The organism is Amycolatopsis viridis (assembly GCF_011758765.1).
GTDB classification, from domain to species: domain Bacteria; phylum Actinomycetota; class Actinomycetes; order Mycobacteriales; family Pseudonocardiaceae; genus Amycolatopsis_E; species Amycolatopsis_E viridis.
Map to the genome: position 1 here is coordinate 3,361,061 of NZ_JAANOU010000001.1, position 55,199 is coordinate 3,416,259.

The 55,199-nt window shown below is 72.4% G+C and carries 57 protein-coding genes (2 of these 57 running past the window's edge); 31 read left to right on the top strand and 26 right to left on the bottom strand.

Annotation, left to right across the window (positions count from 1 at the left end):
• Positions 1-260, top strand: the end of a protein-coding gene (locus tag FHX46_RS16715) for an SDR family NAD(P)-dependent oxidoreductase (RefSeq protein WP_167115646.1). Its footprint begins 559 nt before the window's first position; the window shows 260 of its 819 coding nt (coding positions 560-819); its start codon lies off the left edge, out of view; its stop codon occupies positions 258-260.
• A 41-nt stretch (positions 261-301) separates the two neighbouring features.
• Here FHX46_RS16715 and FHX46_RS16720 read toward each other — a convergent pair whose 3' ends face one another.
• The 4 genes from FHX46_RS16720 to FHX46_RS16735 form a co-directional block, all read right to left on the bottom strand.
• Positions 302-1,039 (bottom strand): ABC transporter ATP-binding protein, encoded by a 738-nt coding sequence (locus tag FHX46_RS16720; protein WP_167115648.1) that lies wholly within the window; start codon positions 1,037-1,039, stop codon positions 302-304.
• The gene (locus tag FHX46_RS16725; RefSeq protein ID WP_208400173.1) at positions 1,036-2,850 is read right to left on the bottom strand and encodes a branched-chain amino acid ABC transporter ATP-binding protein/permease; all 1,815 of its coding nucleotides are present in this window, start codon (positions 2,848-2,850) and stop codon (positions 1,036-1,038) included. Before FHX46_RS16725 ends, FHX46_RS16720 begins: the two co-directional genes overlap by 4 nt.
• A 1-nt stretch (position 2,851) precedes the next feature.
• The gene (locus FHX46_RS16730) at positions 2,852-3,709 is read right to left on the bottom strand and encodes a branched-chain amino acid ABC transporter permease (protein WP_167115653.1); all 858 of its coding nucleotides are present in this window, start codon (positions 3,707-3,709) and stop codon (positions 2,852-2,854) included.
• Positions 3,710-3,794: 85 nt separating this feature from the next.
• Complete coding sequence (locus FHX46_RS16735) at positions 3,795-5,006, bottom strand: ABC transporter substrate-binding protein (protein WP_167115662.1); 1,212 nt, start codon at positions 5,004-5,006, stop codon at positions 3,795-3,797.
• 421 nt (positions 5,007-5,427) lie between these two features.
• On the opposite strand from FHX46_RS16735, the gene FHX46_RS16740 reads away from it, so the two are divergent.
• Genes FHX46_RS16740 through FHX46_RS16750 form a run of 3 tightly spaced genes read left to right on the top strand, consistent with a single transcriptional unit; the run spans position 5,428 to position 7,554 of the window.
• Positions 5,428-6,198 (top strand): SDR family NAD(P)-dependent oxidoreductase, encoded by a 771-nt coding sequence (locus FHX46_RS16740; protein ID WP_167115664.1) that lies wholly within the window; start codon positions 5,428-5,430, stop codon positions 6,196-6,198.
• 31 nt (positions 6,199-6,229) lie between these two features.
• Positions 6,230-6,976, top strand: a complete 747-nt coding sequence (locus FHX46_RS16745; protein ID WP_167115667.1) for an SDR family NAD(P)-dependent oxidoreductase — start codon at positions 6,230-6,232, stop codon at positions 6,974-6,976.
• Between the two features lie 26 nt (positions 6,977-7,002).
• Positions 7,003-7,554 carry a nuclear transport factor 2 family protein gene (locus FHX46_RS16750; protein WP_167115670.1) on the top strand — a complete coding sequence of 184 codons (552 nt, stop codon included), beginning with the start codon at positions 7,003-7,005 and terminating at the stop codon, positions 7,552-7,554.
• 108 nt (positions 7,555-7,662) lie between these two features.
• Here the strand turns inward: FHX46_RS16750 and FHX46_RS16755 are convergent, their stop codons facing one another.
• The 8 genes from FHX46_RS16755 to FHX46_RS16790 form a co-directional block, all read right to left on the bottom strand.
• On the bottom strand, positions 7,663-8,883 hold the full coding sequence (locus FHX46_RS16755) for an acetyl-CoA C-acetyltransferase (RefSeq protein ID WP_167115673.1): 1,221 nt from the start codon (positions 8,881-8,883) through the stop codon (positions 7,663-7,665).
• A gap of 144 nt (positions 8,884-9,027) precedes the next feature.
• Positions 9,028-10,689, bottom strand: coding sequence for an MFS transporter (locus tag FHX46_RS16760; protein ID WP_167115676.1), 1,662 nt, complete (start codon positions 10,687-10,689; stop codon positions 9,028-9,030).
• A 436-nt stretch (positions 10,690-11,125) separates the two neighbouring features.
• A complete protein-coding gene (locus FHX46_RS16765) occupies positions 11,126-11,962 on the bottom strand; it encodes a DUF4097 family beta strand repeat-containing protein (protein WP_167115681.1) in 837 nt (278 codons plus the stop codon).
• A gap of 47 nt (positions 11,963-12,009) precedes the next feature.
• Complete coding sequence (locus tag FHX46_RS16770) at positions 12,010-12,534, bottom strand: hypothetical protein (protein ID WP_167115684.1); 525 nt, start codon at positions 12,532-12,534, stop codon at positions 12,010-12,012.
• 133 nt (positions 12,535-12,667) lie between these two features.
• Positions 12,668-13,030, bottom strand: a complete 363-nt coding sequence (locus FHX46_RS16775) for a DUF1622 domain-containing protein (RefSeq protein WP_167115686.1) — start codon at positions 13,028-13,030, stop codon at positions 12,668-12,670.
• Positions 13,031-13,102: 72 nt separating this feature from the next.
• Positions 13,103-13,630 (bottom strand): DUF421 domain-containing protein, encoded by a 528-nt coding sequence (locus FHX46_RS29045; protein WP_208400174.1) that lies wholly within the window; start codon positions 13,628-13,630, stop codon positions 13,103-13,105.
• 138 nt (positions 13,631-13,768) lie between these two features.
• Positions 13,769-14,224: a nuclear transport factor 2 family protein gene (locus FHX46_RS16785; RefSeq protein ID WP_167115692.1), complete on the bottom strand. Its 456-nt coding sequence runs from the start codon at positions 14,222-14,224 to the stop codon at positions 13,769-13,771.
• A 17-nt stretch (positions 14,225-14,241) separates the two neighbouring features.
• Entirely contained in the window at positions 14,242-14,631 is a 390-nt protein-coding gene (locus FHX46_RS16790; protein WP_167115695.1) for a carboxymuconolactone decarboxylase family protein, read from the bottom strand.
• A 118-nt stretch (positions 14,632-14,749) separates the two neighbouring features.
• On the opposite strand from FHX46_RS16790, the gene FHX46_RS16795 reads away from it, so the two are divergent.
• The gene (locus FHX46_RS16795) at positions 14,750-15,556 is read left to right on the top strand and encodes a helix-turn-helix transcriptional regulator (protein WP_313886166.1); all 807 of its coding nucleotides are present in this window, start codon (positions 14,750-14,752) and stop codon (positions 15,554-15,556) included.
• Positions 15,557-15,762: 206 nt separating this feature from the next.
• On the opposite strand, the gene FHX46_RS16800 is transcribed toward FHX46_RS16795, so the two are convergent.
• Positions 15,763-16,584: a tetratricopeptide repeat protein gene (locus tag FHX46_RS16800; RefSeq protein WP_167115701.1), complete on the bottom strand. Its 822-nt coding sequence runs from the start codon at positions 16,582-16,584 to the stop codon at positions 15,763-15,765.
• A gap of 457 nt (positions 16,585-17,041) precedes the next feature.
• Positions 17,042-17,515 carry a hypothetical protein gene (locus tag FHX46_RS16805; RefSeq protein ID WP_167115704.1) on the bottom strand — a complete coding sequence of 158 codons (474 nt, stop codon included), beginning with the start codon at positions 17,513-17,515 and terminating at the stop codon, positions 17,042-17,044.
• A gap of 180 nt (positions 17,516-17,695) precedes the next feature.
• Between FHX46_RS16805 and FHX46_RS16810 the strand changes: the two genes are divergently transcribed.
• From FHX46_RS16810 to FHX46_RS16820, 3 genes are all read left to right on the top strand, one after another.
• The gene (locus FHX46_RS16810; protein ID WP_167115706.1) at positions 17,696-18,046 is read left to right on the top strand and encodes a DUF3040 domain-containing protein; all 351 of its coding nucleotides are present in this window, start codon (positions 17,696-17,698) and stop codon (positions 18,044-18,046) included.
• 107 nt (positions 18,047-18,153) lie between these two features.
• Positions 18,154-18,792: an acetate uptake transporter gene (locus FHX46_RS16815; protein WP_167096717.1), complete on the top strand. Its 639-nt coding sequence runs from the start codon at positions 18,154-18,156 to the stop codon at positions 18,790-18,792.
• A 69-nt stretch (positions 18,793-18,861) separates the two neighbouring features.
• Positions 18,862-19,230 (top strand): DUF3040 domain-containing protein, encoded by a 369-nt coding sequence (locus tag FHX46_RS16820; protein WP_167115709.1) that lies wholly within the window; start codon positions 18,862-18,864, stop codon positions 19,228-19,230.
• Positions 19,231-19,364: 134 nt separating this feature from the next.
• Here the strand turns inward: FHX46_RS16820 and FHX46_RS16825 are convergent, their stop codons facing one another.
• The 5 genes from FHX46_RS16825 to FHX46_RS16845 all read right to left on the bottom strand — a co-directional run bounded on the left by FHX46_RS16825 (position 19,365) and on the right by FHX46_RS16845 (position 22,087).
• Positions 19,365-19,586 (bottom strand): CDGSH iron-sulfur domain-containing protein, encoded by a 222-nt coding sequence (locus FHX46_RS16825; RefSeq protein ID WP_167115711.1) that lies wholly within the window; start codon positions 19,584-19,586, stop codon positions 19,365-19,367.
• The gene (locus FHX46_RS16830) at positions 19,586-19,792 is read right to left on the bottom strand and encodes a heavy-metal-associated domain-containing protein (RefSeq protein WP_167115714.1); all 207 of its coding nucleotides are present in this window, start codon (positions 19,790-19,792) and stop codon (positions 19,586-19,588) included. Before FHX46_RS16830 ends, FHX46_RS16825 begins: the two co-directional genes overlap by 1 nt.
• Positions 19,793-19,970: 178 nt before the next feature.
• On the bottom strand, positions 19,971-20,717 hold the full coding sequence (locus tag FHX46_RS16835; RefSeq protein WP_167115717.1) for a response regulator: 747 nt from the start codon (positions 20,715-20,717) through the stop codon (positions 19,971-19,973).
• Positions 20,714-21,388: an ATP-binding protein gene (locus tag FHX46_RS16840; RefSeq protein WP_167115720.1), complete on the bottom strand. Its 675-nt coding sequence runs from the start codon at positions 21,386-21,388 to the stop codon at positions 20,714-20,716. The genes FHX46_RS16835 and FHX46_RS16840 overlap by 4 nt, the downstream gene beginning before the upstream one ends.
• Positions 21,389-21,487: 99 nt before the next feature.
• Entirely contained in the window at positions 21,488-22,087 is a 600-nt protein-coding gene (locus FHX46_RS16845; protein WP_167115723.1) for a hypothetical protein, read from the bottom strand.
• Positions 22,088-22,482: 395 nt separating this feature from the next.
• Here FHX46_RS16845 and FHX46_RS16850 point away from each other — a divergent pair, with 395 nt between their 5' ends.
• From FHX46_RS16850 to FHX46_RS16930, 18 genes are all read left to right on the top strand, one after another.
• Positions 22,483-23,211, top strand: coding sequence for a LuxR C-terminal-related transcriptional regulator (locus tag FHX46_RS16850; RefSeq protein WP_167115726.1), 729 nt, complete (start codon positions 22,483-22,485; stop codon positions 23,209-23,211).
• 69 nt (positions 23,212-23,280) lie between these two features.
• Entirely contained in the window at positions 23,281-24,639 is a 1,359-nt protein-coding gene (locus FHX46_RS16855; RefSeq protein WP_167115729.1) for a hypothetical protein, read from the top strand.
• Complete coding sequence (locus FHX46_RS16860; RefSeq protein WP_167115732.1) at positions 24,636-25,580, top strand: glycosyltransferase; 945 nt, start codon at positions 24,636-24,638, stop codon at positions 25,578-25,580. Before FHX46_RS16855 ends, FHX46_RS16860 begins: the two co-directional genes overlap by 4 nt.
• A complete protein-coding gene (locus FHX46_RS28260) occupies positions 25,577-26,761 on the top strand; it encodes a DegT/DnrJ/EryC1/StrS family aminotransferase (protein WP_208400175.1) in 1,185 nt (394 codons plus the stop codon). Before FHX46_RS16860 ends, FHX46_RS28260 begins: the two co-directional genes overlap by 4 nt.
• A complete protein-coding gene (locus FHX46_RS28265) occupies positions 26,752-28,248 on the top strand; it encodes a nucleoside-diphosphate sugar epimerase/dehydratase (RefSeq protein ID WP_208400176.1) in 1,497 nt (498 codons plus the stop codon). The genes FHX46_RS28260 and FHX46_RS28265 overlap by 10 nt, the downstream gene beginning before the upstream one ends.
• On the top strand, positions 28,248-29,237 hold the full coding sequence (locus FHX46_RS16870; protein WP_167115735.1) for a hypothetical protein: 990 nt from the start codon (positions 28,248-28,250) through the stop codon (positions 29,235-29,237). Before FHX46_RS28265 ends, FHX46_RS16870 begins: the two co-directional genes overlap by 1 nt.
• Complete coding sequence (locus FHX46_RS16875) at positions 29,234-30,388, top strand: glycosyltransferase (RefSeq protein WP_167115737.1); 1,155 nt, start codon at positions 29,234-29,236, stop codon at positions 30,386-30,388. Before FHX46_RS16870 ends, FHX46_RS16875 begins: the two co-directional genes overlap by 4 nt.
• Complete coding sequence (locus FHX46_RS16880) at positions 30,379-31,818, top strand: RtcB family protein (RefSeq protein ID WP_167115740.1); 1,440 nt, start codon at positions 30,379-30,381, stop codon at positions 31,816-31,818. Before FHX46_RS16875 ends, FHX46_RS16880 begins: the two co-directional genes overlap by 10 nt.
• Positions 31,815-33,068, top strand: a complete 1,254-nt coding sequence (locus FHX46_RS16885) for a phosphotransferase family protein (protein WP_167115743.1) — start codon at positions 31,815-31,817, stop codon at positions 33,066-33,068. The genes FHX46_RS16880 and FHX46_RS16885 overlap by 4 nt, the downstream gene beginning before the upstream one ends.
• The gene (locus FHX46_RS16890; protein ID WP_167115746.1) at positions 33,065-34,366 is read left to right on the top strand and encodes an O-antigen ligase family protein; all 1,302 of its coding nucleotides are present in this window, start codon (positions 33,065-33,067) and stop codon (positions 34,364-34,366) included. The genes FHX46_RS16885 and FHX46_RS16890 overlap by 4 nt, the downstream gene beginning before the upstream one ends.
• Positions 34,363-35,685, top strand: a complete 1,323-nt coding sequence (locus FHX46_RS16895) for an oligosaccharide flippase family protein (RefSeq protein ID WP_167115749.1) — start codon at positions 34,363-34,365, stop codon at positions 35,683-35,685. The genes FHX46_RS16890 and FHX46_RS16895 overlap by 4 nt, the downstream gene beginning before the upstream one ends.
• A complete protein-coding gene (locus tag FHX46_RS16900) occupies positions 35,682-36,959 on the top strand; it encodes an Ig-like domain-containing protein (protein ID WP_167115752.1) in 1,278 nt (425 codons plus the stop codon). Before FHX46_RS16895 ends, FHX46_RS16900 begins: the two co-directional genes overlap by 4 nt.
• 17 nt (positions 36,960-36,976) lie before the next feature.
• Entirely contained in the window at positions 36,977-37,999 is a 1,023-nt protein-coding gene (locus FHX46_RS16905; protein WP_167115755.1) for a methionyl-tRNA formyltransferase, read from the top strand.
• Positions 37,996-38,661: a PIG-L deacetylase family protein gene (locus FHX46_RS28540; RefSeq protein ID WP_167115758.1), complete on the top strand. Its 666-nt coding sequence runs from the start codon at positions 37,996-37,998 to the stop codon at positions 38,659-38,661. Before FHX46_RS16905 ends, FHX46_RS28540 begins: the two co-directional genes overlap by 4 nt.
• A complete protein-coding gene (locus tag FHX46_RS28545) occupies positions 38,658-39,296 on the top strand; it encodes a sugar transferase (RefSeq protein ID WP_313886167.1) in 639 nt (212 codons plus the stop codon). Before FHX46_RS28540 ends, FHX46_RS28545 begins: the two co-directional genes overlap by 4 nt.
• A gap of 529 nt (positions 39,297-39,825) precedes the next feature.
• The gene (locus FHX46_RS16920; RefSeq protein ID WP_167115761.1) at positions 39,826-40,281 is read left to right on the top strand and encodes a Fur family transcriptional regulator; all 456 of its coding nucleotides are present in this window, start codon (positions 39,826-39,828) and stop codon (positions 40,279-40,281) included.
• Positions 40,278-42,554, top strand: coding sequence for a catalase/peroxidase HPI (katG, locus tag FHX46_RS16925; RefSeq protein ID WP_167115764.1), 2,277 nt, complete (start codon positions 40,278-40,280; stop codon positions 42,552-42,554). Before FHX46_RS16920 ends, katG begins: the two co-directional genes overlap by 4 nt.
• 151 nt (positions 42,555-42,705) lie before the next feature.
• Positions 42,706-43,917 carry a hypothetical protein gene (locus FHX46_RS16930; RefSeq protein WP_208400178.1) on the top strand — a complete coding sequence of 404 codons (1,212 nt, stop codon included), beginning with the start codon at positions 42,706-42,708 and terminating at the stop codon, positions 43,915-43,917.
• On the opposite strand, the gene FHX46_RS16935 is transcribed toward FHX46_RS16930, so the two are convergent.
• From FHX46_RS16935 to FHX46_RS16945, 3 genes are read right to left on the bottom strand one after another with little or no spacing between them, the layout of a single operon-like run.
• Positions 43,874-45,007: an LLM class flavin-dependent oxidoreductase gene (locus FHX46_RS16935; RefSeq protein WP_167115767.1), complete on the bottom strand. Its 1,134-nt coding sequence runs from the start codon at positions 45,005-45,007 to the stop codon at positions 43,874-43,876. The genes FHX46_RS16930 and FHX46_RS16935 overlap by 44 nt on opposite strands.
• Positions 45,008-45,065: 58 nt before the next feature.
• Positions 45,066-45,506 carry an iron chaperone gene (locus tag FHX46_RS16940; protein ID WP_167115770.1) on the bottom strand — a complete coding sequence of 147 codons (441 nt, stop codon included), beginning with the start codon at positions 45,504-45,506 and terminating at the stop codon, positions 45,066-45,068.
• 56 nt (positions 45,507-45,562) lie between these two features.
• The gene (locus FHX46_RS16945; protein WP_167115773.1) at positions 45,563-46,189 is read right to left on the bottom strand and encodes a glyoxalase; all 627 of its coding nucleotides are present in this window, start codon (positions 46,187-46,189) and stop codon (positions 45,563-45,565) included.
• Between the two features lie 81 nt (positions 46,190-46,270).
• Between FHX46_RS16945 and FHX46_RS16950 the strand changes: the two genes are divergently transcribed.
• The 3 genes from FHX46_RS16950 (at position 46,271) to FHX46_RS29050 (ending at position 48,459) form a co-directional block, all read left to right on the top strand.
• A complete protein-coding gene (locus tag FHX46_RS16950) occupies positions 46,271-46,714 on the top strand; it encodes an MmcQ/YjbR family DNA-binding protein (RefSeq protein WP_167115776.1) in 444 nt (147 codons plus the stop codon).
• Positions 46,715-46,825: 111 nt separating this feature from the next.
• Complete coding sequence (locus FHX46_RS16955; RefSeq protein WP_167115779.1) at positions 46,826-47,287, top strand: hypothetical protein; 462 nt, start codon at positions 46,826-46,828, stop codon at positions 47,285-47,287.
• A 20-nt stretch (positions 47,288-47,307) separates the two neighbouring features.
• Complete coding sequence (locus FHX46_RS29050; protein WP_390622624.1) at positions 47,308-48,459, top strand: zinc-dependent alcohol dehydrogenase; 1,152 nt, start codon at positions 47,308-47,310, stop codon at positions 48,457-48,459.
• Positions 48,460-48,517: 58 nt separating this feature from the next.
• Here FHX46_RS29050 and FHX46_RS16965 read toward each other — a convergent pair whose 3' ends face one another.
• The 4 genes from FHX46_RS16965 to FHX46_RS16980 all read right to left on the bottom strand — a co-directional run bounded on the left by FHX46_RS16965 (position 48,518) and on the right by FHX46_RS16980 (position 54,520).
• The gene (locus FHX46_RS16965) at positions 48,518-49,636 is read right to left on the bottom strand and encodes a hypothetical protein (RefSeq protein ID WP_167115785.1); all 1,119 of its coding nucleotides are present in this window, start codon (positions 49,634-49,636) and stop codon (positions 48,518-48,520) included.
• 82 nt (positions 49,637-49,718) lie between these two features.
• Positions 49,719-51,182, bottom strand: a complete 1,464-nt coding sequence (gene pntB, locus FHX46_RS16970; protein ID WP_167115788.1) for a Re/Si-specific NAD(P)(+) transhydrogenase subunit beta — start codon at positions 51,180-51,182, stop codon at positions 49,719-49,721.
• Between the two features lie 25 nt (positions 51,183-51,207).
• The gene (locus FHX46_RS16975) at positions 51,208-52,734 is read right to left on the bottom strand and encodes a Re/Si-specific NAD(P)(+) transhydrogenase subunit alpha (protein ID WP_167115791.1); all 1,527 of its coding nucleotides are present in this window, start codon (positions 52,732-52,734) and stop codon (positions 51,208-51,210) included.
• Positions 52,735-53,170: 436 nt separating this feature from the next.
• Positions 53,171-54,520: an NlpC/P60 family protein gene (locus FHX46_RS16980; protein ID WP_167115794.1), complete on the bottom strand. Its 1,350-nt coding sequence runs from the start codon at positions 54,518-54,520 to the stop codon at positions 53,171-53,173.
• A gap of 146 nt (positions 54,521-54,666) precedes the next feature.
• Between FHX46_RS16980 and FHX46_RS16985 the strand changes: the two genes are divergently transcribed.
• Both FHX46_RS16985 and FHX46_RS16990 read left to right on the top strand, forming a co-directional pair.
• Entirely contained in the window at positions 54,667-55,107 is a 441-nt protein-coding gene (locus tag FHX46_RS16985) for a hypothetical protein (protein ID WP_167115797.1), read from the top strand.
• Positions 55,104-55,199, top strand: partial view of a flagellar basal body protein FliL gene (locus FHX46_RS16990; protein WP_167115800.1) — the start only. Its footprint extends 1,326 nt past the window's final position; 96 of the gene's 1,422 nt are visible here — the first part of the coding sequence; the start codon lies at positions 55,104-55,106; the stop codon falls past the right edge of the window. Before FHX46_RS16985 ends, FHX46_RS16990 begins: the two co-directional genes overlap by 4 nt.

Genomic DNA, 55,199 nt, shown 5'->3' on the forward strand with positions numbered 1-55,199 from the left:
CCGACCTCGCCGACACGCCGCAGACCCCCGCCGCGGCCATGCTGCGCGGCCGCGATCCGGAACTGATCCGGTCGTGGGTGCCGATGGGCCGGTTCGGCGACCCGGACGACTACGCCGCGGCGGTGTGGTTCCTCGCCTCCGACGAGGCGCGCTTCATCACCGGCCACACGCTGCCCGTCGACGGCGGCACGCTGGCCGCGTCCGGCTGGTACGGGCGCGCGGACGGCAAGGGGTGGACGAACCTGCCCGGCCGGCCCTGACACGAGGTGGTGCCCGGTTCCCGGGCACCACCTCGTGCCGGTCATTCCGCCGGGACCCGTCCGAAGTAGGCGTTGCGCAGGCGGTCGAGGTCGGTCAGCTCCGCCGCGGGCGAGGACAAGACCAGCCGGCCCATGTCGAGCACGACCACGTGATCGGCCACCCGGACCGACGCCTCGACCGCCTGCTCCACCAGCACGATCGCGAGCCCGGTCTCCTTGAGCTCGGCGACCCGCGCCATGACCTCGTTCACGATCACCGGCGCGAGACCGCCCGAGGGCTCGTCGAGCAGGAGCAGGGACGGGTTGGCCATGAGCGCCTGGCCGATCGCGAGCATCTGCTGCTGCCCGCCCGACATGCTGCCGGCCGGCAGTCCGCGCTTCTGCCCGAGCACGGGGAACAGCTCGTAGATCCACCCGGCCTCCCGCACCAGTGCGGACCGGCTCATCCGCCGGGTGTAGCCGCCCATCACGAGGTTCTGCTCGACCGTCAGGGAGTGGAAGACCCGCTTGCCTTCCTGCACGTACGCCATGCCGCGGCGCACGCGCTGGTGTGGCGCGGCCTTCGTGACGTCCTCCCCGGACAGCGTGACCGTGCCGCCGGTGACCTTGTTCAGGCCGGACACCGCCCGCAGCGTGGTGGTCTTGCCCGCCCCGTTGCGGCCGAGCAGCACGGTCAGCTGCCCCGGGTAGACGTCGAACGACACGTCCCACACGACCCGCAGGTCGCCGTACCCGGTGGCGAGGTTGCGCACCCGCAGCACCGGCTCCGCCGTCGTCATGCCTGCTCTCCCTGCGCTCCGGCGAGGTCGGCCTCGCCCTCGATCCCGAGGTACTCGCTCGCGACCCGCGGGTCGTTCTCGATGACCTCCGGCGGGCCGGAAGCCATCACCTGGCCGTGGGCGAGCACGACGATGTCGTCGGCGAGATCCAGCACGAGGCGGAAGTTGTGCTCCACGAGCACCACCGTGCCGCCCGCGTCCCGGATCCGCCGGATCAGCCCGGCGAGCCGCTCGATCTCGTCCTCGTCCAATCCGGACGCCGCCTCGTCGAGCAGCAGCACGCCACCGCCGCCGATGAGCGCCCGCACGACCTCCAGCAGCCGCCGCATGCCCAGCGGCAGCGACGCGGCCTCCACGTCACGCAGCCCGGTCATGCCCGCGAGGGCGAGCACGCGCTCCGCCTCCAGCCGGTCCTCGCGCCGCACCCGCCGGAAGCGGGGGCCGCGGAACACCGCGGACAGGATCGACGCGCGGTGCGCGGTGTAGCGGCCGGAGATGACCGCCTCCAGGACGGTGATGCCCTCGGGGATGTTCGGCGTCTGGAACGTCCGGGCCACCCCGGCGCGGGCCACCTCGTGCGGCGCCAGGCCGTGGATCTGCCTACGCCCCACCGAAATCGTGCCGGCGTCGGTGCGGTAGAAGCCGCACACCATGTTGAGCAGGGTGGTCTTGCCGGAGCCGTTGGGACCGATCAGCGCGGTGACCCGGCCCGGGCGCGCGTGCAGGGTGACGCCCTTGAGCGCCTGGTTGCCGCCGAACGCCTTCGACACATCCTCGACGGCGAGCGTGGCACCGCTGACCGGCGGCAACCCGGCATCCGCCGGCGCGGCGGGTCCGGACCGGACGTTCGCCGCCCGGTCCAGCCAGGTGACGAGCCGCTTGCCGAGGTTCGCGAGCCCGCCCTTGAGCAGCACCCCGCCGACGATCAGGAACACACCCGTGAACACGAGGGCGTACTGCTGGAACTCGGTGGCCTGGTTGGGCCCGAACTGCATGATCGCCGCGCCGACGACCGCGCCGTACACGCTCGCCGACCCGCCGAGGATCGAGGCCGCCAGCACGGTCGTGGCGAGCACGAACCCGAACCCCTCCGGCGAGATGTACAGGTCGACGTTCGCGAAGAGCGCACCGGCCAGACCGGCGGGGAGCGCACCGAGCGCGTAGGCGAGCAGCTTCATCCGGAACACCGAAATGCCCATCGACGACGCCAGCACCGGGCTTTGCTTGAGCACCCGGAACGCCACGCCGTGCCGGGACACCACGATGTTGCGCAGCACGCCGAACCACAGGATCGTCACCACGACGATCACCAGGTACAGGTCGTCGGTGGTGAGCGGCGTGCCGAGCAGCGTGGCCGGTTCGATGCCGCTGAGCCCGTTGCGCCCGCCGGTGGCGCCGGCGAAGATCGTCAGCAGGTCCGGGACGAGCAGCACGAGGAAGAACGACGTCATGGCCAGCGACCAGCTGCCCAGCCGGAGCCCGGGGACACCGGTGATCAGACCGACCAGCAACGCGACGACCCCACCCGCCAGCAGCTGCACGAGGATGTCCGTGACGCCGGCCTTGGACACGAGTCCCGCGGTGTAGGCGCCGGCCGCGTACATCGCGGCCTGTCCCACCGCCAGTTCGCCCGCGAACCCCAGGCTCAGGTTCAGCCCGCTCACGAGCAACGCGAGGATGCACGCGAGGGTGATCTGCCGCGAGAACGAGAAGCCGGGCCCGCCGAGCGGCAGCAGCGCGACGACGACACCGAGCGCGAGGGGCAGGACCCAGCTGGGCACCGCCCGCAGCGCTCGCCACACAGTCAGCATGTCAGACCGCCCTTTCCCGGGTACGGACGAACAGCCCGGCCGGACGGGCCATCAGGATGGTGATGAACACGGCGAACACGGCGATCGTCGCGAACTCGCCGCCGAAGTAGCGGCTCGCCAGCGCTTCCACGAGGCCCACGATCAGGCCGCCGACGAGGGTGCCCGGAATCGACCCGAACCCGCCGATCGCGAGCACCACGAACCCCTTGAGCGCCAGCGCCGTGCCGAGGGTCGCCACGGCGTAGGTCTCGGGTCCGACGAACAGGCCGAGCACCCCGGCGAGGGCGCCCGCGCAGGCGAACGAGCCGAACACCAGCCGTCGCACGTTCACCCCGCGCAGCATCGCGGCCTCGCGGTCTTCGGACATCCCGAGCAGCGCGAGTCCGAGGACGAAGCGCCTGCTGGCCCAGGTCAGCAGCAGGACCAGCAGCACCGCGACCACGACGAGCGCGAGCTCGACCGGGTAGGCCCGGCCGCCGAGGATCGTGAGCACCCCGTCGCCGCCGAAGAACGGGACGGGCAGCGGCTGGGTGCCCCAGATGAGCTGGGCGGCGCCGTCGAGCAGCACCGACGCGCCGAGGGTGGTGACCAGCACCGCGTGCGGGTCCTTCAGCGGCCGGATGGCGACCCGCTCCTCGATCGCGGCGACGACGAACACGACCGCGAGCGCCAGCAGCGCCACGATCGGCGCCGGGAGGTGCAGCGTCACCAGCCCGGTGTAGGCGACGAAGCTGCCGATCATGATCAGCTGCGCCTGCGCGAAGTTGAAGGTCTTCGACGAGATGAAGACGATGTTGTAGCCGATGGCGACGAACGCGTAGACCGCGCCCAGCGCGAGTCCACCGAAGATCAGGGTCATCGGAGCTCGAACCTTCCGCGTGGGAAAGGGGACTTCGCCCGCCCGTCCCGGCGGGACGGGCGGGCGAGGCGAACGGACGGGCCGGTCACGGCCGGAACTGGCCGCTGTCGAGCGGGCTGGGTTTGATGAAGACGAACGCATCCGCCGTGGCGTTCGGCGAGTGCGACGTGGCGCTGTAGTGGTAGTCGTGCAGGATGGCGGTTTTCGCCTTGGCCAGGACCTCCGGCTTCTCGATCGCCTTCGCGATCGCGCCGGGGTCGTCGGCCTTGCCCACGTCGGCGGCTGCCGCGGCCACCAGGGCAAGGGCGTCGTAGTTGTAGGCGTTGATCAGAGTGGACGGGATGACCCCGCCCTCGGCCTTGGCCTTCATCGCCGCCACGGCGGTGTTCACCGAGGTGTCGGCCGGGTCGTACACGGTGCTGTCGAAGACCTCCATCATGAGGTTCGCGACCTGGTCCGTGCCGAGCACGCCGTCCGGCGGAGGGGTCGACACCAGGCTGGTGGCGGACACCGCGGTGTCACCGAGCACCGGCACGGTCCAGCCGATCTTGGCAAGGCTTTTCAGCACGTAGCCGACGGGTGCGCCGTAAGCGGTCATGGCGATCGCGTCCGGTGCGGAGCCGCGCAGGTTCTGCAGCTGCGGCGTCATGTCGAGCGCCTTCGCGTCGAACTGCTGCTCCCCGACCACCTGCAGGCCGGCCGCGGTGAGGGCCTGGTGCATCTCCCGCACGAAGCTGGCGCCGTAGCTCGTGCTGCCGTAGAGGATGCCGATCTTCTGGTAGCCCTTCTCCTTCGCGTGGGCGATGAAGCCCTTCGCGTAGTCGGTGGGCGACGGTGAGAGGTCGAAGTTCAACGGGAACTTCCCCGGATCGGCGGACTCGTTGGTCGGGCCGATGTTGAACGAGAGGATCTTGTTCTGCTGCAGGATCGGCAGCGTCGCCGAGGCGATGACGGACGGGCCGGAGTTGAGGTAGAGGTCCGGCTTGCCCTTCGCGATCGCCTCCCGCAGTTTGGTCACCGCGGTCGTGGGGTCGCCCCCGTCGTCCACCACGGTCACCTCGATGCGGCGGCCCGCGATACCGCCCGTCTTGTTGATCTCGTCGGCGCTCGCCTGCGCCGAGATGACCGAGGTCTTGGAGTTCGTCGCGAGCACACCCTGGGCGCTCAGCCCACCGGTGACGAGCACCCGGTAAGGATCTCCGGCGCCGCCTCCCGAGGACGCGGTGCCACCGCAGCCCGCGAGCACCAGTGCAGCGCTGGAGACGACCGCGCCCAGCACGAGAACATGTCTGTTCATGACCCAACTTTCGACAGTGAAAGGGACAACCAAGCGCTTGCTACTTGGCAGGAGAGCGTAGATGAGCCCCATCACCCCGTCAAGCAAACCCGGCGGCCAAACTAGCAAGCGCTTGGCTAATACAAAGTCGCAGATCACGAGCGCTTCCGGTGCGGGATCCACCGGGTGCGGAGCGAGCTGAGCGCGAGGCCGGGAACGATCGGTGGACCAGCGGCGCAGGCTCCTCGCCGCCGCCGGAGCCCAGCGAACCGTCACGACGCGGAGCCACCCGGACACCCACGGCCGGACCGCTCCCCGCGGACTCCCGCACTCCGCGCTCCCGCCCGATCCCGGAGCCACGCGCACGAGCGTTGACCGGCGGCGGTGCACCACCTATTCTCACCAAGCGCTTGCTTGTCTCGATGGCCACGGAAGGCGGACGATGAAGGACTTCGACGGCAGGCCCGGTGCCGCAGTGGTGACCGGCGGGACGGGCGGGCTCGGCGCGGCGATCTGCCGCACGCTCGCGGCCCGCGGAAGCCGGATCGCACTGACGTATCACGGGAACCGGGAGCGCGCCGAAACCCTCGCGGCCGAACTCGCCGCCGACGGCCGCCCGGCGGTCGCCGACCGGCTCGACCTCACCGACGCCGCCGCGACTCACGCCTACCTCGACAGCGTCACCGAGCGCTTCGGCGCCGTGCACACCGTCGTGCACGCCGCCGGACCCCACATCCCCCAGATCCACTTGTCGGTGGTCGACCCGGACCGGTTCGCCCGCCACCTGGGCGGTGAGGCTGCGGCGTTCTTCAACCTCGCTCACGCCGCGCTGCCCGCCCTGCGGGCGAGCAAGGGCTCGATCGTCGCAGTCACCACCGCGGCCACCCGCCGCTACCCCGTCCGGGACGGGCTGTCCGCGGGCCCCAAAGGCGCCGTGGAAGCGACCGCGCGGGCGCTCGCCGCCGAGGAGGGCCGGTTCGGGGTGCGCGTCAACTGCGTCGGTCCCGGGATGCTCACCGACGGCATGGCCGCCGAACTGATGGCCAGCGGCGACCTCGACGAGCGGGCACTGGAGGTCACCCGCCGCAACATCCCGTTGCGCACCTTCGGCGGGGCGCAGGACATCGCGGAGGCCGTCTGTTTCCTCGCCTCCGACCGCGCCCGGTTCATCACCGGGCAGAAGCTCGACGTCGACGGCGGGTACGGCGTTTGACCACCATGCACGCGTGACGAGAGGAGCATCCATGCCGAACAACACCATCCACTTCGGATTCGCCCAGGGCGAGGTCCTGGTCGTCACCGGCGCCGGCAGCGGGATCGGCCAGGCCGTCGCACTCCGCGCGGCCGAACTGGGCCTCGCCGTCGCCGCGTGGGACCTCGACCGCTCGGCCGTCACCGCGACCGCCGAGCGGATCGGGGACGCGGGCGGCACGGCACTCGCCGTCACCGCCGACGTCTGCGTACCCGCGGATGTCGAGCGCGGCTTCGCCGCGAGCCGCGCACTCGGCACCATCCGGTACCTCGTCAACAACGCCGGCCCGTCGTCGGCGAGCGGCCTGGGCTTCGACGAGGGGGTGCGGATGGCCGTCGGCAGCGTCCAGCTGGTGACCGAGACGTGGTTGTCCGCCGGCGTACCGGAGGGCGCCGCACTGGTGAACGTGTCGTCGGTCGCCGGCAACCTCATGGGCACCGACTCGGCGTGGTACTGCGCGGCGAAGGCGGGCATCGCCGGCTACACCCGGCACCTCGCGACCTACCGCGCGGGCGAGGTGCGCAGCAACGCGATCGCCCCCGGGATGACCGACACCCCGCGGCTGCGGGGGTTCGCCGCCAGCGAGGTCGGGCAGCGCTCGCTCGCGAAGAACCCACTGGGCCGCATGGCCACCGGCGACGACATCGCCTGGGCCACCCTGTTCCTGCTCAGCCCGCTCGCCTCGTACGTCAACGGCGTCTACCTGCCCGTCGACGGCGGGTGGGCGGTGACCCAGTGACCGACGGCGCAGTGACCGACAGCGCAATGACCGACGGCGCAGTGACCGATGCCGCCGGGGACCGGTGGGCGATCCACGACGTGGTGCTGCGGTACTGCCGCGGCGTGGACCGGCTCGACTTCGACCTCGTGCGCTCGGCCTACCACCCGGGCGCGATCGACCACCACACCGGCTTCGACGGACCGGTGGACGACTACGTCGAGTGGGTGCGGCCGCTGCTCGCCACCTACACCGGCACGATGCACCTCGTCGGCAACCACCTCGCCGAGGTGTACGGGACACACGCGGTCGCCGAAACCTACGGGACGGCCGTGCACTGGGGTGAGCCCGCCGCCGATCCGCGGCGGAACTTCGTCAGCGGCTTCCGCTACGTCGACCACCTGGAGAAGCGGGACGGCCGCTGGGCGATCGTCGAGCGGTTCGCCGTGCGGGAGTGGACCCGTTCGACGGTGGGCACGCAGCTCGCCCCCGAGGGCGAAGGCCCGCGCGGCAGGCGGGATGCCGGCGATCCGGTGTACCTGCTGACCCGCCGGGCCGCGACCGCCGGAAGCGCACGGCCCCCGGCGGGGGAACGGTAGCCGCCGGACCTGCCGGCGCTCCCGTGGGGTGGTGGGCCGGGCCGCGCGCGGGCGGTGCCGGGCGGACCGGCCTGCCCGCCCGGAGAGGGCGGGCAGGCCGGCCCGGGCTCACGACAGGCGCTCGATCACGAGCGCCATCCCCTGGCCACCGGCCGCGCACATGGTGACCACACCGGTCTGCGCGTCGACCGCGCACAGACCGTTGATGAGTGTGGTGGTCATCCGCGCACCGGTCATCCCGAACGGATGGCCGAGCGCGATCGCGCCACCGTGGACGTTCACGCGGTCCAGATCGATCCCCAGGTCGTCGCACGACGGCAGCACCTGCGCGGCGAACGCCTCGTTGATCTCCACGAGGTCGAGGTCGGCGACGGTCATCCCGGCGTGCGCGAGCGCCCGGCGCACCGCCTCCACCGGCCCGAGGCCCATGATCTCGGGCGAGAGCGCCGACACCCCGGTCGACACGATCCGGGCGAGTGGCGTGATGCCCAGGTCGCGCGCCCGGTCGGCGGACATCACGATCAGCGCCGCGGCGCCGTCGTTGAGCGGGCAGCAATTGGCGGCGGTGACCGTTCCGCCCGGCCGGAACACCGGCTCGAGCGCGGCGACCGACTCCAGGGTGACGCCCGCACGCGGCCCGTCGTCCGCGGTGACCGTGGTGCCGTCGGGGGTCACGACGGGCGTGATGTCGGTCGCGAAGAACCCGGCGGCGATGGCGCGCTGGGCGTTGTGCTGGCTGCGCACGGCGAACTCGTCCTGCCGCTGCCGGGACACCCCGCGCAGCTGCGCGACGTTCTCCGCGGTCTGTCCCATCGCGATGTACGGGTCGGGCAGCAGGCCCAGCGCACGCGGATCCTGCCACGGCGGTGCGCCGGCCGCCGACCGCGCGGCCGTGCGCGCCTCGGCGTCGGCGTAGCGGGGGTTGTGCGTGCCGGGCATGCCGTCGGACTTCCCGCTGCCGTAGCGCGACACGGTCTCGACACCGGCCGAGACGAACACGTGCCCTTCCCCGGCGCGAATCGCGTGCAGCGCCATGCGGGTGGTCTGGACGCTGGACGCGCAGTAGCGGTGCACGACCGTGCCGGGTACGGTGTCGAGCCCCGCGGCGACGGCGAGCTGGCGGCCGAGGTTGTAACCCTGTTCCCCGGCGGGCTGGCCGCAGCCGACCATGATGTCGTCGATGGTCGCCGGGTCGAGCTCGGGCACCTGTTTCAGCGCGGCCTCGAAGACCTGGGCGAGCAGGTCGTCGGCGCGCAGGTCACGCAGCGAACCCTTGCCGGCGCGGCCGATGGGTGACCGCGTGGCGGCGACGATCACGGCTTCAGGCATGGACCCTCCCAAATTGAACAAGCAAGCGATTGGTCAAGTTAATTCGGGTACGGGCCGTTCGTCAAGGACAACGGGTGCGGACTGCGCGCGAGCAGAGGACTTCCCCACCCGGTGCGGGGAAGTCCGCTGGCTGGCCGGAGCGGCTCAGCGGGCGCTCTCCAGGACGTCCTCCGACGCCGCGTCCGCCTTCTTGGCCCGGATCAGCAGCGACAGCAGGCCGGCCGCGGCCGCGCAGCAGGCCGCCACCAGGAAGACCTGGTGCATGCCGCTGAGAAACGTCTCGTGCGCCGCGTGGCTCACCGTGCCGACGAAGCGCTGCACGTCACCGGAATCCAGGCCGCTCTGCGTCATCTGCTGCCGCAGAGCGTCCTGCACGGCGGGCGGAAAACCGAGCTCGACGCTCTTGCGCAGCTGCTCGTTGCCCGCGACCTGCGCCACCGCATCCGTGTCACCACCGAACGCCGCCGCCAGCGCCCCACCGAACTTCGCCGAGACCACCGAGGCCAGCAGGCTGCCGAACACCGCGATGCCGAGGGTGCCGCCCAGCTGCTGCGTCGACTGCTGGATCCCGGAGGCGACCCCGGCCTTGTCGACCGGTGCGCTGCCGACGATCGCTTCGATGGCCGGGATCATCATGAACCCGGCGCCGAACCCGGCCAGCACCAGCGACGGCGCGAGCGTCACCGTGCCGGATCCGACACCAAGGCGCAGCAGGAGGAGCAGCGAAGCTGTGGTGCAGGCGGCTCCGAGCAGGAGCGTGCCGCGGTTGCCGAGCCGGCCGGTCACGGCGCCGGCGACCGGCGAGGCAACCGTGAAGACCAGCGTCAGCGGCAGCAACGCGACCGCGGCCATCAGCGCGCTCTTCCCTTGGACGCCCTGCAGGTAGAACGTCAGGTAGAACAGGATCGCGAAGAAGGCGAACATGGTCACGATGGTCACGAGGCAGCCGATCGAGAACGAGCGGATGCGGAAGAGGCTCAGCGGGACCATCGGGGCCTTGCTCCGGTTTTCGATGATCAGGAACACGATCAGCAGCACGACACCGAGCCCCATGAAGCCCAGGGTGTTCACCGACCACCAGCCGCTGGACTGCGCCCGGGTGACCCCCCAGATCAAGGTGACCAGCGCGAGGGTGAGCGACATCGCGCCGGGCAGGTCGAGCCGCTGCGGCACCCGCTGCGTCGACTCCTTGATCACGAACACGCCGACGAGCACAGCGACGATGCCGAACGGCAGATTGATGTAGAAGACCCAGGGCCAGCTCGCGTACTCCACGAGGACGCCGCCGAGGATCGGGCCACCGGCCAGCGCGACGGCGGAGACCGAACCGAACCAGCCGAACGCCGTGGACAGCTTTTCCGGGGGGAACGCCGCCCGCAGCACGGCCAGCCCGGCCGGGCCGAGCATGGCGCCGAAGACCGCCTGCAGCACCCGCGCACCGATCAGCATGTCGATCGAGCCGGACAGGCCGCAGAGCAGCGAGGCGAGGGAGAACCCGCCGATGCCGATGAGGAACGCCTTCTTGCGGCCGATCTTGTCGGCCACCAGCCCGGCCGGGATGAGCAGGCCGGCGAGGACGAGCAGGTAGCCGGTGGTCACCCACTGGATTCCCTCGAGACTCGCGTGGAGCGAGGTGGCGATCGTCGGATTCGCCACCGAGACGACGCTGCCGTCCAGCTGGACCACCATGATGCCGAGCGCCACGGCGAGGAGGCTCAGCCATGCCGTGACGGGGGCTTTCACCTCGGCGTCCGCCCCGCCGGCGGACTCACGTCCGCGGGTCTTGCCGCCCACTCGTTCTCCCATTCCTCGACTCCTTGGTCCTGCGGAAAAACTCCCGGATGACTGACGTGGCGCCACTCCTGCGTCGCGACGGTCTGGCGCCAGCCCATCAGATTGTGACGCCATAATGGCACCATGGTGGCTCCATAGCAAGCAGCAAGAGCGGATCTCGCATCCGGTGTCACGCCCGCAGCTACCGAGATTCCGGACCGACAGGGCCCTGACGTGCGACGGGGTAGAGCCAACCCCAGGAGACCCGGGACAGCGGGATGAAATCTGGCGCCACGATGACACCGAAAGTGGCACCAGGACCATGGACCCGGGGCGAGCAGGGACCCTCGCCACCGAGCCCACCAGATCCAGGGTCACGACGCCCGTCACTCAACCGTGCCGGGGCCGGCCACGCCCCGGACCGCGGATGATCCTCGGCGGCTGCACTGTCCGCCGTGCCGCCGGGCGGTCAGGCGCGGCGGATGACGATGTCCCCGGCCGACGTCCGCGCCCGGATCTCCGCCGTCTCGACGCCGGCACGCGGTCCGTCTGAGGCAGTGAGGAGGTTCTCCACCCGGCCGTTGCGGGTGCTGACGTCGACCCGCGCCGACGTGCCTTCGCGGACGCCGAACTCGACGTCGCCGCCACCGGTTTCGAGCACCACCGGGCCGCGGCGCACCTCCCCGACCCGGATCGTCCCGTGGCCGGTCTTCGCTTCCACGGCAGCCTCGGCGTGGTCGACGATGATCGTCCCCTTCGCCCCGTGCACCCGCACCCCCGCGCCTGCCCGGCCGATCCAGGTGTCGCCACCGGCATTGCGGACGACCACCGGACCGTGCACTTCGCCGAGCCGCACGGTGCCGGACCCGACGGTGATCTCGGCCCGGCCATCGGCACACTCGGCACTGACATCGGCCCGGCCGACTTCGACCAGCAGCGATCCGGTGGCATCGAGCTGGACGTCACCGGTCGCGGTCTTGAACCGGCACTCGCCGAGCCGGCCCGTGCTGCGGAACGCCGCCGAGGCCGCGTTGCCGCGGACGTCCGAACCGAGGGGAAGAGCGACCCGCACGTCGAGCGCACCGCCGTGCGCGAACAACCCGGGCTTCGCCGCCTTGACCACGAGCCGGCCGCGGTCGTACTCGACGCGGGCCTGCTCGGCCGCCCGGATGTCGGCCTCGCTGTCCGGGTCACCCGGCCGGACTTCGACCACCGTGTCCACCCGGTCGCTGGCGACGAACCTCGCCTCGCCCGCCAGGAGATCGACCGCGACGGTGATCGGCTCGGGCGTGTCGAAGGCGGGCATTCGTGGTTCTCCTCCGGGTGCTGGTCGTGGGGTCGTGAGCGGTCGCGCTAGTGGACCCAGCCGGAGAAGCGCTGTCCGGCTCGGGAAGCACGGCGTTCGGGTGCGCGCGCACCTGACTGGAGCGTGGCCGAGACGGCCCGGACCAGCCACGCGTTGACCGAAAGCCCTTCCCGTGCGGCGGCCTCTTCGATCCGGGTCTTGAGCTGCTCCGGCGGGCGGAAGTTGATCCGCGCCGTGGCGCCGTCCTCGGCGCTCGCCGGGGCGGGCGCGGCGGTGCCGCTGCCCGGCTCGCCGGAGCCGCGCTCCCCGGCGTCCTCGAGGGAGGTCTCGGGCGGCAGGGTGACCACGAAGCTCGGGTCCAGCCCCCGCAGGCGCAGGTCCACCGAGCCCGGCGCGACGTCACGGGTGATTTCGTCCGCCGCGGCCGAGAGGATGTTGAGGAACGTTAGCCGGGCTGCGGACTCGAGCGGCGCGATCAGACGCTCGGCGAGCGTGCGCACGTCCTCGCCCCCCGCCTCGGCCGCCACCACGAGCTCGTGACGGAGGTTGTCGACGTACGGCGTCAAGTCCATGGCGCCATGCTGGCACACCGGTGAGGGGGCGGCAATCAACGCGCCGCGCCGCCACGCATCGTCCCGCTGGTCGAAGGCGGTCCACCCCGCGCCGCGGTGGCGTCACAAGGGGCAGCTCCGGGCGGGCTTAACCTCACCCGGGCTCCTGCGCACGGCGCCGTTTCTGCCAGGGCCAGCGCCCCTCGAGTTCGACTTCCAGGGAGAAACTGAGGAAGGTGCGCACGGCGACGATCACCGCCAGCACCCCGACGCTGGTGTAGGTCGGGGAGATCGCGACGGTCCGGATGATGTCCCCGGCGACCAGGAACTCCAGCCCGAGCAGGATCGCCCGTCCCAGGCCCTGCCGGTACCGGCGATAACTCCCGGTCAGTTCCTCTCGGGCGGCCAGCCGGCGCAGAAAGCCGGCCGAACCGATGACCGCACCCACGACCATGACCGCGACACCACTGGCATCGACCGCGGTGCCCACGGTCTCCATGACTTCGGTGAACTCCATGGTGGTCCTCGGTCGGGTGCTCAGCGCCGGGCCCGCGGGCCCGGCGCCGGTGTCCTCAGTGGATGTGTTCGCTCACAGTTCCGGAAGCGTGGTGCGCGATGCGTGCGCCGGCTCGTCGTCGTGCACGACGGTCAACCCGCCCTTCGACTCGTAGATCACGTAGCGGATCCCGGCGAGGCTGTGCACACCCCGTTCGCGCAGTGCCTCGTACAGGTCGCCCTCGGTCAGCTGCGCTGTCTTCAGCTGCCGGTGGTCCACGGCGCCGTCCACGACGAGGACCCGCGCCGGGTGGTCGAGCAGGCGCGCCACCCGCGGGACGAACCGCACCCGGGAAATGATGATGTGCGCCACCAGCAGGGTCACCAGGGCGACAGCACCCATCAGGAACGACGTGTCGGCGGCGGTCGCGCTCCGCCCGACGATGGCGCCCGTCGCGATGATCACGACGAGGTCGAAGATGCGCAACTCGGCGAGGGCCCGGCGCGGGGCGAGCCGCAGACCGGCCAGCGCCGTCAACGACAGCATGAGGGTCTTCACGCACACCGCGGGGAGCTCGCCCGTGTGTCCGATCAACCAGTCCGTGTCACTCGTCGCCACCACCCCGTTCCCCTTCCCCGGCCGCCGGAGCCCCCACCGGCTACCCGCACGGACCGCCCTTACGCACCTCCCTACCGGGCGCTCGAGCACCGTCGTGCTGGGGAATGTGGCGCGCGGACGCTGCCGACCGCGATGAGCCCGTCACTGCCGGGCGGCCGCGATGCTGAGGATGTCCTTGTTGCCGTCGGCCCAGGTCGCGGTCATCACCACCTCGTTGATGAGCCAGTGGCCATCCACCCTGGCCAGCCCGAAGCGGTAGGTGCCGCCGAGGGTCCAGCGAGGTGAGCCGAACGTGGTCGCCAGCAGGTGGGTGGCCTGGAACGCGGCGGTGAGCACCGCGGTGTCCCCGTCCACGGTCACCAGGTGGTTGCCGAGCAGGTGCTGGGTCGCGTCGAAGGCGCCGATCAGAGCCGACCACTGGGCTTTGATCTCGTCCGGCGTCTGCGTCCAGGGCTCGCCGCCGTAGATGCTGGTGTAGTCGAGGGTGACCCGATCGGCGAACACCCCGGTGAACCTGTCCCAGTCACGCATGTCGACCAGCCACATCATCCGGGTGCAGGTGTCGATGACGTCGGCGCGGTCCTGGGCGGTGCTCATGGTCTCTCCTCCATTGATCATTGCAGGGGCAACAGGTTGCGGTCGTCGAAGACGCGGCGGGCGATGGCCATGGCGGCGAACACGCGCGGGAACCCGGCGTACGGGATCGCCTGCATGATCGCTTCGACCACGGCCCGTGGTGCGAGGCCGGCGGCGAGCGCGGAGCCGATGTGGGCCTCCAGCTGGGGTTCGACACCCCCGGTCGTGATCAGCGCGCCCAGGATGACCAGCTCGCGCTGGGCGGCGTCGAGACCTGGCCGGCTGTGGATGTCCCCGTAGGCGAATTCGACCGCGAGCCGGCTCAGGTCCGGGGCCACGTCAGCGAGCGCGTCGTAGGCCCGTCGCCGCGGGCCGGCTCCACCGAGCTCCTGCTGGCGAGCCACCCCGCGCCGGAAGCGTTCGGTCATGAGCTCTCCTCTGTTGTTCGTTCGTGCAGGTCACAGCGTGCCGGTCGGACACGACGCGACCCAGATACCTGGTTGTACGGGTACTGGCAGGGCCAGGCTGGGCAGGCATACTGGTGGCGTGGCAGACGTCGGGTTGGGTGAGTTCCTCCAGTCGCGCCGCGCGCGGGTCACGCCGGAAAGCGTGGGGCTGCGCCCCGGGGGCCGGCGCCGCGTGCCTGGCCTGCGCCGGGAGGAGCTGGCACAGCTCGCCGGGATCAGCGTGGAGTACTACCAGCGGCTGGAGCAGGGGCGGGCCGGCCGTCCCTCGGACGAGGTGCTCAACGCTCTCGCCGACACGCTCCGCCTGGACGCGGTGGAGCGCGAGCACCTGCGCGCCCTGGCCCGCCCGCCCCAGCGGGGCGCCCGCTCCCCGGAGTCGGTGCGGCCCGAACTGCGGCGCATGCTCGATCTGATCGACCTGGTGCCGGCGCTGGTGATCAACGACCGGTTCGACGTGCTGGCCGTCAACGGGCCGGCGGGCCGGCTGTTCGGCGAGAAGCAGAACCTCGCGCGCGAGCTGTTCCTGGACCCGGCCGCCCGGGACTTCTACGTGGAGTGGGACGAGGTGGCTGCGGCGACCGCGGCCCAGCTGCGACTGGTCGCCGGCCGGCATCCCGGCGATGCGGATCTCGCCCGGCTGGTGGCCGAGTTGTCCGAGCGGAGCACGGAGTTCCGGCGGCTCTGGAGCACCGGCGATGTGGAGCTGCGGGCGTTCGGGGCCAAGAGCTTCTTGCATCCCGACGCCGGGCTGCTGACCTTCCACTACGAGAACTTCGAGCTGCCCGGCGACGCCCGGCAGCGGCTGATCACCTTCACCCCGGCGAAGGGCAGCACCACCGAGGCCGCGCTGCAGCTGTTGGGAACCGGCGCTGCCGCCACGCGCTGAGGTCCTGGTTCGGGCCGGGCCGGCGGTGGCCGCGCACCGGAAGGCCGCGTGCCGTCGTCAGGACCCGGTGCTCGGCCGGTGCGCGGACAGCAGCGCCTCGGCCGCTGCCCGCGCGTCGGCACCCGCAGCGCGGTCATCCTCACCGCGGCGGACAGGGCGCCGCACGATTCCGGCGAGGGTTCGCTCGTCTGAGGCGCCTCCGGCCGCTACGACTCGAGCTCGTCGAGTAGTTCCCGAGCGTCCACGTCGCCCCACACGGCGCCCCGTTCGAGCACCGCTCGCGCCTCGTCGACGCGATTCCGGCTCAGCAGAAAGCGTCCCAGGGCGTGACTCCAGCCGACTTCGTCGTCATCGAACGCGGCCCAGAATTCCCTCTCCGCGGCCTCGATGTCGCCACGGTGCTTCCACAGGAACCACCCGTACTTCTGATGGACCCGTGGCGCACCGAGTCGAACGCCGTCCCGGAACAACGCATCGGCCTTGGCGAGCTTGCCCAGGTTGGCGTACACGTCGCCGAGTGCCGGATAGACGCCCGGGTACCGCGGAGACAGGTACCGCTCGCCCACGTCCCTCGCCGCCGCCAGATCGTTCAGATCCTCGACGTACAAGGCGATCAGGTTTCCGGGGGCCAGTTCGTCACCGAACTCCGCTGCCCGCCGGAAAATCGCGATGGCCTCGTCCAGATTTCCCTCGTCGCACAGCAGGAGCCCGTAATCGTTGAGTGCTGACAGATCGCCGTGGTCCATTGCTTTTCGATAGGCTTCGTGCGCGGCCGGGTAATCGCCCAGCTCGGTGGCCAGGGAGCCGAGAACCGTGCACAGGTCCACCCGCCCCCGGCCGATGGCCGCCTTCAGCACGGCCAGCGCGTCGCGAGGCCGGGCACCACCGAGCAGGGCATACGCGAGCTCGCGAGGCGCCGAAGGCTCTCCGGCGGCGACGGCCTCCCGGAGCACTTCGATCGCTTCCTCATGAAGGTCCTCGTCGCGCAGCTCGGTACCGCGTCGCGTCAGCGGCTCACCCTGGTGCATCGGTTGCGCGGTCCGTCACGCGATCATGGTACCGGTGCCGCACCTGCGCCCGGCCTCGCGATTCGCGCTCTCGAAACGCAGCCGCGCTCGCGCCGCGGCAGGCGCGCCGAGGCACCGGCCGGGTGTCAGACGTCGGCGACGGCGCGGAAGCCGAGGTTGCCGCTGGAGCAGTACAGGGTCTTCGCGGTCGAACCAGTCGGCGCGCCCCTTCCGCGAAGGCACTGTTGCCGGCCCGGTGACCGAACCGGTCCGCGGCCGGCGCCATCGCCCGGACGTGGTGGTCGCTGGTCACCGGGCCGGTTCGCACGCGCTACCGGCCCGGACGCATGCGCAGCACGGTCGGCCCAAGCCCCTCGTGGCGGGCACCGGCCCTTCGCGGCTTGCTCGCCTCGGCCGTCCGGCCGGTCACCGGCTCTTTTCGCGCTGGAAGAACGACCCGGGCCGCCTCGGCCGGAGGTCAGCCGGCGTCGGACCGGGCGTAGGCCGTGCACTCGCCCAGCGGTGCCCCGGCGCCGTCCAGCAGGCAGACCGACACGAATGCCGCGCCGCCGGGGACGTCGGCGGTGAGGTCGATCCGGAAGGTGCCGATCCGGTCCCCGCACTGGGCACTGGTGCTGCGCTCGTCGAGCCGGCCACCGCCGGAGTTGTAGGCGACGGCGTACGCGCGGCGGCAGCCGCTGCTGCTGAGGGACCGCAGCGTGCCATCCAACCGCACGGACCGCGCATACCAGGTCATGGTGCCTTCGGCGTAGGTGGCTGTGTATTCCACCTTGAAGTGGTTGCTGGGATAGGCCGCAGCGGATGCCTGCGGCACGGCCAGCGCCAGCGCGGTCAGGACGACCGCGCACCCGGGGCCTTCGCACGCCTCGACATGTGGTTCCTCCCCAGTCGGCCGGGGCCGCCCGCGCGGACCGGTTTTGCAGCTTCCCACGCCAATCAAGGTCAAGAATGAGAACCGGTCATTTTCACTTGGACGGGCGCCGGGGACAGCAAGGTCATTTCGGTATTGATCGGCATTTGCGTCGCAGTGAACCGGCTCACCGCGGATACGGACGACAGATCGCCATTTCCGGCGGCTATCCTGGGCGAGCAGCACTGAAGGAGATCACGGGTGAAGCTGAGCGACGACGAACAGCGGAAGCTGGGCGAGCTGGAACGCGCATTGCAGGCAGAGGACCCGGGGCTCGATCGACGTCTCGCCCGGATGCAGCCGGACGGTCCCCCGTCGCTGCTGGCAGTGCTCGTGCTCGCAACCGGTGTCGCGCTCGCGGTGGCGCTGGTGACACTCGGCGACCTGCTCGCTGTCCCGGCGTGCCTGGTGGCCGGCCTGATACTCACCGGCACGGTTCCGGCACTGGCCGTCGTGTGGTGGGCCCGGCGCTACTACTGCCGGTACTGCGCGGGCAAATGGCCCGCACCCGCCCGCTCGTGCCCGCGGTGCGCCCGTCCTACGCCCGCATGAGCGACGGCATTGGCCGGGTGCGTTTCGCCGTACCGGACTAATCTGAGGTGTACGTCACACAAGGATGGCGTCGGCGTGTAGCCGGTTATCCGCGAAAAGGAGTTGTGATGGTACATACGGAGAAGGGTTCGGTGGAAGCGCCGGTCACACCGCAGGTGGATCCTGGTGCGCACATCGCCGATCCGGCCCCGCTGGGCCTTGCCGCATTCGCGATGACGACCTTCGTGCTCAGTGTCTTCAACGCCAAATTGATCAGCAACACCGCACTGGAAGCCGTGGTGCTGCCGCTCGCCCTCTTCTACGGCGGGCTGGGCCAGTTCATGGCCGGCATGTGGGAGTTCCGCAAGGGCAACACCTTCGGCGCGTTGGCGTTCACCTCGTTCGGGGCGTTCTGGCTCTCTTTCGCCGCATATGTGAAGTTCGTCGAGCCCGGACTCGGGGCGAGCGCGGCGACCGCGACCGGGCTCTACCTGCTGGCGTGGACGATCTTCACCGCCTACATGACGGTGGCCGCGGCCCGGGTCAGCGGCGCGGTGCTGGCCGTCTTCGTGTTCCTGACGCTGACGTTCTTGTTCCTCACCATCGGGACGTGGGCAGCCTCGCCGAGCATGGGCAAGGTAGGCGGCTGGCTCGGCCTGGTCACGGCCGTACTGGCGTGGTACGCGTCCTTCGCCGCGGTCACGAACTTCACGTGGAAGCGGAGCGTGCTGCCGCTGTTCCCGCTGTCGTCGGCGCCGCACCGCTGACCTTACTAGGAAGTCCCGGCGCGCACTGTCCGCGCCGGCGTGCCCTTGCGCAGCGGTTGTGGAGCACTCATGACCCTGTCGGATCAACAACGCCGCGAACTCGCCGAGATCGAGCGGGATCTGTGCACTGAGCCGACGTTGTCCACCTTGACCGAGCTCTTCGCCGGCTCACTGCACCACGTCTCGTCCTGGGCCGCCGAGCCTCGAACCCGTACCATCCGGGCCGGACGGCGGATCCGGCTCGTCACACCGGCCGCCGCGACAGCAGCCGTACTGGGAATCGCCGACGCGATCGTGGCGGGCCTGGCCGGCCTGACCACGCCGGTCTCGATCGGTGTCGTCGTGGCGGTCAGCGCGGTCGCGGTGCTCGTCGCGGATCTGCTGTGCCCGGACCGGTCCGCGGCCGCAAACCTGCCCGACCCGTTCCACCGGGGGTGAACCGGCTCCAGACGTGCAACCGCGTGGCCCGTTCCTGTGGGCGAACGATGCCCACAGGAACAGCTCGCGCCACAAACCGGCCCGCGCCGCAGACCGGCCCGCCCAGTCCCGGTGAGCCCAGTCCCGCTGAGCCGCTACCCGGACCGCTCGGCGGCGGCGAACCCGTGGCGGGCATGAGCGCCGTCGCAGAACGGCTTGTTCGCCGATCTCCCGCAGCGGCACAGCAGCTTCGTGCGGCCGGGGCCGAGGTCGTAGACGTTGTTGTCGTGGTCGACCAGGCGGATCGGGCCCTTCACCTGGTACGGGCCATTGTCCACCGTCTTGATCACAACCTCGGGGACGGGCTGACCGGTCATCAGCTCGCGATCCGGTAACCGGCGCCGGTGATCGCCGCCTGGACCTGCTGGTCGTCGATCGGCGCGTCGCTGGTGACGGTGACCTCACCGGTCGCGATGTCGACGTCGACGTCGGTGATGCCGGCCACGCCGGTGACCGCGGAGGTCACCTTGTTCATGCAGCCGGAGCAGGTCATGCCCTCGACGGTGTAGACAGCAGTGCTCATCCATTGCCTCCTCATCAGCGCTACCACGGAGTGACCGGGAGGCCGAGCCGGACACCGGCCCCCGTCCCGGCCACCTCAACTACCCGCGGGGGGTATGTGGATCACGCTAGCACGGGCGCGACCGAATACACCAGGGGGGTATAGGTGTCACCGGGCAGCGGACAGCGCGGACGGCCGCTCATCGCAGCGACGCGCGACCTCCCGCGCCGCCGGCCCAGCGGCCGGAGGCACCGGCCGGACCGTCGGTGGCGGTCGACCCGCGCACGTCGTCCGCGCGGCGCTGCCGGTCCGCTTCCCCGAGGAGATCGTGGCGCACCGCGAACGACGCCGCTTCCAGCCGGGAGTGGACGCCCAGCTTGGTCATCAGCGCCTGCACGTGGCTGCGCACCGTCGTGACGGACACCCCGAGCCGCCGGGCCATGACGTCCGTGCGGAGCCCGTCGACGAGCAGTTCGAGGCATTGCCGCTCGCGCACGGTCAGATACCGCGCGAGCAGCCTCGCTTCCGGATCGGTTTCGGCGTTCTCGCGCCAATGCCGCCGGATCGGCAGGTCGGTCACGAGCTCACCCCGCATGACCTTGCCGATCGCCGTCACCAGGCTCGCGCAGCCACGCGACTTGTGGACGTAGCCGGCCGCTCCCGCCTCGATGGCCGCGACCATCGACTCGATCGTCGCGTCCGCGGTGAGCACGACGATCCTCGTCCGCGGGCTCGCCGCCTGGACCGCCGCGACACCGTCGTGGTGGTCGTGCTCGCCGAACCGGAGGTCCAGCACGCACACATCCGGTTCGTAGGCACGGACGGACGCGACGAGCTGACCGAACTCGTGGGCCGAGACGACCACGTCGATCCCGCTCTTGCGCAGCATCGGGACCATCGCTTCGACGAGCAGGACGTGGTCGTCGCCCACCGCAGCACTGATCATCGGATATCCCTCCCGCTGGCGGTGCCGGTGTCGTCATACCCGTGCGGGGCCAGAGTCACCCGCACCAGTGTGCCCGCCGGGGCGCGTCTTGCGAAGGACACGTGCACACCGAGCTCCCGGCTCAGCTTCCGCACCGCGGCCAGTCCCAGCGTGGCCCACCCGGGCTCGCCCTCGCCGAAACCCGGTCCGTCGTCGGCGATTTCGATCACGATCGGCTGCACGCCGGTGATCCCGACCGAAACCGTGCCGCCGCGGCCGGCCGCGCGGGCGGCATTGCCGAGCAGGTTGGACAGAATGCGCCACAGGATGCCGCCGTCGAGGTCGGTCTCCGGTTCCGGCCCGTCCAGGAGGGTGACCTGCGCCGGGCCCGTCGCATCCGCCTGCTCGGTCAGCTGCGCCAGCAACGCACGCAGCGGGATGGGCTGGCCACCGCCCGCCGGGCGGAACGCCTGCTCGATGAGCGTGGTCAGCATCCGGGTCTGCGTGTGCACGAGTTCGAGTTTCCGCCGCGCGGATGCCGCGGTGAGGTCGTCGGACAACGCGGACTCCACGAGAAAACTGACGGCGGCCACCGCATGCCCGATGTCGTGGATGAGCGCGCGGAGCTCATCAGCGTGCCGGTCCCCCCGCCGTCTGCCCCTGCTCTGCCGCCGGTCCGGAACCGCAGTCATGGTGCCACCTCAAGAACGGCTGTAGCCCTGAGCCGTTTACCCGTTCTGTGGGAGTCGCAAGACTGGTTGAGCGTGTTACTAGATCCACGCGTGCCAGGATCATGGTTGCGGGAACGGGAAATGCGGATCGGCGTTCAACCGTTGCAGCACCGAGAGCAGCTCAGGATGGTCGGTCAGCCGGCCTCCGCCGTAACTCCAGGCGAAGGTGATTTGCCCGCCCCAGTCCGATTTCTGCCATTGGGCGATCATGTGCTCGAGCTCCGCCGCTGTCGGCCAGCGCCACTTGCCGGCGCCGAAAGCCTGGAGCAGAGCCAGATACCGGTGCACACCCGCCGCCCGCAGCGCCGCGATGTAGGCGGGGATCAGGGACCAGTCACACGCCTGGCCGCTACGACAGGGGTAGGGATCCGTGGCGATCACGTCGACGGCGCCGGCGAACGCGTGGAACTGCGCGGGGTCATCGATGTTGGCCAGGGTGAAGTGGCTCGGATCGGGATCGAGTGTCCGGACGAGGCGGGCGCGGGCACGCACGTCGGCCGCCGCGGACGGGCAGGTGCCCGCCGTGTTCGGTTCGTCGGCGAGGAAGTACGCCCCGGTCCGGGGTGAGCCGGCGAGCCGGAATTCGTCGAACAGGGCGGCGATCTGCGCGTCACTCCACGACCAGGTACAGGTCTGGTTGTTGTATCCGCCCAGCCACACCAGGCCCTGCTGTCCCGGTGGCACCGCGGACACCTCCGCGGGCGTGACGTCGACGAGCCGGAATCCGTACTGCGCCGCGGTGTTTTCGATATCGGTGTCCAGAATTGCCGTCAGGAAAGGCGGTTCCGGCGCGGCCGGTGGTGGTGCCGCCGGCGGTGGTGACGCGGACGGGGTCGTGCACGCGGCGGTGAGGATCAGGGTCGCCACGGCAACCGCGGCCGGCCACCGGCGTGCGTGACCACTCAAGCGGCGGGCCGTGCGGGTGGTGCCGTGAACTCGTTCCATCGCCCTGCCAGCATCGGCTCCGGCGCACCCGGTGCCCTCCTGCGTTTGGGGGTGCCGGTCACCTGCAAACGCATGAGGACAGGCCCACGGGCGGCGCCCACGATGTGCCGATGGAGCGGACGCGTGTGTTCTTCGTGGACGACCACCAGGTGCTGACGGACGCCCTGGCCACCTTGCTGGCCGACGATCCGGAGCTGCACGTGGTCGGCCACGGCACCATCCGCGACCCGCAGCTGACCCAGGTGGTCGCCGTGTTGCAGCCCGACGTGATCACGGTCGACGTGGCCGTCGCGGACATGGAGCCGGGCCGGCTGGTCGAGCGGCTGCTGGCCGCGGCACCCGGCGCCCGCGTCGTCGTGCTGACCGCCGCGCACGATCCCCGGCAGGCCACCGATGTCGCGCGGGCGGGCGCCGCGGCCTGGGTGAGCAAGCAGTGCTCGGCCCGGTACTTCGTCACCGTGCTGAGCGGGGTGTGCCGCGGCGAGGCGTTCTTCCCGGCCGACCTGCTCGGCACCGTGCTGCACCAGCTCCGGGAGGACGTCGGCCGCGCGCGGGCGCACAGCAGGCTGCTGGACGTCCTGACCGCGCGCGAGTGCGACGTCCTCACCGGCATGATCGCCGGCTGGTCGAGCGCGCGCATCGCGACGGAGCTGTTCCTGTCACCGCACACCGTGCGCAGCCACATCCGCGCGATCCTGTCCAAGCTCGACGTGCACAGCCGCCTGGAGGCGGTCCAGAAGGTGCGCGCGGCCGGGCTGGCTCCGCCCGACGGAGCCGCCGTGATCGGCCTGCGCGACCACCGGCCCGCATCTGAGGTAACGCATCTACCCCATCGGTAGGAGTCGCCGACCACGGCCCGCGCTTAGCGTCGACATCTGGTCCGCCCGCGTCCCCTGTGAGGTGGTCGAATGGAGCTCAACGAGGCCCTGCGCCGCACGTTCGCCGGTCACTGGCGCCTGCTGGTGTGCGCCGTCGCCCTGCCGTTGCTGGTCGTCGCCGCGCTGCAGGCGCTGGCGACCCCGGCCTACGTCGCCACCAGCCGGATCCAGGCGTCGAGCACCCCGCCCAGCACGGACACCGAAGCCGATGCGGTGCTCAACCGCGTCGCCGGGATCGCGACGAGTCCCAGCGTGCTCAACGACGCCCTCCGGCAGGCGGGCATCACCAACCGCAACGCCGACCAGCTGGCCGGCCACGAGGTCGCGGTGACACGGCTGGGCAGCTCGGCGGTGTTCAACGTCAGCGTCACCGACCCGAGCCCCCAGGTCGCGACCGGTCTCGCCGGCGCGCTGGCCAACCAGGTGGTCACGTTCCTGAACGGGACAGGAGATCCCCGCGCCGCCGGTCTGATCACCCAGCTGACCAACCAGCAGCGCGACCTGCTGGCGCAGCGCCAGCAAGTCGCGGCGCGGCTCGCGGCGGGCGGCGGCGCCCTGGACACCGCGAACCTGTCCGCGCAGCTGAGCACCCTGGACCAGCAGCTCAACGACATCGGGGCGACACTGCGCCAGCTGCAGTCGACCGAGCTCACGAACGGCGGTTCGGCCGCGGCCATTTCGCTGGCGGGCCCCGCCGTGCGGACGCCGTCCCGGCTCGCGACCGATCTCGGTCTCGCCGGGATCGCCGGTCTCGTCGCGGGGCTGCTGCTCGCCACGGTGCTCGAGCTGGTGCGTCCCCGGGTGTCCGGCGGCCGGGACGTCGCCCGTGAGCTGGGCACGGTGCACCTGGGCCGGCTCACGCGCCCGCGGGACGGGGACGGCGCGCCCACCGTCGACGACGCGACCCTGCTGGGTCTGCGCGAAACGCTGGCGCGCACCGGGACCGACCGGGTGGTCGTGGCCGGCCCGCTGCCCGCGCCGCGGTTGTCCGCGATCGCCGCCGGGCTCTCGGGCCGCCTGTCGACCGATCGCCCCAACGGGGACCAGCCGGCAGCGGCAAACGGCGTGCCCGGGGCACCCGGGGTTGCCCCGCGGCCGGAGGCCCTGGCCGGGCCCGGCCGCACCGCCACGTACCAGCCGGTCCTCGAGCTGCGGCGCAACCACCAGGCGATCGAGGTTCGCGCACTGCCCGAGATCGGCACCGCGCCGGACACCGGGCGCAGCGGTCTGCTGTTCGTCACGCCCGACTTCATGCTCCACCGCGAAGTGCACGGGCTGCACACGCTGACCGCCGCCACCGGCTGGCCGGTGCTCGGCGTCCTGGGCACCCGGGCTCTCCGGCGGCGCGAACGCAGCCGCCGGGGCAGCCGGCAGGGAGCGCGCCCGTGACGGCCCTGTTCACTGAGCCACCCCGGGTCCGCCTGGACTGCGCGGCGACGGTCGACGGTCTGGCCAGCGTGCTCGAACACGCGGCCGCGGCGCTCGCCGACGCCCGCCAGATCCGGCTGGCGCGCCCCGGCGAGCCCGCCGACGTGGTGCACACCGTGGGCGAGGCCGGGCCGGGACGCACCCCGGGCCCGGCACACCGGGTGCACACCGTCGACCGGGTGCTGCTCGACCGCCGGGGCCTGGCCGCCCCGACCGGATGGGTGCACCGGCAGCGGCGGTTCACCCGCGGCGCCGAGACCTGGCTGGTGCACGGCCGGACGGCCGCCCGGGTTCTGGTCGCGTCCGGGGTCGTCGATGGTGCCCGCCTGCACGAGCTGCCGGTCGTCGCGCCACCACCGGGGCGGACCACCGGCGACCGGGACCGGTCGAGTGTGCGCGCCCGGCTCGGGATCGCACCGGGTGTCGTGCTGGTGGTGGGGTGCGAACCCGGCCCCGGCCTGAGCGTGCCCGGGTGGGCCGACACGATCCGCGCGCTGCACCGAACCGACGTCCGGGTGATCCGCCACGGAACCGGCAGCGCCCTCCCGTTCGACGAACTCCTCGTCGCCGCCGACCTGTTCGTCGCCGCCGGTCTCGGGCTGACCGCGTGCAACCCGGGCGCCGCCGCCGTCGCCGCCGGGATCCCGCTCGTCGCGGCGACCAGCGACAGTGCGGCCGAGCTGGTGCGGTTCGGGCGCACCGGTCTGGTCGTGCCACCGCATGCGGCGGCGATCGCGGGCGCCGTCCAAGCCGTCCTGGACGGCGCGCTGCCCCGCCGGGACCGCCGCCCGCCGGCATCGGCTGCCGACGCCCAGCTGCCCGCGCTCGCCCACGGGCTGCTCGGCGCCTACCACCGGGCGCTCGGCACGCCACGGGCACCGGTCGCGTGGAGCGGGTCGTGACCGCCGGGGTGGGCACGCGCACCGTGCCGTACGCGCGGTGCCACATCGTGCCGGAAGCGCACGAGGCCGTCGCGCGGGTGCTGGCGAGCGGGTGGCTGACCACGGGACCGCAGACCCTGGCGTTCGAGGACGAGTTCGCCGGCTGGCTGGGCGCGCCCGAAGCCGTCGCGGTCAGCTCCTGCACCGCAGCGATAGAACTGGCGTTGCGGGCACTGCGGCTGCCGCCGGGAGCGCCGGTGCTCACCCCGGCCCTCACCTTCTGCGGTGCGGTGCACGCCATCGTCCACAGTGGACTTCGCCCGGTGCTCCTGGACGCGGACGAGCAGACGCTGACGGTGGATGCCGCCACGGTCGCCGCGGTGGCCGACCGGGTCCGGCCCGCGGCCATGGTCGTCCAGCACATGGCCGGCTACCCGGTGCCGGTCCCGGCTCTGGCCGAGGCGGCCGGCCTGCCCGCCGGCCGGGTCGTCGAGGACGCGGCACACGGGCTGGGCGCCGCGGCGGGCGGCCGGCTGGTCGGGGCGGCGTCCACCGCGGCCTGCTTCAGCTTCTACGCCACCAAGAACCTCCCGATCGGGGAGGGCGGCGCGATCACCACGACCGACCCGGACCTGGCCGGAACGCTGCGCGAAACACGCCAGCACGGGATGAGCCGCGACGCCTGGCGGCGCTACGGGCCCGGCGCGCAGTGGCGCTACGACGTCCGGACCGACGGGCTGAAGGCCAACTTCACCGACCTGCAGGCCGCGATCGGACGTGCCCAGCTGCCGCACCTCGCGAGCTGGCAGCGGCGGCGCGCGGAGCTGGCCGCCCGGTACGACCAGGAGTTGTCGGCCGTACCCGGGATCACCCCGCCGCCCCGCCCGTCCGAAGGCCGCCACGCCTGGCACCTCTACCCGATCCGGATCACCGCGCCGTACCCGCTGCACCGGGACGCGCTGGCGGAGGCGTTGCGCGGACGGGGCGTCGGCACGTCGGTGCATTTCATCCCGGTGCACCACCTCACGTACTTCCGCACGCTGCTGGGGGCGGAGGCCTGCGGGCGCCTGCCGGTGGCCGACCGGGTGTTCCCGCAGCTCCTGTCGCTCCCGCTGCATCCCGGCATCAGCGAGGACGACGTCGACTACGTCTGCGACCAGATCACGAGCCTCGCCCGCACCGGAGGTGACCCATGCCCCTGACCCACTGGCGTTCCCGCCATCGCACCAGCCCCGGGATGGCGGCACGCACGCTGATCGTGGGGGCCGGCGACGCCGGCCGCACGCTGGCCCACGACCTGCAGCAGACCCCGTCCTACGGCCTGATACCGATCGGTTTCCTCGACGACGACGTCCGCAAGCGGCACGTGGCGCGGCTGCCGGTGCTCGGCCGCCTGGCGCAGCTGACCGACCTGGTGCGCGCGGAGGCCGTCGACGTCGTCATCGTCGCGATCCCGTCGCTGCCGCCGGTGGAGCTGGCCGCCCTGCTGCGCGAGGCGAGCCTGTCCGGGGCGCGGGTCCGCTACCTGCCGACGTTCCACGCCGCGGTGCAGCGCGGCAGCCGGGCCGCCGATCTCTACGAGGTCTCCCCCGCCACCCTGCTCGGACGCGACGAGATCAACGTGGTCCGGACGGTCACGCCGACGCTGATCCGCGGCCGGCGGGTGCTGGTGACCGGGGCGGGCGGCTCGATCGGCAGCGAGCTGTGCCGGCAGGTGCGGGCCTACCGGCCCGAGGCGCTGTTCATGCTGGACCACGACGAGTCCAACCTGCACCGGCTCCAGCTCGAGATCACCGGCGAGGCCCTGCTCGACGCCGACGAGCTGATCGTCGCCGACATCCGGGACCGCGCCCGGGTGGACCAGCTCTTCGCGACCCTGCGCCCGGAGATCGTCTTCCACGCCGCCGCGCACAAGCACCTGCCGCTGCTGGAGCGGCATCCCTGCGAGGGTGTGAAGACCAACGTGCAGGGCACGCAGCACCTGATCGACGCGGCGGCCGCCCACGGCGCCCACCGGTTCGTCCTCATCTCCACCGACAAGGCCGCGGCGCCCACGTCGGTGCTCGGCGCGACGAAACGCCTCGCCGAGCTGGTCGTGCGCGGGCACGCGGGGAACAGCACCGTGGCGGGGTCCGTGCGGTTCGGCAACGTGCTCGGCAGCCGGGGATCGTTCCTCGACGTGCTGGCCCACCAGATCGCGGCGCACGAACCGGTGACCATCACCGACCCCGACGCGGACCGGTTCTTCATGACCGTCGAAGAGGCGGTCGGGCTGGTCCTGGAGGCGGCCGGGATGGCCGAGACGGGCGAGACCTTCGTGCTCGACATGGGCGATCCGGTGCGGCTGCGGTCCCTGGTGGAAACCTACGCCGCCCAGGTCGGCGAGCACGACGTGGAGATCCGGTTCACCGGGCTGCGGCCCGGGGAGAAGCTGAGCGAGGTCCTGTTCAGCGCCTCGGAACAGCGCATCCCGACCGGGCATCCGCGGGTCTTCGCCACCCGCGGCGAGCCGGCGCCGCCGGACCTGGACGCCGGTCTGGGCGAGCTCTACGAGGCCGCCGAGCGCAACGACAACGACGCGGTCGGAGACTGGCTCGCCAAGCTCGTCCCCGGCTACCGGCCGGCCGCGCGGGGCCGGCCGCCGTCCGCCCGGGCCCTGTTCGGCACGTTGTACCCGGACGACTTCTGATGCGGGCCATGGTGATCCAGGCCGGGGAACGCCTGCTCGCCGACTGCCCACGGGGCTGGGTGGCCGACCTGCTCACCGAGGCGTGCCCCGGGGCGTGGCAACCGGCGGACGGGCAGCCAGCCGACATCGAGCTGTCCGTGGTCACCGGTCGCAAACCCTTCCGCGTGACCGGCGCCGTGCCGTTGACCAGGGGCGCCTACCGCGGGGCCGGCGCGGTGGTGCTGACCAACGCCTGCGGGAGCGGCTTCGATCTGCGGGTGACGGCCGGTGCGGACCGGCTTCGGGTGGAAGCCCGGTGGCGGCCGCCGCACCGGGAACGGCTGGCGGCGCGGGTGCTGCGCTCCCGGTTCCACCTGCTCGCGCGCGCCGCACTGGTGCAGTACCCGGCGCTGTGGTGGGCGGGCCGCCGCGGCCGGGTCCCGGTGCACGCCGCCGCGGTCACCGCGGCCGGCACGGTCCCGCTGCTGGCCGGGCCGGGCGGGATGGGCCGGTCGACACTCCTGCTCGACGCGGTGGCGGGCGGCGAGCGCGCCTGCTCGGACAACCTGTGCGTCAGCGACGGCAACCAGGTCTACGGGGTGGTCGAACCCGTCCGGGTCGAGGGCGGTGGGGGCCGCCGCATGGCCTACGGCCGCCGGGAACGCGGCCTGCCGGGCCGGATCGGCGTGCTGCGCCCCGACCGGCTGGTCGTGCTCAGCCGCACCGGAACCGGGCAGCCCGCGGTGCGGCCGCTGTCCGCGACGGCGGCGGCCGAAGCACTGACCGCGGGCACCTACATGGCCGGTGAGCTGCGGCGGTACTGGGCGTTCGCCGCCACGCTGGCGCTGGGTACCGGGCTGGGGCCCGCGCACCCGCCGGTCCGCGAGGTCGCCGTCGCCATGGCCGACCGGCTGCCCGCGTGCGAGATCGTGCTCGGTGCACGGCCGGGGGCGGGACTCGCCGAGTTGCTGGCACCCTCGGCCGGCCGGCCGAGGGCGGTGACGTCATGAGCGGGCCGCGGGTGGCCACGGTGATCACCCGGTTGCAGGCCGGCGCGGGCATCGTGGCGCTGCGCGGAGCCGAAGCGCTGGCCGCCCGCGGCTACCAGGTGACGATCATCGCCGGCAGCGGCGACCGGCTGCTCGACCAGGCGGGTGTCGAAGTGGTGCGGGAGCCGGCGTTGCGCGCCCCGATCGCGCCCCGGGACGACCTGGTGGCCCTGCACCGGCTGACCGGCCTGTTCACCCGGCGCCCGTTCGACGTCGTCCACACGCACAGCGCGAAGGCCGGTGCGATCGGCCGCATCGCCGCGCACCGCGCCGGGGTGCCCCGGATCGTGCACACCTACCACGGCTTCCCGTTCCACGAGTTCCAGCCGCTGCTGCGGCGGCAGGCCTACGTCCGGATCGAGCGCCGGCTCGGGCGCATCACCGACATCGCGTTGTGCGTCGGCACCGGGGTGTCGGTCGAGGCGATCCGGCGTGGCCTGCTCCCCCCGGAACGGATCCGCACGATCGCGGTGCCCGTGGGCGCCGAGGTGCTCCCGCCCTCGCCCCAGGCACGGCCGCGGGCCCGGCGCGCGCTGCGGCTGCCCGACTCGGCGCTGGTCGTGGGGGCTGTCGGGCGGCTGTCCTACCAGAAGGCCCCGGAACACTTCATTGCCGCGATGACGGCGCTGCACCGGCCGGACGTGGTCGGCGTGTGGGTCGGCGACGGTGAGCTGGCGGCGCGTGTCCAGGCGCTCGCGCGCGCGGCCCACCCGGACACGCGCATCGTGCTGGCCGGGGAACGGGCCGACGTGCCGGCACTGCTTCCCGCGTTCGACGTGTTCGCCCTGCCCAGCCGGTACGAGGGCCTGCCCGTGGCGATCGTCGAGGCGATGGCCGCGGGTGTGCCGGTGGTTGCGACCGCAGTCAACGCCGTGCCCGATGTGGTGCGGCCCGGCGAGACCGGGCTGCTCGTCCCGCCGCAGCGCCCCGACCTGCTCGCCACCGCCATCGCGTACCTGCTGGACCGGCCGGGCGAAGCGGCGCGCCTGGCGCACGCCGCACGGGCCCAGGTCGGTGCCCGGTACGGCGCCGGTGCACTGGCCGACGCGCTGGAAGCCGCCTACCAGCTCACACCCACCACTGCCGATCACGAGGAGTCCCCGTGCGCGTAGACGTGTTCACCCACCCCACCGGCGACCCCGTGGCGGACCTGACGGTGTTCGACAACGCCGACGCGCCGGCCGATCCGGTGCTGCTGGACCGCGTGCGCGCGGGCACGGCGGCTGCGGACCTCGCCGCGCCGCCGGTGGTGCTGCCGGACTTCTGCCACAAGGAAAAGTCCGAGATGCCTTCCAGCATCGCCGTCGCGACGCGCGACGCCATCCGCCCGACGCTGACCGACGCGGCGCTCAACTGCGGCATGGCTCTGGCCACTTTGGACATCGAACCACCGTCCGTGCCCGCGATCGACGACTTCTACCGGCGGGTCCGCGAGCGGTATCCGAACCCGCCCGGCTGGCGGTTCGAACTCACCCGGGACGAGGTGCTGCGTGCCGCGGTCGAGGGGGCCGGCTTCGCCGCGCAACGGTACGACCTGGACGGCCACGACATCGACCGGGTCGAGGAGTTCGGCCACCTGCCGGTGGCGGAATACGGCGGCGCCGCCCGCGCGCGCCGCGAGCTGCCGTGGATCTGCGTCCAGCTGGCGCGGCTGCGCTTCGGCTCCATCGGCCCGAGCACGCACTTCCTGGAACTGCAGCAGGTCGAGGAGGTGTTCGAGCCGGAGATCGCGGAGCACCTCGGGGTGCACGTGGGTCAGGTGACGATGCAGTTCCACAACGGCGGCGGGGTGCTCACCGGCCAGATCGGGGAGATGTACGCCCGCCGCAAGTCCGCGTCCCGCCTGCTGCGCACCGAGATGGCGCTGCAGAAGCCACTGACCCACCTGGCCGGCGCGGGCAGCCTGGCCCGGGCGCGGCAGCGCTACGCCACGTACTTCTCGGTGGGCTGCCCGTCCATTCCCATCGAGGGCGACGAGGGCCGGCGGGTGATGCTGGCGCAACGCCTGTCGATGAACTACGGGTTCGCCTACCGCCTGGCGACCTACGCCACGCTCCGCCGCTTCGCCCGGGAGGCGTTCGGCGCGTCCCTGCGGCTGGTGGTCGACTCGCCGCACAATTCGGTCTACGAGGAGACGGTCGACGGCCGGCCCGCGTTCGTGCACCGCCACAACGCGGCGCGGGCGTGGCCGTCCGAGCTGATGGCCGGGCATCCCGCCTTCGCGGAGACCGGGCAGCCGTTGCTCGTGCCCGGCACCAACCGCACCTCGTCCTTCCTGTGCGTGCCCGCGCCGCAGGCGCACCGCAGCCTCTACACCGCCTGCCACGGCACCGGCAGCATCATCAGCTCGTTCGTCCGCGATGGACGGTCCGGCCCCGACCCGCGGGGACGCCACACCTTGCGCTACGGCTACACCGACGCCGCGCCGCGGGAGGTCCCGCAGCTGGACGACCACGGGGTGGACGCGGCGGTCGGCATCCTCATCGGCAACGGCCTGGTCCGCCCGGTGGCCCGGCTCCGGCCCTTCGCGGTGCTGACATGACCAGCTCACCCGCGGTGCGCGCGGCACCGGCGCACTGGCAGGCGGTGCTGCCGCCGGGCCGGCGGTTCGTGGCGCTGCCGTCGCGCCGGCAGCCCGTGGTGGTCGCCGAGGAGGACCCGTCGGTGCTGCGGTACGTGCGGACCTCCCTGCTCGCCGCGCCTCCGGGCAGTTCGCTGCCCGGCTGGGTGTTCGGCGCGGCCCGCCAGGCCCTGCGCCTGCCGGTGTCGTGGCGGCTGGCACCACACCTGCGGGCCCCGTCCGGTGCCGCCGGACGGTTCGACCGGCTCGCCGCCGGGCACCGGCTGCTGGTCCTGCGGCACAGCCACGACCCGGACGCGCGGATCCTGCTGCTGCTGTTCGCGCCGGGCTGCCGGTGGCCGCGCCACGCGGCGAAGGTGTCGTCCGACCCCGCGGGCGCCGCGCGGGTCCTGCGCGAGGCGGACCGGCTGCGCGCCATCGGTGCGCTGTCCCTCGGCCCGGTGCGGGCGACGGTGCCCGAGGTCGTCGCGGTCCTGTCCGACCACGGCTCGCCCGCCCTTGTGACCACCGCGGTGCCCGGTACGCCGATGCTGGTCGGCTACCACCGCCGCGGGCACACCAGCCGGCCCGCGACCGTCCGCGCGGACTTCGCGGCGGCCGGGGCGTGGCTGGCCGCGTTCCAGTCCGGCACCGCGGACGGGGTGGCGCCACTGGACCTCGCCCCCGGTGTACCGGAGAGGCTGCGGCACCGGCTCGGCGCGCGTCCCGACGGCGGGAAGCGCGTGCAGGACCAGCTGGCCGCACTGCGCGCGCGGCTGCGGCGGCACCAGGGCCCGCGGACCGCGGTGCACGGCGACTTCTGGCCCGGCAACGTCCTCCTCGACCGGGGCACCGTGACCGGCGTGGTGGACTGGGAGTGGGCCGAGCCCGCGGGCAGCCCGGTGCGCGATGTGGCTCGCTTCGTCCTGACCTACTCGCAGTACCTCGCCAAGCACACCCCGCCCGGCCGCCAGGTGCACGGGCATCCCGGGCTGCTCGCCGGCCGTCCGGAGGCGGCGCTGGTCTACGCCCTCGACGGCGAGGGCTGGTATCCGCGGCTGGTACGGGATTTCCTGCACACCGGGCTCCGCCGGCTCGGGATGGCGCCGGCCTGCGCCCGGGACGCCGTCCTCGCCGAGCTCGCCGCGGTGGCAGCCGAAGCAACCGACCGCGCGTTCGGGGAGGAGCAGGTGCGCGTGTTCGAACGGCTCGGCGGGCAGGTGCCGTCATGACGGTGCGGACCAGGCCGCTGCCCGCGCTCGCCGAGCTCCCCCGGCCGGCGCGGGGGACGGCCGAGCGCGCCGCCGTGCTGGCCGCCGCCGGGGCGATGGTGTTCCAGCCGATCCTGCGGCCGGCCGGCCCGGGTAACAGCTCCCCGGTGGACCTGTTCACCGCGGCCACGGTCGTGTTCGTCGGCCTGTGGGCGGCGACCAGCGGGCGCAAGCTCGGCGCGCCGTACCTGCTGTCCTTCGGTCTGCTGATCGTGGCCGGCGGGATCGCCGGGGTGGCCGGCCCGCTGCCGCGCACGTCCCTGCTGGAGGTCTTCCAGGACCTCGTGCTGCTCGCCTGGGCGGTGGCGCTGTACAACATCGCGCGCCGCCCCGGTGTGCTCGGCGTGCTGACCGCCACGTTCGCGTACTCCTCGATCGTCTGGGCGACGGTGCTGGTGGTCGCGTCCCTCGCGCACATCACGCCGCTGGAGGGCATTTCCGCGACCGAGGGGAACCGGCTGCTGTTCACCCTGGGCGATCCGAACTACGCGTCGGCGTACTGGGTGGTGTCGCTGCTGGTGGTGTTCGCGGCGAAACGCCCGCGGCACTGGGCGGTCCGCTGGTTCGGCTACGCGATGCTGGTCTGGGCGATCGTGCTGAGCGAGTCCAACGGGGGCGTGCTCGAGCTGTGCATCGGCCTCGGCTTCCTCGCCCTGGTCGCCTGTTACCGGCGGCGCGGACTCGTGGGCGCGCTGGCCCTGGCGGTGTCGCTGGCCGCCCTCGTCGGCCTGGGCCTGCGGCTCGTCCCGTTCTCGCAGGTGCAGACCTGGGCACTCCAATCGGGACAGTCCTACCTGGTCAACTCGCTCGGGCGCAGCAACGGCAGCAGTTCGCAGCGAGCCCTGCTGATCCAGGAGTCGATGGGGCTGTACCACTCCGACGGGGTGCTCGGCAGCGGGCCGCGCACCACGAAACAGCTGCTGATCGACCGGAGTTACCCCTACGCGAAGGAGGCGCACGACGACTACCTCGCCGCGCTGACCGAGCGGGGCGTGGCCGGGGCGGCCGGGATGGTGCTGCTCGTGCTCGTGGCGGCCTGGCGAGCGAGCCGCGCGCTGCGCGCCCCGCCGGGTGCGGGGTTCGCGGCGGAGGTGGCCCGGCCGGCCGGGCTCGTCGCCGCCCTACTGGCCATGGCCGTGGCCGGGACCTACTACCAGGTCCTTCATTTCCGCTTCGTGTGGATCCTGCTGGTGTTCGTGGCGGTGCTCGCCTCCCGGCCCGACGCCGATCAGCCCGCGCCGGGGCGGGGATCCCGATGAGGATCGACGTGCCGGGCGTGGCGCGGCGCTGGTGGGGCACGGGCGCGGGCGGTCCCTTCGGCCGCCGCGGCGCACTGCTCAACCTCACCGCGCAGGGCACCGCGTTGCTGATCGTCGCCGTGGCCAGCGTGCTGGTGGCGCGGATCGGCGGGCCGACCGTGCTGGGCGAGTACACGCTGCTGCGGGTCCTGCCCTGGCTGTTCGCGGTCGTGTTCAGCTGCGGGTTGCCCGTCGCTTCGACGTTCTTCATGGCCGGCGGGTACCGCGACGATGCGCGGCTGAGGCCCACGCTCACCGTCCTCGCGGTCCTCGGCGCGAGCATCGCGACGGGGCTGTGGCTGGTGGCGGCACCGCTGTTGCACCGGGAGCTGTTCACCGCCGCGCCGCTGCGACTGGTCGCGCTGATGGCCGCCACGGTGGTCACGCAGCTACTCACCGTCTGGGGCAAGGCCTGCTGCCAGGGCGCCGCCGACATGCGCGGGGCCAACCTGGTGATCGTGTGCGAGGAGCTGCTGTTCCTGCCGGCCTACGGCATCGCCGGCCTGGCCGGGCTGCGTGGTCTCGACGCCGTGGTGGCCGGCATGATCGCAGGCGGTGCGGCGGCCGCGGGGACGGCGCTGGGACGGCTGGCCGCCACCGGCTTCTTCCGCCACTGGAAACGGCCGCACCTGCCGCTCGGCTTCGCCATAATGCGCTACGGCGCCCGCGGTCAGCTGGGCAACCTGCTGATGCTGGTCAACCTCCGGCTGGACTTCGTGATCCTCGGCGTGCTCGCCGGTCCGGCGGTGGTCGGGGTGTACGCGGTCGCCTCGAAGTTCGCCGAGCTCATGCGCCTGCCCGCGACCGCGCTGAACTACGTGCTCTACCCGCGGTTCGCCAGGCAGAAACCGGCCGCGGCGGACGCGGACGTGCAGCGGCTGCTGCCCCGGGCGGTGGCCGGCACCGCGGCCATGACGCCGCTGCTGGCGGTCGCGTCGGTGATCACACTGCCCGTGCTGTACGGGCCGGCGTTCCGTTCGGCGGTGCTGCCGGCGTGCATCCTGCTGGCCGGGCTCGCCGTCGAGGGAGCCGCCGCCGTGTCGTCGGCCTACCTGTGCGGCCGGGGCCGGCCGGGCGCGAACTCGTGGGGCATGGGCGCCGGCGCGCTGGTCACCGTGGCGCTCGACGTCGTGCTCATCCCGCGCGCGGGCGCGGTGGGCGCGGCCATCGCGTCCACTGTGGCCTATCTCGTGACCACCGGGCTGCTCACCACGATCGCGCAGGGTCTCGCCCGGCGCTCGGTCGCCGCGGTGGTGGCGGACGGTGGTGAACCGGCATGACCAGCCCGGCGTCGCTCGCCTCCGCCGTGGTCGCGGTGCTGGTACTCGTGGTCGGGCTCGCCGCCGCGGACAGCCCGTCCGTTGCCGGCAGCTCCACGCCGTGCGCCTCTTCGGTGGCGCCGCAGGCGTTCCGCGTCACCCTGTGCCTGACCGCGCCGGCCGAGGGCGCGACGCTGCCGGGCCCGGCCACGGTGCACGCGACGGTGGCCGTGTCCGGCACCGCCCCGGACGTCGAGGGCGTTACCTACAGCCTCGACGGGGCCTACGTGTTGTCCGACGAGCAATCGCCGTACTCGTTCACCCTGCACACGTACCTGTACGCCCCCGGACGGCACGTCCTGTCCGCCAGCGTGTCCTTCAGCGGCGGCTACGCGACACCCCCGCTGTCGCTGCCGGTGATCTTCGCGCCGGCGCCGGCACCCCCGCCACCGCCGCCGTTCACGCCGTCGACCGGGACGCCACCCGCTCCCGGGGCGCCGCTGGTGGTGGCCGCGGGCGGCGACGGCGCGTCCGGGCTGACCAGGGAGCAGCAGGTGGCCGGCCTGATCGCCTCGTGGCACCCCAACCTGTTCCTCTACCTCGGCGACGTCTACGAACAGGCGTCCAGTGAGGAAATGCTGAACTTCTACGGCGAGCAGGGCTCGTTCTTCTCCCGCTTCCGCGCGATCACGAACCCGACCGTCGGCAACCACGAGTACACCTTGAGCCCCACCGCGCAGCCCTATGTCGACTACTGGGGCGGGATCCCGCACTACTACAGCTACGACATCGGCGCCTGGCACTTCGTCAGCCTCGACGACACCGCCCAGTACGGCCAGGGCGCGGTGACCTCACCGCAGTACCGCTGGCTCGCCGCCGACCTGACGCGGAACACCAAGCCCTGCACCCTGGTCTACTTCCACCGGCCGTTCTTCACCCTCGACGCCGACGCCCCGGCCACCGAGTACACCGCGTACTGGCAGCTGTTCGCGGCCCACCACGTGACGCTCACGCTCAGCGGGCACGCACACAACTACCAGCGCTGGCAACCGCTCGACGGGGACGGCGCCGTCAGCGCCACCGGCGTGACGTCGATCGTGGCCGGTACCGCCGGGCAGTGGCTGAGCCCGTTCACGCGCACCGATCCCCGCGTGGCAGCGGGGTTCGACAACACCGGCACGAGCTCGGGGGCGTTGCAGCTGCGGTTGTCGAACGGCGGTGCCGCCTTCCTGTTCCAGAACGTGTCGGGCCAGGTCCTCGACCACGGCGAGGTCGCCTGCCGGGGCGGGACATGAACCACGGAGGTGCCGCGATGTCCGGTCCGCAACGGAGTTCCGGTCGTGTCGTGTTCGTCGGCGCGGTCCACGAAGCACTCCCGGCACTGTCCACATTGCTCGCACACCCCGCGGCGCGGGTCGTCGCGGTGCTGACGCCACCGGCAGAGCAGGCGAGGCAGCTCTCCGGTGCCGTCGACCTCGCCGCGGTGGGCGGGCTCGGTGGTGTGCGCCTGCTCCGCGCCGACGACATCAACGCGCCCGCCGTCGTGGGCACGGTGCGCCGCCTGGCGCCGGATCTGCTCGTGGTGGTGGGCTGGACCCGGTTGCTCGGCCCCGAACTGCTGTCGGTGCCCGCCCGCGGCTGTGTCGGGTTCCACGCGTCCCTGCTCCCGCGCCACCGGGGGCGGGCGCCGGTCAACTGGGCCATTCTGCGCGGCGAGACGCTCACCGGGAACACCATGCTGTTCCTCGATCCCGGCGCCGACACCGGCGACATCATCGACCAGCGCCCGGTGCGCATCCGGGCCGACGACACGTGCGCCACCGTGTACGAACGGGTCGCCGCCGCGGGCGCGCAGATGCTCGCCGAACACCTTCCCGCGCTGCTGGCGGGCACCGCGCCGCGCCGGCCGCAGAGCCCGTCGGAGGGAGACCTGCTCCCCCGCCGCACCCCGGCGATGGGAATCCTCGACTGGAACCGGCCCGCGCGCGCCGTCCACGACTGGGTCCGCGCCCTCACCCGGCCCTACCCCGGCGCGTTCAGCGCGCTCCACGGGAACCGCACGATGATCTGGCGGACCCGTCCACCGGGCGAGTCCGAACCGGACGGTCCCGCGGGCACGATCCTCGCGGTGGACCAGGCCGGGGTCCGGGTGGCGACCAGCCCGGGCAGTGTCGTGGTCACCAGCATGTCCGACCCGGACCAGCCGCCCCGGCATGCCGCCGACTGGTGCGCCGAACACGGGATCCGCCCCGGCGCCCGGTTCGCGGCCGTGCCACCGGCGCTGGCGCGCTGGGCCCGCGGCGAAGGGCCGCGACCGGAGGTGCTGGCGCGATGAACACGGTGCTCGTGGTGGCCGCCCATCCCGACGACGAGGTCCTCGGCGCCGGGGGCACCCTCGCCCGTCACGTCCATTGTGGAGACCGGGTGCACGCGCTGCTGGTCGCCGACGGCGCGACCAGCCGGTACACCGCCGGGATGGCGGAAAGGCTCGCCAAGTGCACGCGCCGGGCGGCGCAGGTGCTCGGGTTCGCCTCGGTGCACCAGTTGTCGCTGCCGGACCAGCGGCTGGACACCCTGCCGCTGCTCGACGTCACCCGCGAGGTGGAGAAGGTGGTCGACCGGGTGCGGCCGGAGGTCGTCTACACCCATTTCCCCGGAGACGTGAACGCCGATCACGGGGTGGTGGCCAGGGCGGCCTGGACGGCCTGCCGGCCGTACGTGCTGCCCGGGTTGCGCCTGTTCGCCGCGTTCGAGACCCCCTCGTCCACGGAATGGGCCTGGCCGCTCGCGGGCAGCACGTTCAGCCCCGCGCGCTTCGTCGACGTGTCCGCCACCCTGGACGGCAAGCTCGACGCGATGTCCTGCTACGACAGCGAACTGCGCGACTACCCGCACCCGAGATCGCTGCGCGCGCTGCGGGAACGCGCCGCCTACTGGGGCAGCCGGGTGGGGCGGCCCGCGGCGGAAGCGTTCCAGGTGCTGCGGGAGGTGACGTGACCGGCGAGATCACGACCGGCACCATCGTGCCCGACACCCGCCTGCGCCGGGCCGCCGACCTCGCCGTGGCCGTGACAGCCTTGGTCGTGCTGCTGCCGCTGCTCGTGGTCATCGCGCTCGCGATCAAGCTGACCAGCCGCGGTCCCGCGGTGTACCGGCAACGCCGCGTCGGCCGGGACGGGCGCCCGTTCCTGATCTGGAAGTTCCGCACCATGGTGGCGAACGCCGAGCGCATCGGGCCGGCCGTGAGCGGCAGCGCGGACCCGCGGATCACCCGGGTCGGGCGGTGGCTGCGCGCGACCCGGCTGGACGAGCTCCCGCAGCTGGTGAACCTGCTGCGCGGGGACATGACCCTGATCGGGCCGCGGCCCGAGGTGGAGCGGTTCCTCCGCTACTACACCCCGGCCGAGCGCCGCCTCCTGACGGTCCGGCCGGGCATCATCGGTCCCGGCGCGCTGCTGTTCGCCGCCGCGCAGAGCCAGGAACTGACGCACGCGGCCGATCCGGAGGCGCACTACGTCGCCCACCACCTGCACCCGAAGCTGGCACTCGACCTGGCCTACCTCGCCCGGCGCGGGCCCCGGGCGGATCTGGCCCTGCTGGCGCGGACCGTCCGGATCGTGCTCAGCCGGTGACAGGCCCGCACGACGCACCACCCGCCGTGTTCGCCGCTCCCGGCACCGTGTCTACCGCTCCCGGCACCGTGTCTGCCACTCCCGGCACCGTGTTCACCCCTCCCGGCACCGTGTTCACCCCTCCCGGCACCGTGTTCACCCCTCCCGGCACCGTGTTCACCCCTCCCGGCACCGTGTTCACCGCTCGCAGCGCCGTGTTTGCCGCTCGCGGCGGGTTGCGTTCGGCGGTCAGGGGGTGGAGTGCACGGCCTGGGCCGCTTCTCCGCGCCGGCGCAGCGGCCCCGGCGGCCGGCCGGCCGGTGAGGTCGCCGGGGTGCTTCACCGGCCCGGCGTCCCCGCGCCGTTGGTGGTCACGGGCGACGTGCGCCCGCACAGCGGCGCCGCCTCGAACGAGTACTGACAGCAACATCCCGCCGCCGCCCGTGCGGGCGGTGCGGCCCGTGCGGGCGACGGCGACCGGGAAACCATCGGGTGAACATCCGGCACCTGAATTTGATTTATTCAAGACAACTGCTCTAAGGTCGGTGGCGTGAGGTCGGACATCGAGGCGCAGCTGCGGTCCGTCTCGTTGCGCGTGACCCGGCCCCGGGTGGCCGTGCTCACCGCGCTGCGCGACCATCCGCACGTCGACACCGAAACGGTGATCGCGCTGGTGCGGGCCGACCACCCGGCGGTCTCCCACCAGGCGGTCTACGACGTGCTGCGGGCGCTCACGGACGCGGGCCTGGTGCGCCGCATCCAGCCCGCCGGCGCGAACGCCCGCTACGAGACCCGCGTGGGGGACAACCACCACCACGTCGTGTGCCGCTCGTGCGGCGCGATCGCCGACGTCGACTGCACCGTCGGCCACGCCCCGTGTCTCACCGCCTCCGACGACCACGGTTACGTGATCGACGAGGCGGAGGTCGTCTTTTGGGGCACCTGCCCCGACTGCTCGGCCGAACCCCACCCCGATGAACCGCCAGCTCGGAAGGCAGGTAAATGAGCGACACCCAGGACAACGTCCCCTCCAGCGCCCAGGGGGTGGACCAGAAGGCGGCGGCCGGCTGCCCGGTCGCGCACGACTCGGTGACCTCGCACGGCAGCGAGAGCGAGAACCCGGCGATCGACTCCCCGACGCCGAAGACGGGCGGCCGTCCGCGCACCAACCGCGACTGGTGGCCCAACCAGCTCGACCTGTCGGTGTTGCACGCGCACTCGTCCAAGAGCAACCCGCTCGGCGAGAAGTTCAGCTACGCCAAGGAGTTCGCCAAGCTCGACGTCGAGGCGCTCAAGCGGGACGTCGTCGAGGTGCTCACCACCTCGCAGGACTGGTGGCCGGCCGACTTCGGCCACTACGGCGGCCTGATGATCCGGATGAGCTGGCACTCCGCCGGTACCTACCGCATCTCCGACGGCCGCGGCGGCGCCGGCGACGGTGCCCAGCGGTTCGCGCCGCTGAACAGCTGGCCGGACAACGCCAACCTGGACAAGGCGCGCCGGCTGCTGTGGCCGGTCAAGCAGAAGTACGGCCAGAAGATCTCCTGGGCCGACCTGCTGGTGTTCGCCGGCAACGTGGCACTGGAGTCGATGGGCTTCAAGACCTTCGGCTTCGGCTTCGGCCGCGAGGACGTGTGGGAGCCGGAGGAGGTCTTCTGGGGCCCCGAGGACGACTGGCTGGGCGACGAGCGCTACGTCAGCGACGCGGAGATGGTGCCCGAGCTCGGCGCGACCGAGATGGGCCTGATCTACGTCAACCCGGAGGGGCCCCGCGGCAGCGCGGACTTCCTCGCCGCGGCGCACTTCATCCGCGAGACCTTCGGGCGCATGGCGATGAACGACGAGGAGACCGTCGCGCTGATCGCCGGCGGGCACACCTTCGGCAAGACCCACGGCGCCGCCGTCGCCGACGACCACGTCGGCCCGGAGCCGGAGGCCGCGCCGCTGGAGGCCCAGGGCCTGGGCTGGCTGAGCACGCACGGCAGCGGCGCGGGCCCGGACACGATCACCAGCGGTCTCGAGGTGACCTGGACCGACCGGCCCACCGAGTGGAGCAACCGCTTCTTCGAGATCCTGTTCGGCTACGAGTGGGAGCTCACCACCAGCCCGGGTGGCGCCAAGCAGTACGTCGCCAAGGACGCGCCGGAGATCATCCCGGACCCGTTCGACCCGAACAAGAAGCACAAGCCGACCATGCTCACCACCGACCTGGCGCTGCGCTTCGACCCGGTGTACGGCAAGATCTCCCGCCGGTTCCTGGAGAACCCGGACGAGTTCGCGCTGGCGTTCGCCAAGGCGTGGTACAAGCTGCTGCACCGCGACATGGGTCCGGTCAGCCGCTTCCTCGGGCCGTGGGTGCCGGAGCCGCAGCTGTGGCAGGACCCGGTGCCCGCCGTGGACCACGAGCTGGTCGGTGAGGCCGACATCGCCGCGCTCAAGGCGAAGGTGCTCGAGTCCGGCCTGACCACCGCGCAGCTGGTCACCACCGCGTGGGCGTCGGCGGCGAGCTTCCGGTCCACCGACAAGCGCGGTGGCGCCAACGGGGCGCGCATCCGCCTCGAGCCGCAGCGCAACTGGGAGGTCAACCAGCCCGAGCAGCTCGCCGGGGTCCTGGAGACCCTGGAAGGCATCCAGCGGGAGTTCAACGCCGCGGGCGGCGCGAAGATCTCGCTCGCCGACCTGATCGTGCTGGCCGGTTCGGCCGCGGTCGAGAAGGCGGCGGCCGACGCCGGTGTCCAGGTGACCGTGCCGTTCCACCCGGGCCGCACCGACGCCAGCCAGGAGCAGACCGACGTCGAGTCGTTCGAGGTGCTGGAGCCGCGCGCCGACGGGTTCCGCAACTACCTGCGGGCCGGCGAGAAGCTCCAGCCGGAGGTGCTGCTGGTCGACCGCGCCTACATGCTCGACCTGACGGCGCCGGAGATGACCGTGCTGGTCGGCGGTCTGCGCTCGCTCGGGGCCAACCACGGCGGCACCCGGCACGGGGTGCTCACCGACCGGCCGGGCGTGCTCACCAACGACTTCTTCGCCAACCTGCTCTCGCCGGGCACCCGGTGGAAGGCGTCGGAGTCGGAGGAGAACGTCTACGAGATCCGTGACGCGGCGACCGACGAGCTGAAGTGGACCGCCACCGCGGTGGACCTCATCTTCGGCTCGAACTCGCAGCTGCGGGCCCTCGCCGAGGTCTACGCCAGCGACGACGCGCGCGAGAAGTTCGTGCAGGACTTCGTCGCGGCGTGGACGAAGGTCATGGAGCTCGACCGGTTCGACCTCGCCTGATCGCGCTGAGCACCACGAGCCCGGCCGGTCCACGTGACCGGCCGGGCTCGTCCGTGCCATCCGCAGGCGTTGGCACCCCGCCGCTCCTGGAAAACCCGGTTGCCCGGCGCCGTTACACTTCGCCGGAGGTCACCGCGCGAGGGGGTACGGGATGGCGGAGGAGGCGCGTGCGGGCGCGGCCGATCCGGAGGCCTGGCGGCCACGCTGGTGGTTCCTCGGGATGTTCGCCGTGCTCGCCGGGATCCACCTGAGCCGCGGCTGGGACACCACGGCGGCGATCGGGCTGCCGGTCGGGTTCGCCGTGACGCTGGTGCTGGTGTTCGTCCGGCGGCTGCCGTCGTGGGTGACGGGCGAGTGGGCGGCGCGGCCGACGTCGCGCCGCTGGGTGCGGGCCCAGCGCAACCGGCTGACCTGCCTACTGCCGTTCGTCCTGCTGGGCGTGGCGGCGGTCGTGTCCGGAGTGGACGATCACCGGCCGCAGGGCGACGAGGTGGCCGCCGCCGTGTTCGTACTGGTCTGCGCCCTGGGACTGGCGCTGTTCGTGATGCTCCGCTGGCTGCGAGCCGTCCGCACGCTCCGCCTGCTCGCCGGTCCGCGGACCGCACTGAGCGCCGAGGTCCACTCGCCGGCACCATTCGACGACCCGGTGGCCGTCACCGGAACCGTCACCTTCCCGGACGGCTCACCGGGTTCGTTCACCGCACGCGAGTGCCCGATCGGGCTCGCCACAGCGATCGCGGACACGGCAACGCTGCACGTCACGTCCCCGCGCCCGGGCCGGGTGCTGGCGGGCCTGCCGGACAGCGACGAGTTCGCCCGGGTCACGCTCACGACCAGGCGCTTCCTCTCGCGCACGGAACTGACCCGGCGGCTGCGCGTGCGCACGGTCGCGCTGGCGGCCGTCGTGGCGGCCGCTGCCGCGGTGGAGGTCACGGCGTGGATCACGCTCGGCGGTGCGGTGCCGTGGCTGCTGCCGGTGCCCCTGCTGCTGGCCGTCGCGGGTGTAGCGGTGTGGCGGTCGGACGTCGCCCGCCTGGTGCGGCTGCTCGCGGCCGGTTCCTGGACCGCGGTCGCCGCCGCTACCCTCGACGACCCCGCCGACAGCGGGCCGGTCACCGGGTGGGCGCGGTTCCCGGACGGGGTCCGCGCCCGCTTCCGGATCGCGCACTGTCCACCCGGGATCGCCACCGAGCTCCGCGAGCGACGGCGGTTGTGGATCGCCGGTGAACCGCACGAGGACGACATCGTCGCCGGCACCCCGGACGGTGACGACGTCGCGCTCGTCACCTTCGGGGTGCGGCGCAGGGAGTACCGGCGGCTCAGCGCGCGGACGGGTCCCGCAGCAGCGGCAGGAGATCGGTGACGACGCGGTCGGCGTCCTCGGGGATCACCGCGGGCCGCACCCGGACCCCGTCGAGGCCCTGATCGGCCCAGGTCGCGAGCAGGTCCCGCAATTCGGCCGCGGTGCCGGTGAACACGCTCGTGTCGGTGGTCCACGCGGCCCCGGCGAGGTCCTCCAGTTCCGCGCGGCGCTGCCGGGCGTGCGCGGCGGTGTCCCCCAGGACCACCGCCACGTCGGCGTACACCTCGGTCGGGGTGGCACCCGGCGTGAGCCGTTCGATCCCGCGGAGCACCTGGGTGATTTCCGTCAGCGACTCCTCCCCCGGCGTGACGAACACCCGGTCGGCCACGGCCGCGGCCAGCCGGTACGGCTCGAGGGCGTGGTGGGCGAGCACGGCCACCGGCGGTGTCGCGAGCACCGGCACGTTCAGCGGGCCGTCCGCCTGGTAGCGGCCCGCCGCCGCGCGGACGGTCCCCACCCGCTCCGGGTCCACAAAGGACCGCGGGGTGCCGTCGCCGGAACCGGCCAGGCTGTCGCCGGGGAAACTCGCCCACAACTGGCGGACCGCCCGCACGAAGTCCTCGGCGTCGTCGAACAGGGTGTGCAGCCGGCGGGCGATCTTCGTCGGGACGTAGATGTCCTCCGGTTGCAGGACCGGGGTGGCGCGGCCACCGGCGACCGCCGCGTCCGCCGCGTTGGCGGACACCTGCGGCCGCCACACCACGCGGCCGGGGGCGATGGCGGCCAGCGACGCGAGCTGCGCGGCAACCTGGAACGGCTGGTGGTGCGTCACGTTGCGGGAGACCACCACCTCGATCCGTTCGGTCGCCGACAGCAGCAGCGCGGCGGCCACCACCGGATCGAGCCGGCCGCGCACCTGGTCGCCGCGCCGGTCCGGGGTGCCGAACCGTTCGCTCTGCAGGCTGATGCCGTCCTCGACCGTCACGAACGCGGCACCGCCGGCCTCCGCGCGGCGCGCCAGGCCGGTCCAGAACCCGGCGCCGAACAGGTCGGCGGGGCGGCTGACGGAGGTTACCTGCCAGGCGCACGGGTGCCATCCGGCCCCGTCGAGCGCGAGACCCACGCGGAGCCGGCCGGATCGTGTGTTCATCCCGCGATCCTCGAACCCTCACACTGGTGTGAGGGTCAAGGCCGGCGTGACGTGCGGCTCAGCTGACCGCCTGCTTCACCAGCTGGGCGATGCGGTTCTCCACCTCGGGGGTGATCTCGACCAGTGCGAACGAGGTCGCCCACATCCCGCCGTCGTCGAGGTTCGCGCGGTCCTCGAAGCCGAGCGTCGCGTAGCGGGACTTGAACTTCTCCGCGGCCCGGAAGTAGACGACGTTCTTCCCGCCGAGCGCGTAGCAGGGCATCCCGTACCACAGCTTCGGCTCCAGCTCGGGAGCGGTCGTCGTGACGATCGCGTGCACGCGCTCGGCCAGGACCCGGTCGGAGTCGCGCATCGCGGCGATCTTGGCGAGCACGTCCCGCGCGGCCTCCGCCGCCTTCTCCGCGCGCGATCCGGCGCGGGCGGCCTTGCGCTGTTCCGCGGCGTGCTCCTTCATCGCGGCGCGCTCTTCGGCGGTGAATCCCTCGTAGCTGCGGCTCATGGCCAGGTCCTTCCGGTTGTGGTGGTGTGCGGCGGCGGGTGGGCTGTGCAGGCACATCAGGGCCGCGCGGCGATCGGGCTGGTCTCCCAGACGAACCCGTCCGGGTCGGTGAACGCGCCGGCGCCGCCGCCGATCGCGATCCGGTGCGATCCGGTGCCCTCCGGGGACACGCGCGAGGTCTTGGCCAGGGCCCGGCGGCGGTAGAGGGCGAGCTTGATCCGGCCCTCCCCCGGCTCGAACTCCGCGTACACGCGGCCGAAGCTCTTCGCCACGCGGAACCCGCGGCCGGCGTAGTACCGCTTGCTCGCGGCCACGTCGGCCACGCCGAGCAGGAGAACGAGGGCATCGATCCGGCCGGTGGCGGGGCCGGTGTCCTTCTTCGCCGACGTCGCGACCTTCCAGATCGTCCCGTCGGGGGCCTGCACCACGCCGCCGTAGCCCCACAGCGACTTTGTGGCGGGCTCGAGCACGGTGGCACCGGCGTCCCGGGCGGCGCCGGTCAGGGCGTGGACGTCGGCCGGCTGGGACACCAGCAGCGACAGGGTGAACCCGCGGAAGCCGGTGCTCGGCTCCCGCGCGGCCCGCAGCCGCAGCTCGTCGCCGAGGCCGAAGGCGGTGGCGTAGAAACGTTCGGCGGCCGGGAGGTCGGCCACCTCGAGGGTGATGGCGTCGATGGAAGTCATGCCGGGAACGCTACGTGCGCCCCGGTGACCAGCGCTTCTCGATTCCTGACCGGTCGCGCCGTGCTGGCCTAAGCTCGCCGCATGGCGGCAGGCAGGAAGGCGCGGGTGCAGGACGTGCACGATCTGGCGATGGCGATGCCGCACGTGACGCGGCTGCCGGGCAGCCAGGGCAGGCCGGTGTACCAGGTCGGCGGCCGGTCGTTCGTGTTCTTCCGCAATCCCCGCCCGGACGCGGTGGACCCGGTGACCGGCGAACGCTACCCCGATGTGATCGTCTTCTGGGTCGGGTCGCAGGCCGACAAGGAGGCGCTGGTGGGCGACGAGAACGCGCCGTGGTTCACCACACCGCACTTCGACGGGCACCCGTCGGTGCTGCTGCGGGAGGCGGACGTGGGCCGGCTCGACCACGACGAACTGGCCGAGGTCGTGCAGGACGCGTGGCTGGCCCGCGCCTCGCCCAGCCGCGCCAGGGCCTGGCTGGCGGCGCACGGGCTGCCGTCCACAGAGGACAGCGGCCGCGCGTGAGCGCACCTACCCGGTTCCCCTCCTGGTCAATCCGCGGCATCAGCAGGGTTCCACCGGGCCGTTCGGGGTACTGCCCCTCCTCGGGCACGCGAGCGGACCACGGAGGGGTGGATGAACAGGACCTGGCTGGGGCTCGGCGGGGTGGCGGCAGCAGGCACGGCGGCCACCGCGGTGCTCCGGAGACGACATCGGCACCGCGGCGAGGCGGAGCCCCAGCGGTGGCTCGCGGTCACCGTCGACGCCTCGCCGCTGACCGTGGGCAACAGCAGCGAGCTGCGGCAGATGCTCGCCGAGTTCGGGGACGACGTGGAGTTCCAGCTCTCCCCCGCGCCGGGCGAGCGGGGCACCGAGGTGGCCCTGCGGCCGTCGGGCACCCGGGAGAGCACGGTGTTCGCGCGGCTGCGCGGCGACGATCCGCGGCAGGAGGTCCGCCGCGCGCTCCGGGACCTCAAGTCGCGCCTGGAGACCGGCGACGTGATCCGCCCGGACCCGCCGACCACCGGAAAACCGACCCCGGGCGGCGCGATCATGCGCTTCGTGACGCGACGCGCGGGCGGGGAGGGACGGTTGTGAAGGCACTGTGCTGGCAAGGCGTGAACAAGCTTTCGGTCGAGGACGTGCGGGATCCGGAGATCCGCAACGGGGAGGACGTGATCGTCCGGGTCACCGCGAGCACGACGTGCGGTTCCGACCTGCACCTGATCGGCGGTTACGTCCCGGCGATGGAGGCCGGGGACGTGCTGGGCCACGAGTTCCTCGGCGAGGTGGTCGAGGTCGGTCCGGGCGTGCGGCGGCACCGGGTGGGCGACCGGGTGGTGGTGGCGTCGTTCATCGGCTGCGGCCGCTGCTGGTACTGCCGCAACGACCTGTGGTCGCTGTGCGACAACAGCAACACCAACCCCGGGATCGCCGCGATGATCTACGGCTACGAGCCGGGCGGGATCTTCGGCTACTCGCACGCGATGGGTGGTTTCCAGGGCAGCCACGCCGAGTACATCCGGGTCCCCTTCGCCGACTACGGAGCCTTCACGGTGCCCGAGGGGCTGGACGACGACGCGGCGCTGTTCGCCTCCGACTCGGTCCCGACCGGCTGGATGGGAGCGGACCTGGGCGGGGTCAAGGCAGGCGATGTCGTGGCCGTGTGGGGCTGCGGCGCGGTCGGGCAGATGGCGGCCAGGGCGGCGATCCTGCTCGGGGCGGAACGCGTGATCTCCATCGACCGCTACCCGGAACGGCTCACCATGGCCGAGCGGCACATCGGGGCCGAGACCATCGACTACACCAGCACCGACGTCGGCGCCGAGCTGCGCGAGCGCACCGGCGGCCGCGGCCCGGACGTGTGCATCGAGGCGGTCGGCATGGAGGCGGACACCACCGGGCCGGAGCAGCGCTACGACCAGGTGAAGCAGCAGCTGCGGCTGCAGACCGAGCGGCCGGCGGCAGTGCGGGAGGCGATCCACGCCTGCCGCAAGGGCGGCACCGTGTTCGTGCTCGGCGTGTTCGGCGGCGTGGTGGACAAGTTCCCGCTCGGTGCCGTCATCAACAACGGGCTGACCATCCGGGGCGCCCAGCAGCACGGGCAGCGCTACATCCCGATGCTGCTGGAACGCATGGCCGCCGGGCAGATCCCCACCCAGCACCTGGTCACGCACGCGTTGCCGCTGACCGACGGCCCGAAGGGGTACGACCTGTTCAAACACAAGAAGGACGGCTGTGTCCGGGCGGTCTTCCACCCCGCCCGGTGACACGAGAACGGCCGCGCACCGCCCGCTCACGGGGTGGTACGCGGCCGTCCGGGCAGCGTCAGCGCTTGAGGAACTTCAGGCTGGTGCTCAGCGAGTCCGACCACGGCGAGGCGAGGTCCAGCCGCCGCAGCTCGTCGGCGTGCTGGACCGCCGCCAGCTCCGCCATCAGGCGGGCCCGCATCCGGTCGTCGTGCGCGGCGTTCGCGGCCCGCAGGGCCCGGTCCAGCCGGGTCTTGCGGAACGGCGTCATCCACGACGCCCGGGCCAGGTGCGCGGCCCGGCGGGCCGCCCGGTCGCGGGTGCGCGCCAGGGCGTCCCGCTCGTCGTCCCCCAGCCCCAGCCGGGACAGGAACCGCTCCTTGAGCTCGCGGGTGACCCGCGACCACGTGGTGATCCGGGCACGGGCGTGCCGCAGCTCGATCCCGAGCGCCAGGTGCAGCATGACCACGCCGAGCACCGGTCCCAGCGTCACCCGCGCCAGGCCGGACACCGGGCCGGCCAGGTCGAAGGCCATGTAGCCGGACGCCGCGCACAACGCCCACAGGATCAGCCGCGCCGGGCCGGGCTTGCCGCTCGGGCTGCGGATCTCGGCCCGCATGGCGAACCCGCACGCGATCAGGGCCACCTCGACCACGGCGAACATCGCGGCCCGCTCGTAGACGTTGGAGATCCCGAGCTTGTCCCCGAAGAACCGCCACGAGGTGTCCACCGAGACCAGCAGCGACATGAACGCCACCAGGTAGAAGCCCCGCGAGCCCTCCGGCGACCTCCGGGCGGAGGGTGCGGTCATCTCGGCGGTGTCCGTGCCCTGGCCGGTGGGGGTGTCGGCGTCCTCGCCGGACGGCTCCGCGGCGGCCTCCTCGGCGTCGCGCCGGTCGTCCAGTTCGGCCAGCATCTTCACCGACAGCCGCGGCAGGTCGCCGGTGTCACCCAGCCCGCGCTCCTTCCGCCACCGGGTGACCTGCTCCCCCACAGCGGCGCGTTCCCGCTTGGGGTTGGTGACCACGCCGTAGGTCACCAGGAAGGCCAGCACGTCCGACGTGGACGGCTCGCCCAGGGTTTCGCACGCGTACCGGACCTTCTCGTCCATGGTGTCCAGCATGACCAGGCGGGCGGCGTGGGCCGCGCTGCTGATCACGTCGGTCGAAGCAGCGTGCTGGTCGCTCTCGGTTTCCATGTTCGTCCTTGTGAAGCTCTCGTCGGTGGGGTCGCGAGCATAGCGGGTATGTCGATCAACCGGGTGATCGCCCTTGATCTTGCTACCCGCGGCCCCCCGCCGCCGCCGCGTGCGCCGTGCTCGACGTGGGCAGGGCACGCAGCAGGTCCTCGACCCGCTCCTTGGCGTCGCCGAAGAGCATCGCCGAGTTCTCCCGGAAGAACAGCGGGTTCTGCACGCCCGCGTACCCGGAGGACATGGAGCGCTTGAACACGACGACGTTCTTGGCCTCCCACACCCGCAGCACCGGCATGCCGGCGATGGGTGAGCCGGGGTCCTCGGCCGCGGCCGGGTTGACGGTGTCGTTGGCCCCGATGACGAGGACGACGTCGGTGCCGGCGAAGTCGTCGTTGATCTCGTCCATCTCCAGCACGATGTCGTAGGGCACCTTGGCCTCGGCGAGCAGCACGTTCATGTGCCCGGGCAGCCGTCCGGCGACGGGATGGATGCCGAAGCGCACCTCGACGCCGCGGTCGCGCAGGCGGCGGGTCAGTTCGGCCACCCCGTGCTGGGCCTGCGCGACGGCCATGCCGTAGCCGGGGGTGATGATCACGCTGCTCGCGTCGGCGAGCAGTTCCGCGGCACCGTCGACGCCGATCTCCCGGTGCTCGCCGTAGTCCGTGTCGGCCGCCGGGCCCGCCTCGATCCCGAACCCGCCGGCGATCACGGACAGGAACGACCGGTTCATCGCCTTGCACATGATGTAGGACAGGTAGGCACCCGAGGAGCCGACGAGCGCGCCGGTGACGATGAGCAGGTTGTTCTCCAGCAGGAAGCCGCTCGCCGCGGCCGCCCAGCCGGAGTAGCTGTTGAGCATCGACACGACCACCGGCATGTCACCGCCGCCGATCGACGCAACGAGGTGCCAGCCCAGGGCCAGCGCGACCACGGTGACGGCGATGAGCAGCCACAGCTGCGGCTGGGCGATGAACCACACCGTCAGCGCCACGAACAGGACCAGCGCGCCGAGGTTGAGGAAGTTCTTGCCGGGCAGCATCAACGGCGCGGACTTCATCCGCGCGGACAGCTTCAGGAACGCGACGATCGAACCGGTGAACGTGACCGCACCGATGAACACGCCGATGAACACCTCACCGGAGTGGATCCCGCCCAGGCCGAGCGCGTCCAGCGCGTGCGCCTCGGCGCCGCCGGGTTCGGCTTCGACCTGGAGGTAGCCGTTCCAGCCGACCAGCACCGCGGCCAGGCCGACGAACGAGTGCAGCAGGGCGATCAGCTCGGGCATGCCGGTCATCTGCACGACGCGGGCCCGCTGCAGGCCGACCGCCGCGCCGGCCACCATGGCGACCACCAGCAGGATGACGCCGAGGGTGGAGATGTGGCGGTTCGCCGCGAGCGCGACGGTCGCGGCCAGCGCCACGACCATGCCGGCGATGCCGAACCCGTTGCCGGTCTTCGCGGTCTCGTGCTTGGACAGGCCCGCCAGCGCCAGGATGAACAGCAGCGCGGCGACCAGGTAGGCCGCCTGCGCGATGGTGTCGAGAGTCATGGGTACAGGTCTCCTGGGTCCGGCTTCAGCTGCGGGAGAACATGGCGAGCATGCGCCGGGTGACGGCGAACCCACCGAAGATGTTGATCGAGGCCAGCAGGATCGCCGCGAACGACAACCAGGTCACCACGGCGTTGCTGTGGCCGACCTGCAGGAGCGCGCCGACCACGATGATCCCGGAGATCGCGTTGGTCACCGACATCAGCGGCGTGTGCAGCGCGTGGTGCACGTGCCCGATCACGTAGTAGCCGATCACCACGGCCAGCGCGAACACCGTCAGGTGCCCCTGCAACGCCGGCGGGGACACCGCGACCAGCAGGAACAGCAGCGCACCCGCCACCGCGACCAGCCCGATCCGGGCCGCGGGCGACAGCTTCTTCGCCGGCTCCGGCTCCGCCTTGGCCGCGGCCGGGGCGGCCTTCGCGGGCGCCGCGGACACCTGCGCCGGGGGCGGCGGCCACAACACCTCACCCTCCCGCACCACCGTCATCGACCGGATCACGATGTCGTCCAGGTCGAACACCGGTGTGCCGTCCTTGCCCGGTGTCACCAGCTTCATCAGGTTGACCAGGTTCGTGCCGTAGAGCTGCGAGGACTGCGCCGGCAGCCGCCCGGGCAGGTCGGTGTAGCCGAGGATGGTCACCCCGTTGTCCGTGGTGACGGCCTTGCCGGGCACGGTGCCTTCGACGTTGCCGCCGTTGGCCGCGGCCATGTCCACGATGACGCTGCCGGGCCGCATCGAAGCGACCATCTCCGCGGTGATGATCCGCGGCGCCGGTTTCCCGGGGATCAGGGCGGTGGTGATGATGATGTCGACGTCACGGGACTGCTCCTCGTAGAGCTGCCGCTCGCGCACCTTGTAGTCGTCGCTCATCTCCTTGGCGTAGCCGGTGGTGGAGACCTCCACGTCCGGCGCCTCGATGGACAGGTACTCCCCGCCGAGCGAGGCCACCTGGTCGGCCACCTCCGGGCGCGGGTCGGTCGCCCGCACCACCGCACCCAGGCTCCCGGCCGCCCCGATCGCCGCCAGCCCGGCCACCCCGGCGCCGACGACGAGGACCTTCGCCGGTGGCACCTTGCCGGCCGCGGTCACCTGGCCGGTGAAGAACCGGCCGAAGGTGTGCGCCGCCTCCACCACGGCCCGGTACCCGGCGATGTTCGCCATCGACGACAACACGTCCAGCGACTGCGCCCGGGAGATGCGCGGCACCGCGTCCATCGCCAGCGCCGTGATCGGCCGCTTCCCGAGGTCGGCCACCAGATCCGGCTTGAGCGCCGGGCTCAGCAGGCTGATCAGCGTCGCGCTGGGCTTCAGCGCGTCCAGCTGCTCCACGGCCGGCGCGTTCACCCCCAGCACGATGTCGGCTCGCACCGCGTCCCCGATGGACGCGCCGGCCTCGGCATACGCCTCGTCGGTGAAACTCGCCGCCGCACCGGCACCGGGTTCCACGACCACCTCGTACCCCAGCTTCAGCAGCTGGGCCACCGTGGTGGGGGTCGCGGCCACCCGGGTCTCGCCCGGAGCGGTCTCCTTCAGCACTCCGACCAGCATTGGTCACCTCGTCCACGCTCGAACGACGAACGCCGGGTGTCGTACGTCGACGTACTCCGCGGCGCTTTCCCGTGGCCGATCCCGGTCGGAAAGCGCGGCGATCACATTGGCAGCTTTTCTAGCACGATGACCCGATTCTGCCGATGACACCAGCCACATACCGGCCCGCACCTCAGCAGCTCACGGACCACTACCGGCGAGTAAGGGGCCGCCCGGGACCAGCACTGGCCCCCGGCGGAAACCAACCTTCAGCCCCTGATGCTCCCCATCATTACCTATCCGACCTTATTCGCGGATTTTTCAGGTGCTTATCCCGACCTGAGGAGGCAACGAGGATGATCTACGACACTTTTGACGTACGACCACCTTGTCGGTCTCGATGCGTGGAACGACAACCCGTGCGCACGCCGCGATCGTCAGGCGCGCACGGCGCCGGCTACCCGACCAGACGTGTCGCGAACGGCAGGATGTCGCCGTAGCGCACCGGGGCGACCCGGACGGTGAGACCGGACTGCGGAGCCTCGATCATCATGCCGTTGCCGAGGTACAGCGCGACGTGGTGGATGCCGCTGCGGCCCCAGAACAGCATGTCCCCGCGCCGCATCTGGGCCAGCGGCACCCGCCTGCCTGCGGTGTACTGGTAGCCGCTGTAGTGCGGAAGCGAGGCGACCCCGGCGAAGGCGTAGATCATCAGGCCGGAACAGTCGAACCCGATCTTGCGGTAATCCCCGTAGGCGTCGGCGACACCGCCGTCCCGGATGCCGCGCGTGGGGCCGGCGGTGTTGCCGCCGCCCCACGCGTACGGCAGGCCGAGCTGCGACATCGCCCGCGCGATCACCCGCTCGACGGTCTGGGCGGCCGAACCGGAGGAAGCCGGCGGCGGAGCGGGCCGGCCACCACCGCCGCCGCCCGCCGGCGGAGCCGATGCGGCAGCCGCGGCCAGCGCCGCCTGCCGCGCCTGCTCCTCGTCCTCGCGCTGCTTCTGCGCGAGCCAGTCCTCGTAACGCTGGCGCTGCCCCTGCAGCCCGTTGACCCGCTGCTGCGCCTGGAACAGCTGTTGCTCGACCGTGGTCTTCTGCGACTCCAGCTGGGTGGTCTGCGCGGCCTGGGCCTGCTGGGCCTGGACCGCCGCGGTCTGGGCGCCGTCCGCGGTCTGCTTCGCCCGCGCCGCCTGCTCCTGCGCCTGCTGGGCGAGCTGCAGCGCCTGACGGGCCGCGGCGTCCTTGTTGGACTTGTCGGTCTGGGCCTGCTGCATCATCTCCAGCGCGTTGAGCTGGCTGCCGCTCACCGACTCCAGCAGCTGGGCGCGGGCCAGCAGGTCCTTCGGGCTGCTGGCACCCAGGTAGGCCGAGATGGAGCCCATGGTGCTGCCCTGCTGGTAACTGCTGGAGATGAACGCGTCGAGGTTGGCGCGGGCGGTGTCGATCTGCGCCTGGGCCGCGTCGGCCTCGCGCTTGGCCGCGTCCGCGTCGCGCTGCGCGGCGTCGGCCGCGTCCTGCGCGGTCTGCAGGTCGACCAGCGCCTTGTTGGCCTCTTCCATGCGCAGCTCGACCGTGCTCTGCAACTGGTCCAGCCGCGACTCCGCCTCGGCGAGCTGGTTGGTCAGCTGGCCGACCTCCCCGGCCTTGGTGTTCGCATCGCGCTGGCTCGCGTCGATCTCGGAATCGCTCGGATTGGGCGGGGGCGGCGGCACGGCGGCGGCCGGGCCGGCCGCCACCGACACGACCACGAGCGCCAGTGCGCCGATCCCCAGCCAGCGGCGCACTCCCCGGCCCCGGTCACTCACGCCCTCGACTCCCTCCAGGCACAGATCCCCACTGCACCGCAGACTGTGCCACCTGAGTCACTGCCAGACCAGGTGTCACACGCTGCACGCGTGCAACATTCACCCCAACCGGGGATCCTTCGGCCGTTTTCGCGCGTCACAGGGTCATGCACGGATCACGGACCGGCCCCGCGGCCGCCTCGCTGGGGCTCGCCCTCGTGGTGACGGGCACCTTCCTGCCCTGGTTCCGGTCCGGGTCGGTGAGCCGGAGCAGCTACGCGGCGGCCGGCCTGGCCGACCGGCTGGCGCTGCTCGACCACCCGCTCGCCGGTCCCGCGCTGCGCGCGTGGGTGGCGGTTCCGGCGGCGGCGGCGGTGTGCCTGGTGCTGTTCGTCTGTGGCGTGGCACGCACCGCCGCAACGGTGGCGGCACTTCTGGCGATCACCGGGGGAACCATCGCGCTGCTCGCCACCGTCCAATCGGGCGGAACCGCGAGCGTGGTCTCGGTGTCCCTGAGCGGCCCGCTGACCACGCTGGGCGGATCCGCCCTGGCGCTGGCCGGCGCGCTCGGCACCTTCATCACGGCGAGAGCAGGTAGGACACGGTGAGCACGCCTCCCCACGACGGCCAGTGGCCGTCCCCGCAGCACAACCAGTACCCCCAGCAGCCCCCGAACCCGCAGCAGCCGTACCCGCAGCAG

What these genes read in the sequence shown, in the direction of transcription:
- FHX46_RS16720 (WP_167115648.1), bottom strand. Translation starts at nt 1,039, where the DNA reads ATGACGACGGCGGAGCCGGTGCTGCGGGTGCGCAACCTCGCCACCGGG.
- FHX46_RS16725 (WP_208400173.1), bottom strand. Translation starts at nt 2,850, where the DNA reads ATGCTGACTGTGTGGCGAGCGCTGCGGGCGGTGCCCAGCTGGGTCCTG.
- FHX46_RS16730 (WP_167115653.1), bottom strand. Translation starts at nt 3,709, where the DNA reads ATGACCCTGATCTTCGGTGGACTCGCGCTGGGCGCGGTCTACGCGTTC.
- FHX46_RS16735 (WP_167115662.1), bottom strand. Translation starts at nt 5,006, where the DNA reads ATGAACAGACATGTTCTCGTGCTGGGCGCGGTCGTCTCCAGCGCTGCA.
- FHX46_RS16740 (WP_167115664.1), top strand. Translation starts at nt 5,428, where the DNA reads ATGAAGGACTTCGACGGCAGGCCCGGTGCCGCAGTGGTGACCGGCGGG.
- FHX46_RS16745 (WP_167115667.1), top strand. Translation starts at nt 6,230, where the DNA reads ATGCCGAACAACACCATCCACTTCGGATTCGCCCAGGGCGAGGTCCTG.
- FHX46_RS16750 (WP_167115670.1), top strand. Translation starts at nt 7,003, where the DNA reads ATGACCGACGGCGCAGTGACCGATGCCGCCGGGGACCGGTGGGCGATC.
- FHX46_RS16755 (WP_167115673.1), bottom strand. Translation starts at nt 8,883, where the DNA reads ATGCCTGAAGCCGTGATCGTCGCCGCCACGCGGTCACCCATCGGCCGC.
- FHX46_RS16760 (WP_167115676.1), bottom strand. Translation starts at nt 10,689, where the DNA reads ATGGGAGAACGAGTGGGCGGCAAGACCCGCGGACGTGAGTCCGCCGGC.
- FHX46_RS16765 (WP_167115681.1), bottom strand. Translation starts at nt 11,962, where the DNA reads ATGCCCGCCTTCGACACGCCCGAGCCGATCACCGTCGCGGTCGATCTC.
- FHX46_RS16770 (WP_167115684.1), bottom strand. Translation starts at nt 12,534, where the DNA reads ATGGACTTGACGCCGTACGTCGACAACCTCCGTCACGAGCTCGTGGTG.
- FHX46_RS16775 (WP_167115686.1), bottom strand. Translation starts at nt 13,030, where the DNA reads ATGGAGTTCACCGAAGTCATGGAGACCGTGGGCACCGCGGTCGATGCC.
- FHX46_RS16785 (WP_167115692.1), bottom strand. Translation starts at nt 14,224, where the DNA reads ATGAGCACCGCCCAGGACCGCGCCGACGTCATCGACACCTGCACCCGG.
- FHX46_RS16790 (WP_167115695.1), bottom strand. Translation starts at nt 14,631, where the DNA reads ATGACCGAACGCTTCCGGCGCGGGGTGGCTCGCCAGCAGGAGCTCGGT.
- FHX46_RS16800 (WP_167115701.1), bottom strand. Translation starts at nt 16,584, where the DNA reads ATGCACCAGGGTGAGCCGCTGACGCGACGCGGTACCGAGCTGCGCGAC.
- FHX46_RS16815 (WP_167096717.1), top strand. Translation starts at nt 18,154, where the DNA reads ATGGTACATACGGAGAAGGGTTCGGTGGAAGCGCCGGTCACACCGCAG.
- FHX46_RS16820 (WP_167115709.1), top strand. Translation starts at nt 18,862, where the DNA reads ATGACCCTGTCGGATCAACAACGCCGCGAACTCGCCGAGATCGAGCGG.
- FHX46_RS16825 (WP_167115711.1), bottom strand. Translation starts at nt 19,586, where the DNA reads ATGACCGGTCAGCCCGTCCCCGAGGTTGTGATCAAGACGGTGGACAAT.
- FHX46_RS16830 (WP_167115714.1), bottom strand. Translation starts at nt 19,792, where the DNA reads ATGAGCACTGCTGTCTACACCGTCGAGGGCATGACCTGCTCCGGCTGC.
- FHX46_RS16835 (WP_167115717.1), bottom strand. Translation starts at nt 20,717, where the DNA reads ATGATCAGTGCTGCGGTGGGCGACGACCACGTCCTGCTCGTCGAAGCG.
- FHX46_RS16840 (WP_167115720.1), bottom strand. Translation starts at nt 21,388, where the DNA reads ATGACTGCGGTTCCGGACCGGCGGCAGAGCAGGGGCAGACGGCGGGGG.
- FHX46_RS16850 (WP_167115726.1), top strand. Translation starts at nt 22,483, where the DNA reads ATGGAGCGGACGCGTGTGTTCTTCGTGGACGACCACCAGGTGCTGACG.
- FHX46_RS16855 (WP_167115729.1), top strand. Translation starts at nt 23,281, where the DNA reads ATGGAGCTCAACGAGGCCCTGCGCCGCACGTTCGCCGGTCACTGGCGC.
- FHX46_RS28265 (WP_208400176.1), top strand. Translation starts at nt 26,752, where the DNA reads ATGCCCCTGACCCACTGGCGTTCCCGCCATCGCACCAGCCCCGGGATG.
- FHX46_RS16870 (WP_167115735.1), top strand. Translation starts at nt 28,248, where the DNA reads ATGCGGGCCATGGTGATCCAGGCCGGGGAACGCCTGCTCGCCGACTGC.
- FHX46_RS16875 (WP_167115737.1), top strand. Translation starts at nt 29,234, where the DNA reads ATGAGCGGGCCGCGGGTGGCCACGGTGATCACCCGGTTGCAGGCCGGC.
- FHX46_RS16885 (WP_167115743.1), top strand. Translation starts at nt 31,815, where the DNA reads ATGACCAGCTCACCCGCGGTGCGCGCGGCACCGGCGCACTGGCAGGCG.
- FHX46_RS16890 (WP_167115746.1), top strand. Translation starts at nt 33,065, where the DNA reads ATGACGGTGCGGACCAGGCCGCTGCCCGCGCTCGCCGAGCTCCCCCGG.
- FHX46_RS16895 (WP_167115749.1), top strand. Translation starts at nt 34,363, where the DNA reads ATGAGGATCGACGTGCCGGGCGTGGCGCGGCGCTGGTGGGGCACGGGC.
- FHX46_RS16900 (WP_167115752.1), top strand. Translation starts at nt 35,682, where the DNA reads ATGACCAGCCCGGCGTCGCTCGCCTCCGCCGTGGTCGCGGTGCTGGTA.
- FHX46_RS16905 (WP_167115755.1), top strand. Translation starts at nt 36,977, where the DNA reads ATGTCCGGTCCGCAACGGAGTTCCGGTCGTGTCGTGTTCGTCGGCGCG.
- FHX46_RS28540 (WP_167115758.1), top strand. Translation starts at nt 37,996, where the DNA reads ATGAACACGGTGCTCGTGGTGGCCGCCCATCCCGACGACGAGGTCCTC.
- katG (WP_167115764.1), top strand. Translation starts at nt 40,278, where the DNA reads ATGAGCGACACCCAGGACAACGTCCCCTCCAGCGCCCAGGGGGTGGAC.
- FHX46_RS16930 (WP_208400178.1), top strand. Translation starts at nt 42,706, where the DNA reads ATGGCGGAGGAGGCGCGTGCGGGCGCGGCCGATCCGGAGGCCTGGCGG.
- FHX46_RS16935 (WP_167115767.1), bottom strand. Translation starts at nt 45,007, where the DNA reads ATGAACACACGATCCGGCCGGCTCCGCGTGGGTCTCGCGCTCGACGGG.
- FHX46_RS16940 (WP_167115770.1), bottom strand. Translation starts at nt 45,506, where the DNA reads ATGAGCCGCAGCTACGAGGGATTCACCGCCGAAGAGCGCGCCGCGATG.
- FHX46_RS16945 (WP_167115773.1), bottom strand. Translation starts at nt 46,189, where the DNA reads ATGACTTCCATCGACGCCATCACCCTCGAGGTGGCCGACCTCCCGGCC.
- FHX46_RS16950 (WP_167115776.1), top strand. Translation starts at nt 46,271, where the DNA reads ATGGCGGCAGGCAGGAAGGCGCGGGTGCAGGACGTGCACGATCTGGCG.
- FHX46_RS16955 (WP_167115779.1), top strand. Translation starts at nt 46,826, where the DNA reads ATGAACAGGACCTGGCTGGGGCTCGGCGGGGTGGCGGCAGCAGGCACG.
- FHX46_RS16965 (WP_167115785.1), bottom strand. Translation starts at nt 49,636, where the DNA reads ATGGAAACCGAGAGCGACCAGCACGCTGCTTCGACCGACGTGATCAGC.
- pntB (WP_167115788.1), bottom strand. Translation starts at nt 51,182, where the DNA reads ATGACTCTCGACACCATCGCGCAGGCGGCCTACCTGGTCGCCGCGCTG.
- FHX46_RS16975 (WP_167115791.1), bottom strand. Translation starts at nt 52,734, where the DNA reads ATGCTGGTCGGAGTGCTGAAGGAGACCGCTCCGGGCGAGACCCGGGTG.
- FHX46_RS16985 (WP_167115797.1), top strand. Translation starts at nt 54,667, where the DNA reads ATGCACGGATCACGGACCGGCCCCGCGGCCGCCTCGCTGGGGCTCGCC.